This is a genomic window from Anoxybacillus sp. UARK-01, assembly GCF_002075365.1.
In the GTDB taxonomy this organism is placed as follows: domain Bacteria; phylum Bacillota; class Bacilli; order Bacillales; family Anoxybacillaceae; genus Anoxybacteroides; species Anoxybacteroides rupiense.
The window spans coordinates 115343-172546 of sequence record NZ_NASY01000041.1 but is presented as its reverse complement, the minus strand read 5'-3'; the positions used below and the strand labels follow the sequence as shown (position 1 = coordinate 172546).

Annotated in this window: 61 protein-coding genes, 2 pseudogenes and 1 riboswitch (2 of these 64 only partly in view); of the genes and pseudogenes, 14 read left to right on the top strand and 49 right to left on the bottom strand. The window is 43.3% G+C overall.

Annotated elements, in window-relative coordinates; translation table 11 throughout:
• The 13 genes from B6A27_RS09605 to B6A27_RS09545 form a co-directional block, all read right to left on the bottom strand.
• Positions 1 to 865, bottom strand: partial view of an acyl-CoA dehydrogenase family protein gene (locus tag B6A27_RS09605; protein WP_080861978.1) — the 5' portion only. The gene continues 305 nt to the left of window position 1, outside the view; 865 of the gene's 1170 nt are visible here — the first part of the coding sequence; the start codon lies at positions 863 to 865; the stop codon falls past the left edge of the window.
• A 137-nt stretch (positions 866 to 1002) separates the two neighbouring features.
• Positions 1003 to 2502, bottom strand: coding sequence for an aminotransferase class V-fold PLP-dependent enzyme (locus tag B6A27_RS09600; protein WP_080861977.1), 1500 nt, complete (start codon positions 2500 to 2502; stop codon positions 1003 to 1005).
• Positions 2503 to 2596: 94 nt separating this feature from the next.
• On the bottom strand, positions 2597 to 3028 hold the full coding sequence (locus B6A27_RS09595) for an acyl-CoA thioesterase (RefSeq protein WP_080861975.1): 432 nt from the start codon (positions 3026 to 3028) through the stop codon (positions 2597 to 2599).
• 277 nt (positions 3029 to 3305) lie between these two features.
• Complete coding sequence (locus B6A27_RS09590) at positions 3306 to 4715, bottom strand: Na+/H+ antiporter NhaC family protein (protein ID WP_080861972.1); 1410 nt, start codon at positions 4713 to 4715, stop codon at positions 3306 to 3308.
• A gap of 122 nt (positions 4716 to 4837) precedes the next feature.
• A complete protein-coding gene (treR, locus tag B6A27_RS09585) occupies positions 4838 to 5572 on the bottom strand; it encodes a trehalose operon repressor (RefSeq protein ID WP_044742150.1) in 735 nt (244 codons plus the stop codon).
• Positions 5573 to 5595: 23 nt separating this feature from the next.
• Entirely contained in the window at positions 5596 to 7281 is a 1686-nt protein-coding gene (gene treC / locus B6A27_RS09580; protein ID WP_080861970.1) for an alpha,alpha-phosphotrehalase, read from the bottom strand.
• A gap of 117 nt (positions 7282 to 7398) precedes the next feature.
• Positions 7399 to 8814, bottom strand: coding sequence for a PTS system trehalose-specific EIIBC component (treP, locus tag B6A27_RS09575; protein WP_066149284.1), 1416 nt, complete (start codon positions 8812 to 8814; stop codon positions 7399 to 7401).
• 34 nt (positions 8815 to 8848) lie between these two features.
• Positions 8849 to 9334, bottom strand: coding sequence for a PTS sugar transporter subunit IIA (locus B6A27_RS09570; RefSeq protein WP_080861967.1), 486 nt, complete (start codon positions 9332 to 9334; stop codon positions 8849 to 8851).
• 528 nt (positions 9335 to 9862) lie between these two features.
• Entirely contained in the window at positions 9863 to 10363 is a 501-nt protein-coding gene (locus B6A27_RS09565; RefSeq protein ID WP_044742142.1) for a PTS sugar transporter subunit IIA, read from the bottom strand.
• A gap of 343 nt (positions 10364 to 10706) precedes the next feature.
• Complete coding sequence (locus B6A27_RS09560) at positions 10707 to 11075, bottom strand: PilZ domain-containing protein (protein ID WP_080861965.1); 369 nt, start codon at positions 11073 to 11075, stop codon at positions 10707 to 10709.
• A gap of 61 nt (positions 11076 to 11136) precedes the next feature.
• Positions 11137 to 13566, bottom strand: coding sequence for a DNA topoisomerase IV subunit A (gene parC, locus B6A27_RS09555; RefSeq protein ID WP_080861962.1), 2430 nt, complete (start codon positions 13564 to 13566; stop codon positions 11137 to 11139).
• On the bottom strand, positions 13563 to 15542 hold the full coding sequence (gene parE / locus B6A27_RS09550; RefSeq protein WP_080861960.1) for a DNA topoisomerase IV subunit B: 1980 nt from the start codon (positions 15540 to 15542) through the stop codon (positions 13563 to 13565). Before parE ends, parC begins: the two co-directional genes overlap by 4 nt.
• Before the next feature lie 159 nt (positions 15543 to 15701).
• Positions 15702 to 16121 carry a CoA-binding protein gene (locus tag B6A27_RS09545; protein WP_044742146.1) on the bottom strand — a complete coding sequence of 140 codons (420 nt, stop codon included), beginning with the start codon at positions 16119 to 16121 and terminating at the stop codon, positions 15702 to 15704.
• Positions 16122 to 16442: 321 nt separating this feature from the next.
• On the opposite strand from B6A27_RS09545, the gene B6A27_RS09540 reads away from it, so the two are divergent.
• Positions 16443 to 16967 carry a DinB family protein gene (locus B6A27_RS09540; RefSeq protein ID WP_080861957.1) on the top strand — a complete coding sequence of 175 codons (525 nt, stop codon included), beginning with the start codon at positions 16443 to 16445 and terminating at the stop codon, positions 16965 to 16967.
• Positions 16968 to 17250: 283 nt separating this feature from the next.
• Here the strand turns inward: B6A27_RS09540 and B6A27_RS09535 are convergent, their stop codons facing one another.
• From B6A27_RS09535 to B6A27_RS09520, 3 genes are all read right to left on the bottom strand, one after another.
• Positions 17251 to 17694, bottom strand: a complete 444-nt coding sequence (locus B6A27_RS09535; protein ID WP_080861952.1) for a GNAT family N-acetyltransferase — start codon at positions 17692 to 17694, stop codon at positions 17251 to 17253.
• A 915-nt stretch (positions 17695 to 18609) separates the two neighbouring features.
• Positions 18610 to 19455: a TIGR03943 family putative permease subunit gene (locus B6A27_RS09525; RefSeq protein ID WP_080861946.1), complete on the bottom strand. Its 846-nt coding sequence runs from the start codon at positions 19453 to 19455 to the stop codon at positions 18610 to 18612.
• Positions 19456 to 19469: 14 nt separating this feature from the next.
• Positions 19470 to 20471 carry a permease gene (locus tag B6A27_RS09520; RefSeq protein ID WP_236631829.1) on the bottom strand — a complete coding sequence of 334 codons (1002 nt, stop codon included), beginning with the start codon at positions 20469 to 20471 and terminating at the stop codon, positions 19470 to 19472.
• Positions 20472 to 20877: 406 nt separating this feature from the next.
• Between B6A27_RS09520 and B6A27_RS09515 the strand changes: the two genes are divergently transcribed.
• Positions 20878 to 22059, top strand: a complete 1182-nt coding sequence (locus B6A27_RS09515; RefSeq protein ID WP_080861940.1) for a GTP-binding protein — start codon at positions 20878 to 20880, stop codon at positions 22057 to 22059.
• Between the two features lie 247 nt (positions 22060 to 22306).
• Here B6A27_RS09515 and B6A27_RS19085 read toward each other — a convergent pair whose 3' ends face one another.
• Positions 22307 to 22396, bottom strand: a complete 90-nt coding sequence (locus B6A27_RS19085) for a putative holin-like toxin (RefSeq protein ID WP_231734645.1) — start codon at positions 22394 to 22396, stop codon at positions 22307 to 22309.
• A gap of 556 nt (positions 22397 to 22952) precedes the next feature.
• On the opposite strand from B6A27_RS19085, the gene ylbJ reads away from it, so the two are divergent.
• Positions 22953 to 24155, top strand: coding sequence for a sporulation integral membrane protein YlbJ (gene ylbJ, locus B6A27_RS09510; RefSeq protein WP_080861937.1), 1203 nt, complete (start codon positions 22953 to 22955; stop codon positions 24153 to 24155).
• 560 nt (positions 24156 to 24715) lie between these two features.
• Positions 24716 to 25231, top strand: a complete 516-nt coding sequence (locus B6A27_RS09505; RefSeq protein WP_063504914.1) for a VanZ family protein — start codon at positions 24716 to 24718, stop codon at positions 25229 to 25231.
• Positions 25232 to 25272: 41 nt separating this feature from the next.
• Here B6A27_RS09505 and B6A27_RS18640 read toward each other — a convergent pair whose 3' ends face one another.
• The gene (locus B6A27_RS18640; RefSeq protein WP_161491039.1) at positions 25273 to 25422 is read right to left on the bottom strand and encodes a hypothetical protein; all 150 of its coding nucleotides are present in this window, start codon (positions 25420 to 25422) and stop codon (positions 25273 to 25275) included.
• A 272-nt stretch (positions 25423 to 25694) separates the two neighbouring features.
• Entirely contained in the window at positions 25695 to 26459 is a 765-nt protein-coding gene (locus B6A27_RS09500) for a DUF1189 domain-containing protein (RefSeq protein WP_080861934.1), read from the bottom strand.
• Between the two features lie 507 nt (positions 26460 to 26966).
• On the opposite strand from B6A27_RS09500, the gene B6A27_RS09495 reads away from it, so the two are divergent.
• Positions 26967 to 27257, top strand: coding sequence for a YqzG/YhdC family protein (locus B6A27_RS09495; RefSeq protein ID WP_044743510.1), 291 nt, complete (start codon positions 26967 to 26969; stop codon positions 27255 to 27257).
• Positions 27258 to 27317: 60 nt separating this feature from the next.
• On the opposite strand, the gene B6A27_RS19080 is transcribed toward B6A27_RS09495, so the two are convergent.
• From B6A27_RS19080 to B6A27_RS09485, 3 genes are read right to left on the bottom strand one after another with little or no spacing between them, the layout of a single operon-like run.
• A complete protein-coding gene (locus B6A27_RS19080) occupies positions 27318 to 27485 on the bottom strand; it encodes a hypothetical protein (RefSeq protein WP_236546418.1) in 168 nt (55 codons plus the stop codon).
• Positions 27486 to 27686, bottom strand: a complete 201-nt coding sequence (locus B6A27_RS19075) for a hypothetical protein (RefSeq protein ID WP_236631828.1) — start codon at positions 27684 to 27686, stop codon at positions 27486 to 27488.
• A 38-nt stretch (positions 27687 to 27724) separates the two neighbouring features.
• Positions 27725 to 28294, bottom strand: a complete 570-nt coding sequence (locus B6A27_RS09485) for an RNA polymerase sigma factor (protein WP_080861931.1) — start codon at positions 28292 to 28294, stop codon at positions 27725 to 27727.
• A gap of 517 nt (positions 28295 to 28811) precedes the next feature.
• On the opposite strand from B6A27_RS09485, the gene B6A27_RS09480 reads away from it, so the two are divergent.
• The gene (locus B6A27_RS09480; RefSeq protein ID WP_066149267.1) at positions 28812 to 29294 is read left to right on the top strand and encodes a GyrI-like domain-containing protein; all 483 of its coding nucleotides are present in this window, start codon (positions 28812 to 28814) and stop codon (positions 29292 to 29294) included.
• Between the two features lie 81 nt (positions 29295 to 29375).
• On the top strand, positions 29376 to 29600 hold the full coding sequence (locus tag B6A27_RS09475) for a DUF3892 domain-containing protein (protein ID WP_183186186.1): 225 nt from the start codon (positions 29376 to 29378) through the stop codon (positions 29598 to 29600).
• 184 nt (positions 29601 to 29784) lie between these two features.
• On the opposite strand, the gene B6A27_RS09470 is transcribed toward B6A27_RS09475, so the two are convergent.
• The 6 genes and pseudogenes from B6A27_RS09470 to B6A27_RS09450 form a co-directional block, all read right to left on the bottom strand.
• Entirely contained in the window at positions 29785 to 30315 is a 531-nt protein-coding gene (locus B6A27_RS09470; protein ID WP_080861929.1) for a YcxB family protein, read from the bottom strand.
• 51 nt (positions 30316 to 30366) lie between these two features.
• Positions 30367 to 30940 (bottom strand): annotated as a pseudogene (locus B6A27_RS09465) (nucleotidyltransferase family protein).
• 11 nt (positions 30941 to 30951) lie between these two features.
• Complete coding sequence (locus tag B6A27_RS09460) at positions 30952 to 31296, bottom strand: DUF4306 domain-containing protein (RefSeq protein WP_255375091.1); 345 nt, start codon at positions 31294 to 31296, stop codon at positions 30952 to 30954.
• Entirely contained in the window at positions 31271 to 31417 is a 147-nt protein-coding gene (locus B6A27_RS19235) for a DUF4306 domain-containing protein (RefSeq protein ID WP_255357510.1), read from the bottom strand. The genes B6A27_RS09460 and B6A27_RS19235 overlap by 26 nt, the downstream gene beginning before the upstream one ends.
• A gap of 468 nt (positions 31418 to 31885) precedes the next feature.
• Positions 31886 to 32386 (bottom strand): GNAT family N-acetyltransferase, encoded by a 501-nt coding sequence (locus tag B6A27_RS09455; protein WP_080861926.1) that lies wholly within the window; start codon positions 32384 to 32386, stop codon positions 31886 to 31888.
• Positions 32358 to 32819, bottom strand: a complete 462-nt coding sequence (locus B6A27_RS09450) for a GNAT family N-acetyltransferase (RefSeq protein ID WP_236631827.1) — start codon at positions 32817 to 32819, stop codon at positions 32358 to 32360. Before B6A27_RS09450 ends, B6A27_RS09455 begins: the two co-directional genes overlap by 29 nt.
• A 318-nt stretch (positions 32820 to 33137) precedes the next feature.
• Here B6A27_RS09450 and B6A27_RS09445 point away from each other — a divergent pair, with 318 nt between their 5' ends.
• Entirely contained in the window at positions 33138 to 33749 is a 612-nt protein-coding gene (locus B6A27_RS09445) for a molybdopterin-dependent oxidoreductase (protein ID WP_066149261.1), read from the top strand.
• Between the two features lie 38 nt (positions 33750 to 33787).
• On the opposite strand, the gene B6A27_RS09440 is transcribed toward B6A27_RS09445, so the two are convergent.
• On the bottom strand, positions 33788 to 34366 hold the full coding sequence (locus B6A27_RS09440; protein ID WP_080861923.1) for an ECF transporter S component: 579 nt from the start codon (positions 34364 to 34366) through the stop codon (positions 33788 to 33790).
• Between the two features lie 149 nt (positions 34367 to 34515).
• A riboswitch (FMN riboswitch) is annotated at positions 34516 to 34650 on the bottom strand.
• A 317-nt stretch (positions 34651 to 34967) separates the two neighbouring features.
• On the opposite strand from B6A27_RS09440, the gene pepT reads away from it, so the two are divergent.
• From pepT to B6A27_RS09415, 5 genes are all read left to right on the top strand, one after another.
• Entirely contained in the window at positions 34968 to 36200 is a 1233-nt protein-coding gene (pepT, locus tag B6A27_RS09435) for a peptidase T (RefSeq protein ID WP_080861920.1), read from the top strand.
• 152 nt (positions 36201 to 36352) lie between these two features.
• A complete protein-coding gene (locus B6A27_RS09430) occupies positions 36353 to 36583 on the top strand; it encodes a DUF2339 domain-containing protein (protein ID WP_080861917.1) in 231 nt (76 codons plus the stop codon).
• 253 nt (positions 36584 to 36836) lie between these two features.
• A complete protein-coding gene (locus B6A27_RS09425; RefSeq protein ID WP_080861915.1) occupies positions 36837 to 37457 on the top strand; it encodes a DUF2238 domain-containing protein in 621 nt (206 codons plus the stop codon).
• A 109-nt stretch (positions 37458 to 37566) separates the two neighbouring features.
• Entirely contained in the window at positions 37567 to 38151 is a 585-nt protein-coding gene (gene plsY, locus B6A27_RS09420; RefSeq protein WP_066149338.1) for a glycerol-3-phosphate 1-O-acyltransferase PlsY, read from the top strand.
• 163 nt (positions 38152 to 38314) lie between these two features.
• Entirely contained in the window at positions 38315 to 39649 is a 1335-nt protein-coding gene (locus B6A27_RS09415) for an RsmF rRNA methyltransferase first C-terminal domain-containing protein (RefSeq protein ID WP_236631830.1), read from the top strand.
• 346 nt (positions 39650 to 39995) lie between these two features.
• On the opposite strand, the gene B6A27_RS09410 is transcribed toward B6A27_RS09415, so the two are convergent.
• The 15 genes and pseudogenes from B6A27_RS09410 to B6A27_RS09340 form a co-directional block, all read right to left on the bottom strand.
• Entirely contained in the window at positions 39996 to 40559 is a 564-nt protein-coding gene (locus tag B6A27_RS09410; RefSeq protein WP_080861909.1) for a YpmS family protein, read from the bottom strand.
• Positions 40556 to 41332, bottom strand: coding sequence for an SGNH/GDSL hydrolase family protein (locus tag B6A27_RS09405; RefSeq protein WP_080861906.1), 777 nt, complete (start codon positions 41330 to 41332; stop codon positions 40556 to 40558). The genes B6A27_RS09410 and B6A27_RS09405 overlap by 4 nt, the downstream gene beginning before the upstream one ends.
• Before the next feature lie 65 nt (positions 41333 to 41397).
• Positions 41398 to 41976, bottom strand: a complete 579-nt coding sequence (locus tag B6A27_RS09400) for an SCO family protein (protein WP_066149247.1) — start codon at positions 41974 to 41976, stop codon at positions 41398 to 41400.
• A 54-nt stretch (positions 41977 to 42030) separates the two neighbouring features.
• Positions 42031 to 42873, bottom strand: a complete 843-nt coding sequence (locus B6A27_RS09395) for a DegV family protein (protein WP_080861904.1) — start codon at positions 42871 to 42873, stop codon at positions 42031 to 42033.
• Between the two features lie 118 nt (positions 42874 to 42991).
• Positions 42992 to 43243 (bottom strand): YpmP family protein, encoded by a 252-nt coding sequence (locus tag B6A27_RS09390; protein WP_080861902.1) that lies wholly within the window; start codon positions 43241 to 43243, stop codon positions 42992 to 42994.
• Positions 43244 to 43521: 278 nt separating this feature from the next.
• Complete coding sequence (gene ilvA, locus B6A27_RS09385; RefSeq protein WP_080861899.1) at positions 43522 to 44793, bottom strand: threonine ammonia-lyase IlvA; 1272 nt, start codon at positions 44791 to 44793, stop codon at positions 43522 to 43524.
• A gap of 99 nt (positions 44794 to 44892) precedes the next feature.
• Positions 44893 to 45339: a YndM family protein gene (locus B6A27_RS09380; protein ID WP_044743478.1), complete on the bottom strand. Its 447-nt coding sequence runs from the start codon at positions 45337 to 45339 to the stop codon at positions 44893 to 44895.
• Positions 45340 to 45569: 230 nt separating this feature from the next.
• The gene (locus tag B6A27_RS09375) at positions 45570 to 46091 is read right to left on the bottom strand and encodes a dihydrofolate reductase (RefSeq protein WP_080861896.1); all 522 of its coding nucleotides are present in this window, start codon (positions 46089 to 46091) and stop codon (positions 45570 to 45572) included.
• A gap of 12 nt (positions 46092 to 46103) precedes the next feature.
• On the bottom strand, positions 46104 to 46898 hold the full coding sequence (thyA, locus tag B6A27_RS09370; RefSeq protein ID WP_066149234.1) for a thymidylate synthase: 795 nt from the start codon (positions 46896 to 46898) through the stop codon (positions 46104 to 46106).
• Positions 46899 to 46936: 38 nt separating this feature from the next.
• Complete coding sequence (locus B6A27_RS09365) at positions 46937 to 47641, bottom strand: anthrax toxin lethal factor-related metalloendopeptidase (protein ID WP_080861893.1); 705 nt, start codon at positions 47639 to 47641, stop codon at positions 46937 to 46939.
• Between the two features lie 103 nt (positions 47642 to 47744).
• On the bottom strand, positions 47745 to 48929 hold the full coding sequence (locus B6A27_RS09360; RefSeq protein ID WP_080861890.1) for an LL-diaminopimelate aminotransferase: 1185 nt from the start codon (positions 48927 to 48929) through the stop codon (positions 47745 to 47747).
• 392 nt (positions 48930 to 49321) lie between these two features.
• A pseudogene (locus B6A27_RS19070) lies at positions 49322 to 49441 on the bottom strand (YuzL family protein); the annotation flags it as partial.
• Positions 49442 to 49445: 4 nt separating this feature from the next.
• Positions 49446 to 50267, bottom strand: coding sequence for a class I SAM-dependent methyltransferase (locus tag B6A27_RS09350; RefSeq protein WP_080861884.1), 822 nt, complete (start codon positions 50265 to 50267; stop codon positions 49446 to 49448).
• Between the two features lie 38 nt (positions 50268 to 50305).
• On the bottom strand, positions 50306 to 50743 hold the full coding sequence (locus B6A27_RS09345; RefSeq protein WP_066149226.1) for a BrxA/BrxB family bacilliredoxin: 438 nt from the start codon (positions 50741 to 50743) through the stop codon (positions 50306 to 50308).
• A gap of 310 nt (positions 50744 to 51053) precedes the next feature.
• The gene (locus B6A27_RS09340) at positions 51054 to 51452 is read right to left on the bottom strand and encodes a DUF4183 domain-containing protein (protein WP_044743470.1); all 399 of its coding nucleotides are present in this window, start codon (positions 51450 to 51452) and stop codon (positions 51054 to 51056) included.
• A gap of 794 nt (positions 51453 to 52246) precedes the next feature.
• Here B6A27_RS09340 and B6A27_RS09335 point away from each other — a divergent pair.
• Complete coding sequence (locus tag B6A27_RS09335) at positions 52247 to 52630, top strand: DUF4183 domain-containing protein (protein ID WP_044743469.1); 384 nt, start codon at positions 52247 to 52249, stop codon at positions 52628 to 52630.
• Positions 52631 to 52731: 101 nt separating this feature from the next.
• On the opposite strand, the gene B6A27_RS09330 is transcribed toward B6A27_RS09335, so the two are convergent.
• From B6A27_RS09330 to B6A27_RS09310, 5 genes are all read right to left on the bottom strand, one after another.
• Positions 52732 to 53862, bottom strand: a complete 1131-nt coding sequence (locus B6A27_RS09330; protein WP_201722557.1) for a conserved virulence factor C family protein — start codon at positions 53860 to 53862, stop codon at positions 52732 to 52734.
• On the bottom strand, positions 53843 to 54526 hold the full coding sequence (locus B6A27_RS09325; RefSeq protein WP_080862008.1) for an HD domain-containing protein: 684 nt from the start codon (positions 54524 to 54526) through the stop codon (positions 53843 to 53845). The genes B6A27_RS09330 and B6A27_RS09325 overlap by 20 nt, the downstream gene beginning before the upstream one ends.
• Positions 54527 to 54580: 54 nt before the next feature.
• The gene (locus B6A27_RS09320) at positions 54581 to 55057 is read right to left on the bottom strand and encodes a glutathione peroxidase (RefSeq protein WP_080861881.1); all 477 of its coding nucleotides are present in this window, start codon (positions 55055 to 55057) and stop codon (positions 54581 to 54583) included.
• 66 nt (positions 55058 to 55123) lie between these two features.
• Positions 55124 to 55639: a hypothetical protein gene (locus tag B6A27_RS09315; RefSeq protein WP_080861878.1), complete on the bottom strand. Its 516-nt coding sequence runs from the start codon at positions 55637 to 55639 to the stop codon at positions 55124 to 55126.
• A 168-nt stretch (positions 55640 to 55807) separates the two neighbouring features.
• Positions 55808 to 57204, bottom strand: the 3' portion of a protein-coding gene (locus B6A27_RS09310) for a formate--tetrahydrofolate ligase (RefSeq protein WP_080861876.1). 292 nt of this gene lie beyond the right edge of the window; the window shows 1397 of its 1689 coding nt (coding positions 293–1689); the start codon falls outside the window, past its right edge — the gene reads right to left on this strand; the stop codon is at positions 55808 to 55810.

The following is a 57204-nucleotide window of genomic DNA, read 5'->3' as shown; positions in this document are numbered from 1 at the left end:
GCTGCACTTCCGGCACTTCAGCAATCGGATGAGGAAGGCTATTAGGCTTGTATGCTTTTGCAAAATCAACGGCGTCGTTGCGAGCTGCTATCGCAATTCCTAAATAGCATGCCGGGATATGAAGTAGCCAGCCTTGCGCTTGCGCTTTCGCTTTTGTTTTCGGTGTACGAAGAATCTCGACAAGCGCTTCTTCTTCAACCTCGACACGATCTAAAATTAAGTCGTCGCTTCTGGTCCCCCGCATTCCAAGGGTGTTCCATGTTTCTTCGATTTTAAGACCACACGCCGTCTTAGGAATGAGAAAATGACCGACTTCCCCCGTCTCTTTGATGGTGGCTGAGACAATAAAATAATCGAGCGCAGGAGCCAGCGATGTAAATGTCTTCCGTCCCGAAATCCGCCAGCCGTCTTTTCGTCTTTCAGCCGTTGTCTCCGGTTTTCCGCCACGTGCCGGACTTCCTGTTGCCGCTTCTGAGTGGGCACTGTTCAGCAACACCTTTTTTTCAACAATTTCCTGACAAAGTCGAGCAAAGATCGATGGCGGCCACCTATCTTCTTCAGCTAAACTCATGACAATGCCTAAGTGCCAGCCAAGCGACAATGCTGTAGCCCCATCGCCTTGGGCCAGCATTTCTTGTACTAGTAAAAACTCGTATAATGAACTACCTTCTCCGCCATATTTTTTCGGTACCGTCAGTGCAAGCAATCCAGCTTCTTTTAACTCAGCAAAATTATCAAAGGGAAACGCCGCCTGCTCATCATGCCAAGCTGCGCGCGTCCGAAACTGCTCGGATAGCTGCCGCGCCTGTTCGTACAGCATTTGTTCCCGTTCGGTGCGGAGAAATAAATGGTATAGATGATTCATCTCGGTTTCTCCTTCTTAAATAATATAGGTTTCTATGTTTTATTGTACCTGTTCTCCAATCGGAATGGAAACCATATGCCATTAACATGTGCCTAGAGTTCTATTCATTCCAGCTTCAAGTTGTAGAATCGATCCATCTAAAAAGTAAAAAGATGGCGGACATGACGATCGTCTTCACGATGATAAAATTCATTTTTTGCTTCATCATATTCATATGCCGTTTTCAAGCTTTCCTTATGCTGTACAATGTAGCGAATCGCACGAATGATTTGATACATATCATGATTCGTCATAATGGGATGCAAGGAGATGCGCACCCATCCTGGTTTGGCTAACAAATTTCCTTCCTCTATGCTTTTGACCATGCTTGCAGATTGTTTTTGATCGATCCCAAGCAAATAATGGCCATACGGCCCAGCACATGAACAGCCTCCACGTGCTTGTATGCCGAAATAATCATTAAGAAGTTTAACAACTAAATTATAATGCAAGTCTTCGATAATAAAGGAAATGATCCCGAGCCGATCCTCCCGCTCTCCTTCCAGCACATGCACGCTAGGAATGCTTTTTAATGAAGGCAAAAGCAGTCTTATTAACTCCTGTTCTCTTTTTCTGATTGCCTCTATCCCCATTTTTTCCTTCAATTTGATGGCTAGCGCCGCTCGAATCGCTTGCAAAAACGGCGGGGTGCCTCCATCCTCTCGCTCTTCAATATTTGTCACATATTGATATTCTCCCCATGGATTCGTCCATAGCACCGTTCCTCCTCCCGGATGATCTGGAATGCGATTTTGATATAAGCGCCCATCAAAAACTAATATCCCCGCGCTTCCGGGCCCGCCTAAAAACTTATGGGGCGAAAAGTAAATGGCGTCTAATTTTTGCAGCGGATCATCGGGATGCATATTGATCGAGACATATGGAGCTGAAGCGGCAAAATCAACAAAGCAAAGCCCGCCATGCTCATGCATCATTTTGGCAAGGGTGTAATAAGGGGTTTGCAGCCCGGTCACATTGGAGCATGCAGTGAAAGCGCCAATTTTTAAAGAACGGTCCTTATATTGGTGTAATAGCGCTTGCAAATGATGGACATCTACCTCTCCTGTGGCGGTCGGGCGAATCGTGATGACTTCGCCAATTGTCTCCATCCACGACAACAAATTGGAGTGATGCTCCATATGGGTAACAAAAATAACAGGTACTTTACTTTTGGGCAATTCGATATAGGGACGAAACCGCTCCGGTATACGCAAGCCGAGAAGGCGCTGAAGCTTGTTCACGGCGCTTGTCGTTCCTGCTCCTTCTAATAAAAGGACATCATGGGGACCCGCATTGACATGTCTTTTCATCACATCTTTTGCGTACTGGTATGCTAAGGTCATTTTAGTGCCTGTAATATTCGACTCTGTATGGGTATTGGCGACATATGGGCCTATTTCCTCCATGATTTTACGTTCGATTGGCGCATATAAGCGGCCGCTTGCTGTCCAATCGGCATAAATCATTCTCTGCTGACCAAATGGAGTGGCAAAGGAAAACTCCGCTCCGATCGTCGCTTGACGAAATGGCTGAAAGTAAGTTTCTAATTCTCCGTGGGAAGTAAACCGTTGACTGCCGATCACTGCCTTAATTTCCATAAGCATACTCCCCCTTCCGTTGCGTTTATGATACAGTATGTATAAACAGAAAAAGGGGTTCATAAAAACAAGCTGCCTAATAATAGGCAGCTTGTTATGATTTCAAGTGGTTTTCGATATCAGACACGCTATATTGTTCGAGCTGGCTGCGCAAATCCTCTGGAATTAGCTCGCTTTTTTGCGTCGCAAAATTAAAATAAACACCGACTACCTCTCCAAGCGCAATTAATGTTTGATTGCTCGCATCTACAATGCGATGAACAAGCGTAAAACTTTTATTTCCGATTTTGGATACATTCGTTTCCACCTTGAGCGTTTGGCCAAAATACGCTTGGTTGATAAAATCGCATTTAGCAGAGGCGACGATAAACTTCCATTCGTGAGGATCGGCAGAGCCAAAGCCGAGCTGCTCAAATAAGCGAATTCTCGCTTCCTCTAAATATACAAAATAATTCGTATTGTTGACATGGCCAAGCGCATCTGTTTCTCCAAAACGAACGGTGATATGAGTAATATGCGTAGCCATTTTTCTCCCCCTTTCCCCTATAAAGGCTTATCCATATGCTTTCCTTCATCATAGCGGAAATTTTTGTCTTTGGCAATTATTGTTTGAAAATATTTTTTGATTATTTAGAACATCGTTTAAGAATATAGGGATAAGCTGATAGCTTTTATATTCCCCGAAGCATAAGGGAATGGATCTTTTGTTTTCATTTTTGAACAATAGATCAGTAAATAGAAAGCATTTTTATAAAATAAAATCGTCTTTTCCTATCTATTTATGGAGCGATTGATTCTGCTAATCAGGGCAAAAACCAAGCGGCGGCCAAATAGCTGAGTAATGAAAGAACACCACACACAAGCGAAATTTTTAATTTATATTTGGCATATTCCATTAAATCCAAATCCATAATGGAAGAAGTTGTTATCGTTGTATCGCCCAGCGGTGAAGCAAAAGCGCCGAATGTGCCGCTAGCAAATACAGCACCTACGGTCATCGGAAGCGAAGCGCCCGTCGCTGCGGCCAGTGTGACACCGAGCGGCATAAACAGACCCCATGTTCCCCAAGATGTGCCGATAAAATAAGAAATAAACGAACCAAGCGCGAACATCATCGCCGGAACCATTTCTTTTGGCAGTATTCCGCCAAAAGTGGAAGCAATATAGTGCGAAAAGCCCAACTGCTCCGCCGTGGCAGACAGGGCCCATACAAGAATAAGCATACCGATCGGAGCCATTAGCTCATTTCCCCCCTCAAAAAGATGATAAATTAATTCATCCAGCTTTTGGCGGCGGAATAAATAAAATAACATGGTCACAATAATGGTCACAAATAGTGACACCACCATCACAAATGTTGCGTCCGCTGCGGTAAAGGCGGCGATCAGGTTGTCAGCTCCCCGCTTTGTGCCATCATACCAAAAGAAAAAAAGCGTGAAGGAAAGGACAAGGAGAAGCGGAAAAAATAAGTGCAGCGGCTCTCCCACTACTAAAGCGAGCTCTTTTTTCAGACCGAGACGATGGAAATAATTCTGTTCGTCTCCTTTTTCCTTTTCTTCTTGGCCGATGCCGATATTTTTAAAAGTAGTCACCACTCCGATCAATAGCGCAATAATGGCAAAAAAATTATAAGGCAAGCTCGCAAGAAAGAGAGAAAACGCATTTTCTTCCATTTGGTTTTGCTTGAGCGCCCCATCTACAACCGATGTCATAAAACCGACAAAAGCCGTTGCCGCTGGAAGCAACACAATGATAGGCTCCGTCGAGACATCAATCATATACGCCATTTTTCGTTTATCGATATGAAACTTGTCGAGCAACGATTTCATAACAGGACCGATCAGCATGATACGAAACATCGGTGTAAAAAACGTAAAGGGAATGGTAAGCCAAATAAACCATAGCAAGCGGCGCCGAGAATGGATTTTTTTGCTGATCCATTGCACAAATCCTTTCATTCCGCCGGTAATCTGCATCATTCCGACTAAGGCGCCAAATAAATAAAGAAAAGCAAGCACCTGGATATGACTCATTTCCGTTGCGGCCTGCAGCGTTGTCTGAACGGCTTGCTCAATCGCTAAAAGGAAATGTTGTTCTAGAAAAAATGCTCCGATCAACAAACCGGCAACGAGTCCCGGCAGAATTTCTCGAAGCCAAATAGCAAGCGGGATGACAATGAGAAACGGCAATAATGAAACCCATGTTCCTTCCAATTTGATATTCACCATCCTTATGTTAGAAGGATAGCCATAAATGCTTTAAACTATTACTCCATTTATTGATTATTTAGCACATAGTTTTATTAAATTGTATTACCGAAAAAAACCGCACGTGCTTATGGAAGCAGGTGCGGGTGATGAGTACGCCGGGCAAAATCAACAAACCGAAATTTATCGAGTCGATGTCTTGACTCAGTAAACTGAAATAAGCTCGCATCTTCTAAGTAGACAAAATTTTTCACAACGACTACATGTTCATAGCCGTTTAAATCCAAATATTTTTGATCCTCAGCTGTCACTCGGTCAACAAACATTTCTTTTTTGGCAAAGCTAATGCGAAGCTTTAGTTCGTTTTCCACATATTCATAAATTGAATTTTCACAAATGTCGCGAGTCAATATTGGAACAAATTTTTGGCAAAGAAAGTCCTTGTCTAAAATAATTTTCTCTCCTTCAATTTCCCGAGCACGAATCACTTTCCATACTTTTTCCTTATTTTCGGTTTCCAATTGCCGTTTAATATATTCATCAGGCTCAATCAGTTCCAGTTCATGTACGATCGTTCTTGCCGGCTTGTTCATTTTTTGCGCCAATTCCTTAAAGCTGACAAGTCCAGAGACAGGAAAGTCATATTTCCCGACATCTAATACGATGGAACCCTTTCCTTTTATTTTTTGAATATAGCCATGCTCTGACAAAAGATTGAGCGCTTTGCGAATGGTTTCGCGCGATGTTCGATATTGCTGGGACAGTTCATTTTCAGAAGGCAGCTTTTCGTTCGGTTGAAAAGCGCCTTTGCGAATCTGAAGCAAAAGATCGTTGTAAATCGCTAAAAATTTATTTTCCTTCATGGTCATCACCGAATTGTATTGTATCATTTTGTTAAATGATACACAATCGCCTCATATGGACGCAACATAATTTCTTGTACATGCTCAGAGGAGTCATTATAGTTGGAAAGCAAGATGCGGCTTGTATATCCGCTTATATCTAACTCGTCTGGCAAAATAAAGGTCGCTTGGCCGCCAAAAAAGTTGGCTACTACCAGCAGCTTTTCGCCATCTCCATTGCGCGCATAAGCAAAAATTCGCGGATGATCCTCTAGCAATAACTGATAGTTTCCTGTTGTAATAATCTCATAGTTTTTTCGCAATTCAATCAAACGCTTGTAATGATAGAAAATCGATGTCGGATCCTCTAATGCATTTTTTACATTAATTTCTTTAAAATTCGGTGCGACAGAAATCCAAGGAGTTCCAGTTGTAAATCCCGCATGCGGACTATCGTCCCATTGCATCGGTGTCCGTGAATTATCCCGCGATTTGCATTTTAAAATTTCAAGTACTTCTGCTTCTGTTTTTCCTTGCTCCAGTAAAATTTTATACATATTTAAGGTTTCCACATCGCGGTATTCTTCAATTCTCTCGAACTTCGGGTTGGTCATGCCGATTTCTTCACCTTGATAGATGTAAGGGGTTCCTTGCATCATATGAATAACGGTCGCCAGCATCTTCGCTGATTCTTTATGATAGACTTGATCATCACCATAGCGCGACACGATTCTCGGCTGGTCATGATTACACCAGAAGAGGGCATTCCAGCCTCCTCCTTTATTCATTTCCACCTGCCAAGTAGATAAAATTTGTTTTAAAGCCAGAAAATCGAATGGAGCCGCCGCCCATTTCTCACCATTTGGGTAGTCTACCTTTAAATGGTGAAAGTTAAATGTCATATTCAATTCGTTTCGCGCTGGATTGGTATATTGAATACAATGATCAATGGTGGTCGATGACATCTCCCCCACCGTCATAATATCATATTTTGCAAACACTTCCCGATTCATTTCCTGCAAAAACTCATGAATGCGCGGACCGTCTGTATAAAATCGGCGGCCGTCCCCCAACGGCAAGGATTCATCATCATCGAGAAAACGTTGATCTTTCGAAATCAAATTAATGACATCCAAGCGAAAACCGTCGACGCCCTTTTGAAACCAAAAATGCATCATTTCATAAATCGTTTTACGCAGTTCTTCATTTTCCCAATTCAAGTCCGCCTGAGTGACGTCAAACAAGTGCAGATAATATTGCCCCGTTTTCTCATCATACTCCCAAGCCGATCCGCCAAATTTGGACGTCCAGTTTGTTGGAGGGCTGCCGTCTGGTTTAGGATCCTTCCAAATATAAAAATGACGGTAGCGGTTTTCTTTTGACGAACGCGCCTGCTGAAACCACTCATGATCGGTTGAGGTGTGGTTGACGACCATATCCATAATCACTTTGATACCGCGTTGATGAGCTTCAGCAAGCAGACGCTCGAAGTCTGCCATTGTTCCATAATCTTGATGGACACTAAAATAATCACTAATATCATAGCCATTATCTCGCTGTGGCGAAGCATAAATAGGCGTCAGCCAAATGACGTCAATCCCTAATGTCTTTAAATAGTCTAATTTTTCGATAATCCCTTGCAAATCTCCTATTCCATTTCCCGTCGTATCTTTAAAGCTCTTCGGATAAATTTGATAAACAACGGATTTTTTCCACCATGGTTGCTTCAATGAATATCACCTCGTTTATAATTTTGCGACTATCGGGAAAAACGATACCATTGGCGGTCATTCACCAATGGTATGAATCTTTAGTTATTTATATTGATTATTTAGAACACAGTTCTATTAATTATAGTCTTTGTGAATTTTTCCCAACACAAACGTTAGAACAAATGGCAGCACAATCGCGATCGCCATTCCAATGAAAAACGGCGCCCATTTTTGCGGAACGATTGATAAGAAACCAGGAAGACCGCCCACGCCGATGGAAGCTGCGATCACTTTATTGAGCGTGATGAACATTCCGCCAACCGCGGCTCCAATCATCGCTGAAATAAATGGATAACGGAAGCGTAAATTCACTCCAAACATGGCCGGTTCCGTGATTCCTAAATAAGCTGAAACAGCAGATGTGAATGATAACCCTTTCAGTTTCTCATCTTTTGCTAAAAACATCATCGCTAACGCTGCTGAACCTTGAGCGATATTCGAAAGAGCAAGAATCGGCCATAAAAATGTTCCGCCCGTGTTGGTGATCAGCTGCAAATCAACCGGCAAGAACGTATGATGCATCCCCGTGACCACAAGAGGGGCATATAACGCTCCATATAGAAGCCCGCCAATCGCGGGAACATTATGAAACACGGAAACAAATACACTCGTAATTCCGTTGCCGATGGCAAATGTAATCGGCCCGATCGCGATAAACGCTAAAAATCCGGTAAAAAGCAACGAAAGCGGGGCAACTAGCAGCAATTGAAACGCATCAGGAATTCGTTTGCGCAAAAACAGTTCTGTTTTTGCCAGCACGTACGATGCCACTAACACAGGCAATACTTGCCCTTGGTATCCTACCTTTTGAACATCCAATCCAAACAGATTCCATACAGGAATTTTCCCTTCTTCTTTCGCTGCTCCCCATCCCCATGCGTTTAACAAATCTGGATGAACGAGCATTAAGCCAAGCACAATACCAAGCAATGGACTGCCGCCAAATTTCGTTACCGCTGACCAGCCGATTAAACCTGGCAGAAAGACGAACGCCGTGTTGGCAATTAAGTTAATGATGCTAGCAAAATCGGCCCACTCTTTATGCACTTCCACAAACGATTTATTTTCGTAAAAAATCCCTTGGCCTGTTAGAATGTTATTAATCCCCATTAATAAACCTGCTGTTACAATCGCCGGCAAAATTGGAATAAAGATATCCGCTAATGTTTTAATCGCGCGCTGAAGCGGATTTAGCTTCGCTTCCGCTGCATCTTTAATCTCTTGCTTTGTCGCGCGGCCAATACCCGTCAACTCCACCATTTCGTTGTACACTTTATCAACGAGCCCTTGTCCAATTACGACTTGAAACTGGCCGTTTGCCGAAAAGGAACCTTTGACGAGATCAATACTTTCTAAAGTCTCTTTATCTACTTTGCTCTCATCCTTTAATGCAAATCTTAAGCGGGTGACACAATGTGTTGCCGCCACAATATTCTCTTTTCCTCCAACAGACTCTACAATCTTTTCGACTGATTGTTTGCTGATGCTCATGATGATCCCTCCGTAACCGTTTACAAAATAAATGCTACTTTGCTACGACAAATAATAACGAATCCGTTCCTGCCTGCACGTTTTCAAGCGGCTTCTTTTCAAGTGATTGAATAGCATCCATATTGGTAATGACAATCGGTGTGATCGTGCTTGCCGCCTTTTCCTTAACCAACTCCAGGTCAAACGTCAATAAGCGGTCGCCTGCCTTGACTTTGTCGCCGACTTTCACATGTCCAACAAACCCTTCCCCATTCATCATGACGGTGTCTAAGCCAACGTGGATTAATAGCTCCAACCCTGCATCTGAACGAATGCCAATCGCATGCTTTGTATGGAAAAATTGAATCACTTCCCCATTAACCGGCGAAACGACAATCCCCTCTGCAGGATCAATCGCTACTCCATCCCCCATAAGCTTTTGGGAAAACGTTGGGTCAGGAACTTGTTCGATCTCGACTATTTTTCCAGTTAAAGGCGCTACGAGCGTTTCTTCTTTTTTGCGAAACCATTTTTTTAACATCATGAACTCTCCTTTTAACCGCTTTCAAAACTTGTATATACAAGATGTTTTTATTTTAATCTGTATATACAAGTTCGTCAATAAAAAAATCGCCTGTATATCATCATGTTCGTTCTCTTTTCACGATATGATTCATCTGCGCAAGACATAGAGTATTTTTTAAGATAAAGGTGCTTATAGACATCAAGTCCGGATTCATTTTCGGCGGCCGGACGGTTGAATAACCAATCGCTTCTTCTTAAAGCCCTTACAGGAGCAGAAAAAAGAATATGATTCAAGTCTTTATCATGCATACATGATAAAAAAGCAAATCATTGAACCTTTTCCAACCGCCCATATCCAGAGATCATTCGTTTCATCTTTAAAGAGACGTTTATGTACTCTCTCATTCTCACATCGTTCGAATAACAAAATCGATAGAATAGAGCGATTTAGTGAGGGGGATCCAAGAAACTCAACCTACATCTATATATTTTTTATAAAAGTTCAAATATTCAGACTGAACAAGCAACAAAAATCCCTCTTTATTTATTTCACACGAAACAGGCATGTTCTTGTGACCATTACCCGCAGCAGCGCGCTTTGTCCTGCGACGCATGTTGGCCGTGAAGCAATTTTCGTAATCTCTGCCTGCTCATGATTGGTGATAATAACTGGCGTTAGAAGGCTAGCCGCTCTTTTTTTGATCGTTTTTAAATGAAATGATAGCAGCAAATCCCCTCTTTTCACCATTTCTCCCCTTTTAACATGGACGGTGAAACCTTCTCCGTTCAACAGCACCGTCTCCAGCCCTACATGAATCAAAATCTCTACTCCTTTGTTCGATAAAATTCCAATGGCATGTTTGGAACGAAAAATATTAGCCACTCTGCCATCCACTGGAGCAACGACTTGTCCATCGTTTGGCATAATCGCGATGCCGTCTCCTAAAAATTTATGCGAAAACGTGGGATTCGGTACCTCTTCCAGCGGTATAATCCGACCATTCAATGGTGCGAAAATAATCTCTTCCTCTTGCCAAGGTATCATTATGGTTCACCCTTTCATTCATATAAAAATGAACATGTATATACATGCACTTTCTTTAGGCATCATTTTAACCTGTATATACAAGGCAGTCAATCCTATTTTTATTCGGAACGAAAAACGAAAAAACAAAAAAAGCAAGCCACAAAAAGACTTGCTGTTGATGATGATAAAGCCGTGTACACACTAATAAAGCGATTGGCCCATGTTGCGGCACGATGTCTCGCGGGCTTTCTAAGAGCCTTTCTATTTTTTATTTTCGCCAAAAAGTTGGACAGTCTGCCTTATCCTTGACATTAAAATCCCCCCTCCTAACATGAGGATGGGGGCACACGCCTATTGATTGCTAATCGCTCTGGCGAAGTGTCACATATCGCTTAAGTTCGCGAATCATGATTTCCTCCTGTTCATGTGACAGGTGCAGCTGCAATCCATAAAAGTAACCTCTAAAGTCCCTCTTTTGCCACACGATGATTCCTAATAAATTGAATTCGACATCGTTAAGTATAAATGTCACTTGAATACAGACATCCCGCGGGCGCGGAGGAATGTCAAATACCGTGCGGATCTTCATCCCCTTTGGACTGATATCGTAAATTTCAACAGCTCCTTTTTCGCTGTCCATCTCTTTTCCATCAATATAAGCGATGCGGAATGTGCCCAAAAGCGGCTGTCCGAATTGATAGCGAAAGGCTTCGTTTCGCTTAAATCGCATCGTCGTTCCCCCTCCCGCTCATCCTTCGTCTATCGATTCCATGTCCATTTCTAGCTATCTGTCAGCTTCCGTGATGGAAATCGGTGAGCCACATTTCTTTAACATCTCCTGCTTCTTCATGATCCACGACAAATTTCCCGCTATTATATCGATCAACCAGCTTCAGCTGCGACAGATCAATCACTTCTATTTCTCCTTTTTCCGTCCGCACCACCATTTGGCTTGGGTCGCTTTCCACTATGGCCGCCGCCGCAATTCGGTGAGGGTTCGTTTTTAATTCACGAATCATCACCAATCCCCGCTTAGCGCGCGAAGATTTTTCAAATTCGCCAAGCCCCATCTTTTTCACTGCTCCCCGTTGCGTAGCGATGACAATTTTGGCTTGCTCCGGTGAAAAAATAGGCTGTGCTGCGACAACAAAGTCGTTTTCTTTTAATTGAATGCCCTTCACCCCTGCCGCTCGGACACCGACCGGATTCACTTCCTCTTCGCTAAACCATAGCCCATATCCTTGGTGAGTCACAAGAAAAAGATCTTGATGTCCGTCCGTCATGTAAACATGGACAACCTCATCATGCTCTTTTAAATTCAACGCAACTAACGGTCGGCCATAACGCTGCACTTTATATTGTTGGATCGGCGTTCGTTTGACCATCCCTTGCTTGGTGACAAACATCAAATCATGCGGCTGCTCAAAATCCTGAACGGAAACCGCTGCGACCAGCTCGTCCTCCCGATCAAGCGGGACCATATGGGAAATATGCTGACCAAGCTCCTTCCAACGAATATCCGGCAGCTCATGAACAGGACAATATATATAACTTCCCTGTCGTGTAAACAAAAGCAGCACATCCGTTGTATTCATCTCAAACTGCGCCAGCAGCCGATCGGATTCCTTCATGCCAAAATCCTGTCCATTAGAGGCTGTATATGAGCGAAGGCTCGTTCGTTTCACATATCCTTCTTTTGTGACAGTAACGATGACATCTTCCGCCGGAATCATAACTTCCAAATTAATTTTAATTTCTTCAATTTCCTCTTGAATGGCGGTTCTTCGTTCATCAGCATATGTCTTTTTTAATTTTCTTAATTCCGCTTTAATGACGGACAACAGTTTTTTTTCACTGGCCAAAATCGCGCTTAGCTCGCTGATTTTTTTCTCCAGCTCTTCCGCCTCTTGCTTTAGGGCCGTAATATCGGTGTTAGTCAAACGATAAAGCTGAAGGGACACAATTGCTTCTGCCTGAGCTTCCGTGAACGCGTATTGAGCCATTAACCGGTCTTTTGCCTCCCGCTTATCCTTCGAAGCCCGGATTGTCGCGATGATCTCATCCAAAATGGATAATGCTTTCATCAATCCTTCGACGATGTGCTGGCGATCATGGGCTTTTTTCAGCTCATATCGCGAACGATTGGTAACCACTTCCTTTTGATGCTCAATGTAGGCATCCAGCAGCTCAAGCAAGCTCAGCAACTTCGGACGACGGTTATGAATGGCAACCATATTAAAATTATACGGCACCTGTAAATCCGTATTTTTATATAAATAGTTTAAAATTCCTTCCGCATCTGCCTCTTTCTTTAATTCAACGACAATGCGAAGGCCCGTGCGGTCCGTTTCGTCACGAACATCGGCAATTCCATCAAGCTTTCGGTCAAAACGGAGCTCATCCATTTTTTTGACTAAATTGGCCTTGTTTACTTCATAAGGCAGCTCTGTAATGATAATTTGCTGCTTGCCGCCCTTTGCAGCTTCAATCGTTGCTGTTCCCCGGATCATAATTTTTCCTTTTCCGGTTTCATACGCTTTTTTGATTCCTTCTCTTCCTTGAATGATTCCTCCCGTCGGAAAATCCGGACCGTGAAGAACGGTCATGATCTCATCCACTGTACAATTTGGCTTATCAATTCGCATAATGACAGCATCAATCACTTCTCCTAAATGATGGGGAGGAATTTCAGTAGCATATCCTGCCGAGATTCCGGTCGAACCGTTCACTAATAAATTCGGAAACATCGCCGGCAGAACGACCGGTTCCTCGCTTGTGTCGTCAAAGTTAGGGACAAACTCTACCGTTTGTTTTTCAATATCTCGCAGCAACTCTACGGCAATCGCAGAGAGGCGTGCTTCCGTATAACGCATCGCTGCCGGAGGGTCCCCGTCGATGCTGCCGTTATTTCCGTGCATTTCAATCAAAATGTTGCGCAGCTTCCAATCTTGACTCATTCGTACCATTGCTTCATAAACAGACGAATCCCCATGTGGATGGAAGTTGCCAATCACGTTGCCGACCGTCTTCGCCGCTTTGCGGAAGCCCTTATCCGCTGTATTGCCGTCGACATACATAGCATACAAGATGCGGCGCTGCACCGGCTTAAGTCCATCGCGAGCATCAGGCAGCGCGCGCTCCTGAATAATATATTTACTGTATCGTCCAAAGCGGTCGCCCAACACATCCTCCAATGGCAAATCCAATAACCGTTCCTTCATCTGACTCCCTCCTCTGCTGCTACGACATGTTCGTTATCTAAAATGTTCAGATCTTCTTCTAAGCCAAATTGGACATTCGCTTCAATCCATTTGCGCCGCGGTTCGACTTTATCTCCCATCAGCGTTGTGACGCGCCGCTCCGCTCTGGCAGCATCATCAATTCGCACGCGAATCAGCGTACGCGTTTCTGGATTCATCGTCGTTTCCCATAGCTGGTCAGCGTTCATTTCGCCAAGACCTTTATAGCGTTGAATCGTGTAGCCTTTGCCGAATTTTTTCACCGCTTCTTTTAATTGCTCATCCGTCCAAGCATATTCTATGATTTCTTTTCTTCCCGCTCCTTTGCTAATTTTATAGAGCGGCGGAAGCGCGATATACACCTTGCCTGCTTCAATTAGCGGCCGCATATAGCGGTAGAAAAATGTAAGAAGCAGCACTTGAATATGGGCGCCGTCGGTGTCGGCATCGGTCATAATAATCACCTTATCGTAGTTGATATCAGCCAAGGAAAAATCGGCTCCCACGCCGCCGCCGATCGCGTGAATGATCGTGTTGATTTCTTCATTTTTAAAAATATCAGCCAGCTTCGCTTTTTCTGTGTTAATGACCTTCCCCCTGAGAGGCAGCACAGCTTGGAAGCGGCGATCTCGCCCTTGCTTCGCGGAGCCGCCTGCCGAATCCCCTTCGACTAAATACAGCTCATTTTTGTTCGGATTGCGCGACTGGGCCGGCGTCAGCTTGCCGCTTAATACCGCTTCTTTTCCTTTTTTCTTTTTTCCGCTTCGCGCTTCCTCGCGTGCCTTGCGCGCTGCTTCTCGCGCTTGGTAAGCCTTTATCGCTTTTTTGACGAGCATCGCACTGATATCCGGATTTTCCTGTAAAAAATAAGTTAAATGCTCGGCGACGATCGCATCGACGGCTGAACGAGCCTCACTCGTTCCAAGCTTCCCCTTTGTCTGGCCTTCAAACTGCAATAAATGCTCTGGGATTCTTACAGAAACAATCGCTGAAAGTCCCTCGCGAATATCGGAACCTTCTAGATTTTTATCTTTTTCTTTTAATAAGCCGGTTTTGCGAGCGTATTCATTAAACACGCGGGTCATGGCTGTTTTGGCGCCCGCTTCATGCGTTCCGCCATCCTTTGTGCGGACGTTATTAACAAATGAAAGCACGTTCTCCGAGTAGCCGTCATTAAATTGAAACGCAAACTCCACCTCGATGCCAGTTTGCTGCCCTTCAAAATACACGACTGGATGCAGAGCATCCTTTTCCTCGTTGAGATAAGCAACAAACGCTTCAATTCCGTTTTCATAATGAAATTTCTCTTTTGCGCCGGTCCGCTCATCGACTAGTTCAATTTTCAGCCCTTTTAATAAAAAGGCCGATTCTCTTAGCCGTTCGCTGAGTGTTTCATAATTGAACGACGTCGTGCTAAAGATGCTGGAGTCCGGCTTAAATTGGATCATCGTCCCCGTTTTCGATGTCGTTCCGATTTTCTCCAATGTCGTCACGGGCGTTCCACCGTTTTCAAACCGCTGCCGATAGATAAATCCATCGCGATGAATCGTGACAACAAGCCACTCCGATAAAGCGTTGACGACCGAGGCCCCGACTCCATGCAAACCGCCACTTGTTTTATACCCGCCTTGTCCGAATTTGCCGCCTGCATGCAAGACGGTTAAAATCACTTCCGGAGTCGGCTTGCCAAGCTTATGCATGCCCGTCGGCATTCCCCGGCCTTCGTCAAGCACCGTGATGCTATTATCTTTATGTATTTTGACGAGAATATAGTTTCCGTACCCCGCCAACGCTTCATCAACGGAGTTATCGACAATTTCATATACAAGATGATGCAGGCCGCGGCTGTCGGTGCTGCCGATATACATTCCCGGACGTTTTCTCACCGCTTCAAGCCCTTCAAGCACTTGGATCGCATCATCGTTATATTCATATCGTTGCTGATTTGTCACGAACATACCCCTTTCAAAAACAAGAACGTTTGTTTCTGTTTTATTGTAGCATAAATTTGCAAAACGTCTATGCCTATTTTACCGCTTTCAGCCGAACACGCAAAATTTTTGTCGAAAATGGAAATGACCATCTTTCACAACTAAAGATGGCCGTTTTGATTCCATTCAATTCTTTTTCGTTAAAGCATGTTCTACTTTAATGCAGCGATCCATCACAACTGTATATCCTTTTTCTTTGAGAAATTCATAGGCTTCCTCATTGGCTACACCCAGCTGCCCCCAAAACACATCGGCATCGATTTGTGCAAATTCACGGGCAATTTCCGGCAAATGCTCTGAACGGCGAAACACGTTCACAATATCCACATGCCCGTCAATGTCCTTTAATGATTTAACAGCCGGAATCCCTTCCCATTCATCAATGGTTGGATTGACAGGAATAATCTCATATCCTGCTTCTTTCATCGCTTGAGCGATCATATATGACGTGCGTTCTGGATTATTGGACAGACCTACAACAGCAATGCGCTTTGCTTTTTGCAACATATCGCCGATTTCTTCGCGGCTTGGATTCACGATTGGCATATGTGTTCCCCTTTCGTCTCGTGTCTTGTGTGTACTAATTTCGGCATTGGTCAAAGGAATCCTGCTAGCTCGGACATTTTTCTTTTGGCCTCTTTTCATCGGAACTTCTATCATCCATTGTCGCCGGCGAACGAAAAAAATATTCTCAAGGGATTCAGCCGCAAAAACTCGATATAAGCCTATCATCCATTCCATCGTTTTCTGTTTTCATAACATTTTGTTGCGTATCCGTTCTGCTATTCGTCAAGTCTTCGGTCATTCTATTTGCATCATCCGCTGATTATGGTAAGTTATTAATAAATGATGAAAGGGGCTATTTCTATGAACTTTCAGTTACAAGAAGCCATTGAATTACTGCAGCGCACGCCGAAAACATTGGAGAATTTTCTATCCGGATTATCCGCTGGATGGTTACAATGCTGCGAGGGAGAAGGCACATGGAATGCGACAGAAGTTATCGAGCATCTGATAGAAGCTGAGAAAACGAATTGGATTCCAAGGCTTGAAATCATTCTTCAAGAACACGGAGATAAAACCTTTCCCGTTTTCGACCGATTCAGCCATTTAAAAGAACACTCAGGAGAGACCATCGAAGAAAAGCTGCGTTTATTTCAAGAGTTGCGTGAACAAAATCTCGCCAAGCTAAACCATCTCATCGGCCCAGAAACCGATTTTGAATGGACCGGGATTCATCCAGCTTTTGGTCCTGTAAAGCTGAGAGAACTGCTGTCTACTTGGGCTGTCCATGATTTGACCCACATCGCCCAAATTGTCAGAGTGATGGCCAAAAGATACAAGGAAGATGTCGGACCTTGGATCGAATATTTAGGCATCTTAAAAAAATAGCAAGCCGCGCTTAGCTGAAATAAAATCAAAGATTCGTTTTGTTACGGCTCTGCTTTTCGCCGCAGAAGCGTGTTGTCGGATCACAAAAATCGATGCTTGTTTTCATTTCGCGCCAGCTAATGATCTCATGGATGTACTATATTTATGCTATGCTGTCATTTTGAGACATCATCTGGCTATCTCCTCTATCATACGGATTCACTCCAGCCGTTTGTATCTGCAAGCAGCTGAATTCACAATACCCTGACGCTCGGCGAAAAGCAACAGGCAGCCGCAAAAGCGGTCAAAGGCTCTTTTTCATCACGATCCGGTCAGCGCGGACGGTGTAGCCGTTTTTTCGATAAAACGCTGCCGCCGCTCCGTAAGCGGATGTTAACAAATAGATGCTTTTGACGTGTTGCTTCTGTAGTTCCTCCTCAAGAACTTGCAGCAGTTGAGAGCCATATCCTTTCCCTTGGGCTTTCTGATCGATGCACAACTCCGCCAGATAAAACGCCATCCCCTGATCGCTCGCTTTGCTGTGGCCAGCGATAAAACCAAGGATCGCTTCACGCTGTTTGCATACAAATCCGGTAAACTTAGGCGTATGCAATAAATCGGTGAGCCGCTCTCGGGCCGCCTCATACGTCCAATTCTCATTCCAAGGCTCACGATGAAACACTCTTATATACAGTTCGATACATTCCTGTAAATGTTCAAATGTCATTGGCGCCACAATTTCTTCCATTTACATGTCTCCTTTCTTTGATAGAGAGCGAACATCCAAATTTTCACATTCAATAAAAGCAGCGCTTATGATACCTTTTTTAATTTCGTTAAATCCAATCTTGGGTTTGCTCCATAGTAAAAGGGGCCGAATAAAACTTCATCATGTCTTGATCAAAAAAAATGCTATGTAAAGCGAACAGATCGCTATCGGTAAATGGTCTCCATATCAATCGTGGTGTTTCCAGAATCACCCCGTTCCTCCCCTTTCTTGCTACATAAGTTTTGCTTCAGTAACAGATGATAAAACCGATTCGTTTTATTGTTCTCTTGCTAGATGAATCGTTACTCGCTCACATAGAAACCCGTGTTGGCTTCTCAAGTTGTAGAAATAGAAACATATAGAAACAATTTTCTATTCTTAACTACATGATGTATTACATTCATTATCATAAGAAACTGTCCAAAAAGCCCTATAAGCATATAACCGTTGTTTTTATCTGCTTGTTATTTTACTAAATTCCAGAAAACAGAGAGAATCAAACTTTTTCCTCTATCTTCCCTTTACAAAATTCGCAGCATCGCCCCGATTCTCCTGCTTTTTTGTCGCAATTTGCGCTTGCCGGGGAAATAGAACATTTCCTCTTTCGCTTTCCATATATTGTGTCATATGATCTATGCAACGATCCAGAAATAAATGGTAGTATAGAAAATATACCCATGGTGTTCGTTGGATCCATTTTTTAGATTAACAGATTAAGAAGGGATCATGTTGGGCACACTTTTTTTCGCTCTGATCGCCATCGGAGGAGCAGCCTCCTTTGTTGGCACATTAGCGGGCGGCGCGCTGATTACCTCGAGTCTAACGGAGCGGGTGATGAACGCCATCGCTTTTGTTTTGCTGTTATTCGCGCTCACGGTGTCTTTAAAATGGATATCAGTAAGGAGTGCGGTCATAAACATAAGGCTCATCAGGCTGTTGAACTTTTTTCACTGTTTTGATGTTGATACAAGGAAGGATATTTCCTTCATACGTTGTTTGGCCGATGACTCCTTTTACTTCTACCCATTCATCCGGCTTGAGCTCTTTTAGCTGTTCTCCGTTTGATAGCATTCCATAAACGGAAGCATCGGCAACACAGCAAGTAACAGCAAATCGCGCAATGACTGCTTCCCCTTTTGGAAAATCAGGTTCGCGATAGACAAATCCGGTAAGTTGAATCTCTTTCCCAATAAACTCTTGAACATGATGATGAATGATTTCCAGAGTGGCTAAATAGTTTTCATTCGTAAACTCTATCTTTTTCGCAGATTTTAACTTCTTAGCGAGCTGCTGTTTGTCAATGCTTTTTTCGGCTGGCTGCTGTTCGGTCTGTGCTGATTCGGTTAAGGATTGCGTTTGAGCATTCGCTGATGGATCGCTTTGCTTCTGCCCCCCACCCATTTGCACACCGCGCTTGGCAGCGACCGAGCTGTCCAATACTTGACTTGAAAACATTAAACCTGTGATGATGGGCACAATGAATAAAAGATAAATCATCCACGTCTTTAGAGGATGCTTATCCTTATGATGGCCACATTCACAACCAACCGCATGATCGTGATGATCACTTCGCCAAATTTGAAAAATGCCAAGAATAAACAGTACGCCCATCGCAAAATAAAGGAAAGGAAACATCTTTGGTGCAATAAATTGCTGGATTTGCCCTGTTACGATTAATTTAAACATGACTAACGCAAAGCCCACGAGCAGAACTCCCCGCAAAAAAAGCTGATTATTCAACTTCCTTCACCTCCTCATCCATGGATAAAGATTGTTTGATAGAGCCAAACAACCAAATAAACAACACATGTCAACACGAGAATAAACGCAATGACAAACCGTGTTCGAAAATAAGCAAGCAGCAGCAAGGTATTTTTCAAATCAAGCATGGCTCCATAAATAAGAAACGCTAAAATCGCGCCTGTAGAAAAGGTGTGACTAAACGAAGCAGCCACAAAAGCGTCGGCCTCCGAGCAAAGCGAGAGCAAATAAGCAAAACCCATCATCACAACAGGAGAGATGAGTTCATTGGCTCCAATTTGCAGCAATTCGTTCCGATTAAGAAACGTTTGCAATAAACTGGCTAAAAACGCGCCAATGATTAAATATTTTCCCGTGTCAAAAAATTCTTCGCTGGCATGATGCAACGTTTCTTTCCATTTATTTGTAGAATGAATATGTTCGTGCGAGGAAGAGGCTGTTGGTTTGAGCGGAGTCTTATGTTGAAAAAAGCGGTATAAAAGCAAGCCTACCAACACAGAAACGCAAAAAGCAAGGCCCACGCGAGCAAAAGCGATTTCGCTTTTTTGCTGAAACGCATAGTAGGTCGAGAGGAAAACAATCGGATTGATGATGGGCGCACTCATCAAAAATGTCATGCCAACTGCTGGCGGCATTCCTTTTTTAATCAGCCTTCTTACAATTGGAATAATCGCACACTCACAAACGGGAAAAATGATTCCGAAAAAGGCGGCAGATACAATGGCCACATACGGGTTTTTCGGAAGCCAACGCCGCAGCGTATCCTCTGAAATAAAGGTTTGAATCAAAGCGGATACAAAGACGCCTACTAAAATAAACGGAATCGCTTCTAAAACGATGCTTAAAAACATAGTATGGACAATCGCCCACTCTTTCGGCAATGTAAAATTCATATTCCCCATTCCATAAAAAAAGAATAAATATAAAAATAACAATAAAAGAACAAACGCTAGTCCATCATTGATTGCATGAGACATCGCCTTTTTCACATTCATTTCCTCCATTCATGCTCTCATTTCTTCTTAACAAATCGTAATTTTTCCTATTAACATATATACATAGATTGTCCACAAAAATATGACTATGAAATATCAATTGCTCCGTCAACATTTGTCGCCAAGTGCGCAGATGATCTGATTTCGCTAGTCGGGCGACCGTTGGAAAATTTGAATCGGTTAGCTATAAGTGTAATTTTCTCATCGTATCTCTCTATAATAAAAAACGATGAAAGCGATGAACTTATCTTGAAAAATCTATCCGATCATGGCAGCTCAAAGATAGAATGAACGATATCTATACCTCCCTTTCATTCTCGTAGTTGCTATTTTTCTTATTTTCTTGTATGATTGACGTTGTTAAAACGTAATAATTACGATTTACTAAAGAGAGGAGTTACTTATCATGAAAAAAGTGCCAGTTACTGTATTAAGCGGTTATTTAGGCTCTGGAAAAACCACCTTGCTCAATCATATTTTGCATAATCGTGAAAACAAAAAAATTGCCGTTATTGTGAATGATATGAGTGAAGTGAATATCGATGCGGAATTGATTAAACAAGGGGGATTCTCCCGAACAGAAGAAAAGCTTGTTCAAATTCAAAACGGCTGTATTTGTTGTACATTGCGCGATGATTTAATGAAGGAAGTAGAAAGATTAGTAGACGCAGGGGGAATTGATTACATCGTCATTGAATCTTCAGGAATCAGCGAGCCGATTCCGGTAGCGCAAACTTTTACCTACATAGATGAAAATTTAGGAATTGATCTCACTAAAAAATGTCGTTTAGATACGATGGTCACCGTTGTCGACGCTAACCGATTTTGGAATGATTTTTCTTCTGGAGAGAGCTTGCTCGATCGCAAGCAAGCTGTCGATGATTCAGATACACGCGAAGTAGCTGATTTGTTAATCGACCAAATCGAATTTGCTAATGTCATTTTGCTTAATAAAATCGATTTAATTCATCCCGAAGAGGCAAAAGAGCTTGAAAATATGCTAAAAAAACTGAATCCGGAAGCGAAAATCATCCCTACGACATTTGGCCAAGTAGCGTTAGACGAAATTTTAAACACGCATTTATTCGATTTCGAAAGTGCCAGCCAAGCGGCCGGCTGGCTCAAAGAGTTGAATGAAGAGCATACTCCAGAAACCGAAGAATATGGCATCTCCTCTTTTGTATATCGGAGAAGACAACCTTTTCATCCGGAACGATTTATGAAATGGCTTGAGAATTGGCCAATTGAAGTGATTCGCGCCAAGGGCTTTTTTTGGCTTGCGTCAAGAAATGATGTATGCGGCCTTCTATCACAAGCGGGCACATCGATCGTGATCCAAGGAGCGGGCGAATGGGTCGCTGCTTATCCTGAAGCTGAGCGCCAACAAATTTTAATGGAGAACCCTGAACTTCTTGAAAAATGGGATCAAACATATGGCGACCGCATGACTGAGCTCGTCTTTATCGGCATCGAGATGAATCAAGAAGAAATAGAAGATTCGTTAGACCAATGTTTACTTACCGCTCAGGAAATGAGCCAGAATTGGGAAACATTTTTCGATCCCCTCCCTGCATTTGTTGGTTCCTGATAAATGAATAAAGTTCAAATCGTAATATTTACGATTTAACACCAACCGTCTCACCTGCGGCTTCGCACAAAGAGAAATTCCTTGTCATTCCGACACTTTTATGCGTATAATAAACGTATAAAGCATAAAATAAAAATAGGACATTGGCGGCAACCAATGTCCATTCAATACACAGCTGACTGCAAGACGTGCAGCGGCCGAAAACAGGCGGTTGTAACCCACCCTCACTTAAGGCGAGCAGGGTGGGTTATTTTTTGTCTCTCGCTACAGCGATAACAGCTACCATTAATGATGCAAAAGCAATCATTAGCGTCAGTGTATCGGTCACAGATATCATCAGCGGCACCTCCCTTCTCTAAGGGAGTAGGCCGCTCCCACCCTGCATATAGCTGTGCATCTTTATTATAGCATAGATTCATCAATACAGGAATATATGTTCTTGTTTTTTATTCTATTTTTCCTCTTCCCTTTCCTTCTGCTCTTTTTCCTATTTTTTTGATTGCCTCAAACGTTTTCTTATCGATCATACCATACCGTTTCTAGATGGAACGATCATTTCTGAAAACCGACGGGCAAAGGCCCATCTATGTGAACTTGCTTTTGTCAAAACGCTTTCAGGTCCATTGATGGGATTGTCAAACGGTTCATCATTTACGCGTCTGCCCCGCCGAAACATCACATCTTCAAAGATTACGTTTCATCGATAGTGAAAGTTGATCGAACGTCAAAGAGTATTTCTATCCTTTTGCCGGCGGCGGTCACTTCCACGCCCCTTTTCTAACCAAGGTTTGATGGCAGCGGACAAACACGGTGCCATCAGTTCTAATCTACTCTCATCGCAAATAAACTTTATAACAGCAACATTAGCTTATCCATTTGAGGAGGATTGAGAAGTGTCCCGTTCCCGATTCAAAACGATCGTATTAGCCTTAGCAGCTACTTTTATTGCCGTCTCCCTCGTCTCCTTCCCGCAGGAATCCGTCAATGCTTCAAAGCAGGGACTGAAAATCTGGTGGGGGACCGTCTTTCCTTCGCTGCTGCCTTTTTTCATTATCTGTGAATTGCTGATTAATTTTGGGGTTGTAAAATTTATCGGTGTTATACTTGAACCTCTCATGAAGCCCCTATTTAAGGTTCCCGGCGTCGGGGGATTTGTATGGGCGATGGGAATGGTTTCTGGCTTTCCGACAGGCGCAAGACTCACTGTACTATTGCGGCAAGAAAAACAACTCAGTAAAGTGGAGGCAGAAAGGTTGGTCTGTTTTACAAATTCATCCAGTCCACTTTTTATCATCGGTGCCGTATCCATCTCGTTTTTTCATAATGCACAGCTTGGCGCCGTCTTGATTTTATCGCATTATTTAGGAAACATATGTATTGGCCTTATGATGAGGTTTTACGGAAAGGAGCAGCCACAAGATCCAAAGGAGGCCAGAGACGAAGCACTATTGCGCAGAGCCTTTTCCGCCTTGCATACCACACGTATGAAAGAAAAAAGACCGATTGGCAAGCTGCTCGGGGATGCCGTCATCTCTTCTGTTCATACTTTATTAATGATCGGCGGTTTTATCATTTTGTTTTCTGTCATCAATAGGCTGCTATCGAGTCTACATATTACCCAGTTTTTAGGAGAACTAGTAGCATATGCGCTTCGTTTGTTCCATTTGCCAGAAGCATTGAGCACCCCTCTTATATCCGGCTTATTTGAGATCACGTTAGGCGGGCAAATGACAAGCCAAGTCCAGGGAGTCTCTTTAATGCATAAAGCCATTATTATAAGCTTTATTCTTGCTTTCAGCGGTCTTAGTGTACAAGCTCAAGTCGCCAGCCTTTTAGCACAAAGCGATATCAGCTTTAAGCCTTTTTTCATTTCTCGCATTATTCACGGATTTTTAGCAGGATTTTTTACTTTTCTTTTATGGGAACCCGTCTATCATGCCAACAGCTCGGCCCATGCTTTGCCGGTTTCCTTATTCGCTCAAGAAGGATGGTTTTACGGCAACTTTTTAACCTTAATGAATATAGGTCCTGCGCTCACCATTATTACTCTAATGATTTATATCATCATTTTTATCAAAAGAATGAAAAATGTCTAAGTGAGCAGCCGATCTCCTTGCGCCCCATCTGCAAGGGGATTTTCTTTGCAAATACCTTTTGGAAAAGAAAGTAATGGATTTTTTCCGATCTCTACAAACTTTTCATGAATCGCTCATCGTAGGCAAGGGGCAAAATGAGCTTTGTCTCCCCTTTTTAAGCAGCTGATTTTCCCGATCGAACGGGCTTGAAAACGGTTAGACAAGATAAAAACGGGCGAAGCTAAAAGAAGACCGTGAGCGGACGTGCGAGGCCAGTGACGCGAGATGAAAGCGAAATGATCTGTCTGTATTCATCTCCGACGACAGCCGGGGAGGTAGGCCTACAAACGTTTTCCTCATCTCCATCTTCCTCATTCTATAGCAGCTGCCGCGATTGACCACCAACTATTTCGGGAAATGATTGAAATAAAAACGATGATCATTTAACATGGTAATAAAGCGTACAATGCCGTTGCGCTCCAAGCACAGAAGCAGCTGAAACATAAACATATGGGTGGAAGTGATCAGCACGGTTCAAACGCTAAAAAAATAAAACGATGAACTTTAGGAGTCGCAAGTGAATGAAAAAGTTTTTTTATCAAATGTTCGTATGGCTATTTTGTCTCTATTTATTTATTCTCACGAAAATGGTCTTATTTAAATATGTCTCTTGGAAAGAAATGATCTACCATTTCGACTTCAGCGCCATTCAAAACCAATGGCATTCAAGCAACTTTACTCCCCTGAAAACCATTATTTTTTATTTATTCTTTGCCGATGTCAATTTAAACATTAAAATTGAAAACTTAGCTGGAAACATTATCGGTTTTATTCCTTTCGGATGGATGCTTCCATTGCTGTCGACACGCTTTCGCAGCTTTTCTGCTACCATGCTTGCAACCTTGTGTTTAAGCTTTACATACGAAGTGATGCAGCTATTATTTGAATTAGGAAGCTTTGACATCGATGATTTAATTTTAAATACGTTAGGCGGAATGCTTGGCTATAGTTTAAGCCGACTCATTCAGCCAATATGGCACCCAAAAAACATGTGGCTTAAGCAGGCCACAGCTCACCGCAAAGAGGAAAAAGTGTAACATTTTCAGCTGTCAGTTTCCGCGTAATAAATGCCGCCTGTCTATTTTTGAGACGATTTGGCAGCTGGGCCATCCCCATGCCTTCGCTCAGCCTCATCAAAAAAACATACTAAGTTTTGCAGGAGTTTTTCTTCTTTTCCATCTAGAGGCTGTGTGTGATCCTTTTCCGGAGTAATCATTTGATTGCTCATAAACAATCGTCCTTTCTGTCAAGTCTTGTCGTAACTTTACTTTACTAGAAGACAAATTTTTATGCTCTTTTTAAAATAAAAAAATGGGGGCAACAAAAAGCCAGTTACCTTTGACTTTTTATTGTCCCTGCCTTAGGCATATGTGATCATGCTTTATGATTCGTACTCATTTCTTGCCGCAGCTGATTTTTCCAGCAACAGCGCTTCTTTAACAAAGACGAAGCGCGGCTTAGCGGACGGCTCTCATCCTACACAAAAGATGATCCGATCTTCTAAAGAGCCTCTCCCGCTTGTTTTTTGGTTTGGTTAATCGCCAGCCAGCTATATACTAACGCGACGATATAATAAATCAATCCCGGTAAACGGAAATGGAACAGCTTAAAGATCAGATCAAGGATGATCGGCAAGGATAATGAATAAATGCTCAAGCTGTATAGCCGGCCAAAAGACAAGTTCGCTTTTTGTAGCTTAGAAATCATCAGATTGATAATTGCTAAAAATAAAGCGCTGAATATTTTGCCAATGAAAAAGCCGATCCAAGCAATCACTGCCACAATGGGAGCAAGCCATTTTAAATATGGCAAAAAGCCGACCAGATCTTGTTTATCAAACGTTACGCCTTGAAAATCGCGAAATAAGAAAACTTGTGTTTGCCCTCCAGCTTGCTTGCTAATCATCCGGTCCTTTAAAATCAGCACTCCCGACGAGTACGGATTTAAACGATCTTCTGTTGTTTGGCCCGTTGTATCGATAATGACAGCGCCATTTTTAGAATCATCCAACACAATCGGCATCGTTCCTTCTACATTCAACTCTCCGTTTTGAAAGGTGAATTCCGGGATTTTGCTTTCTAATGTTCCGGTAAAATGACCGATGCTTTGATTAAATTGATAGCCGACAATGATGCTATTCAGCGTGCCAAACAAAAGCGCAAATAAAAGCAAATATAAAAAAGCTTTTCCTGCGCCTTGCGCCACCATGTCCGGATAACGTCTGACATCCCCTACGCTATAGCTCAATTTTTTAAAAAAGTTCATTCCTCATGCACTCCTTCGAATTTCATAAATAGACGGCATTCGCTCCAGCTTTAAGGGACAGGAACCGTATGCTCATGTTTTCCATCAGCTGATCTCCGGTTTGAAACATAGATCACATGCTGCAACACATTCCATATTTTTTAGTTCTCAACCTCGCCGCTTATCTTCCATAATATTAACGTTCAAAACGCAAAAAGGTTTCAATCGATATTGAATTTTTTGTAATAAATGAAAAAGTTCCCTTTACAGACGAGTGAAAACGCGAATCGGACAACAGAATTTTATAAGCAGACAAGCATCTTCTTTCTTTGCCCGCACTATTAAAAACGGAGAGCGATACACATCAAACAGCTGCATCATGAACCGTCATTTTCTTTCTCCGTTTTAGAGAGGATGAATAATCTGACAAGCATCGTGCACGCTAAACATAAAAAAAGAAAGGTTTTATTATATATGAAAAACAGATGGATCACTTTATTCGCTCTCAGTGTCTGGTCAGTTGCGGGGATGGGCATCCAACCGATTGAAATCGTCCATCACGCGATCGCCCAAACCGAAATGCCACCATATGCCAAATGGGGAAGACTCGCTCTTCAAAAAACAAAGGAAAAATATCCAAACGCCCAAATCGTCGACTACCTCCATATTGGCCGCGACCAACAAGCGAATGTGACGACGGAAAAATTTAAGCTATGGCTGAGAACCAACCAGAAAGAATTTGGTGTTTTTGTCAATATCCAATTTAACACCGCAACAGAGCGAGTAATAGGCATTACCTTTCAAGAAACGCCAAGATAAACGGCGCGGTGATTTGACCGCGCCGTTTTCGGTTCACTTGATTCTTATAAATCAAATTACTCACTCGGATACTTGCAATTGTATGAGATATTTCGGTGTCAAATGTTCAGACTGAACAATCATCGCGGCTATTCCTTGATCGCTTCCCGATTCGTGCCATTCGCCTTGTTCCCAAAACACCGCCTCTCCACTTTTGACAAACACTTTTTTGCGATCCGCCCCCGTCACTCAGCCTTCCCCCTGTACAAGAAGAAACAGCTGCGGCACTGGCGCTTCATGATAGCCGACCACTCCGTTCGCTTCAATGTACATGCAGCCGATGACGGCAGATTCGGTTAGTTTCGTTATTCTCGTATAGCTCGGTAACTTGGAGTTGTATTTTGTCATGGCGGTGCCGGCTTTTTTAGCAAATGTGAATAGGTTCATCATACAAGTCCTCCCAACGTTCTCTTCGCCTTTTCGAACATTCAACAGATAGAAAGAAAATCCTGCTTCCAATCGACAATCGCTATGTTACTGCCTATTTTTCTTACGGTACTATAAAATTTCGTTTTCACTGTTGATTCCGTTAAGCCAGTGGCAGAAGCAATTTCAGCAAAAGTATATTCACCAAACAATTTAAGACGGAAAATTTGCTGGGCAGACGCTTCAAACGTATTCAACACCGCTAAAATCCGCTCAACCTCCTCCTTGTATTCCAGCTTCAATGTAAAATCTTCTTCTTGTCCTAACTCGTGATCGATCTCCGTCACAATTGGTTGCTGTTTGTAATATTTTGAACGATAGTAGTCGATCGTTTGATAAGTGGCAATCCGATATAACCACGTTCGAAATGACGCCTTTCTCTCGTCATACGAATGGATCGAACGAAGCATGCTGATAAACGCTTCCTGGGTTAGATCCATTGCTAAATCCTTGTTTAATGTCTGCCTGTAAATATAAGCATATAGATCCTTATAATAAAAACTGACAAGTTGGTTAGCGGCATCGCGATCTCCTTTTTTGACCTTGGTAATCCATTCCTTTATTTTCTCCATTGACTTCTACTCCTACTTCTTTCAAAGGCTAGCCTTTCATTCATATATTCGTCATTTATTAGAAAATAGTTTGAAAGTTTCTCCATTTTATTTCAAAAAACATAGCTGTTATGTTCTAAATGTCACTTGACATTTGCATTGATTGATAGAAAGTTTAGGTCGTGTTTCGACGATCAGGAGTCAGTACTCTAGTACGCTTTGGCGTAACAAAAGCAAGTCACCGCCTTGCCTCCCACCTCCGCTCTACTTTTGAATGAACAATAAATTCCATTTATATGTAATATAACATTTAAATAATCCCCCAGTTGTCAAAAAAACGGTCCTCCGTTCTTGTTAAACAGTCGAGCCCCCTTTTTCCCATTCAAATCTGCCATCATTTTTTGCTTCCAAAAAACGTTTTTTCTAAACAGAAAGATAGGTAGCTATACACGAACATATGTGCTATAATCAAATAGATAGTGGCCATACACAAGCAAGCCTAGAATCGTTTCTTTATCTTGAGATGGGAGGAAAATCAATGAATCACCAAATCATTGAAAAAGATCGTTTTCAAGTAGTGGGAATCAAGCGGACATTTTCGCTAGTCAATGGAGAGAATCATACAGGGATTGCTAAGATGTGGGAGGAAGTTCATCAAAACGGCACCGTTAAGTTATTATCATCACTGAACAACGGCTCATTAAAAGGCTTGATCGGTGTATGTACCGCACACAGCGATGACCAGTCAGGACAAACGATCGATTATTGGATAGCCGCAGAGTATAATGGCGAGGTGCCTAACGGGCTGTTGGCGTTAGAAATACCCGCTTCTAAATGGGGCATATTTGAGGTGCGCGGATCGATGCCGGAAGCGATACAAAAAGCATGGGAGCAAATTTTTTCAGAATGGTTGCCATCCCAGCATTACAAGCTTGCAGGCACGCCGCAATTAGAAGTATATCCGGACGACGATCCAACCAGCCCTGATTTTTATTCCGAAATATGGGTTCGTCTTCAATGAAGAGCGTTTGTTATTGAGGCTGTATGTGCATAAAATGGCTGACAAATCCCCCATACTAAAATGATAGAGGGGGTGAAAGTGATGAGTGAAAAAGTGGTAGCAGTCCGAAAAAATGGCGATGGCGATATTGTTGAGCTCAAGCTATCTTCTGGACGGATTGTCGATTACAAACAGGCACAAGTGATGGCACAAAACGGCGAGATCGAGGGTGTAAACACATTTAGAGGGAAGGACGGCGACTGGCATCTGCGTAGCAATGCCGATGGAGATCCAAGCAACAATCTCGATAACTTGCCGACATTTTAAAATGAAAACGGCACTGTTTCGAACGGCACTTCGAATGATGAGTCATGATTTCTACGTTTGAGGTGCCGTTCGTTCTTTGGGCCTTTTTAGTAAGGTTATGGAAATGATGGAGTCACTGATATAAAATCGTTGAATAGTCGGCAAGCCATTCGCTTGCCGCTGGGATATGCCCACCGGTCATTGATCACTTATTTTCTGATTCAATATGCTTAAGCTTTGTGTGAAGATATGATCGAATCTCCTCTATGTTTTTCAGCTCTCGCTTTGGAATAATATAAGCGCTGACAGCACTATTATAGAGATAAAAGCTGTGCCGGTCTTCCTTGAAAGCCTTTATGCCTCCCCAGCTTACTTTTGTTTCTCCGTAAGAAGTCGAGTCAACGATTCCTTCTTCTGTCATCACAAGATGATGCTCTCCTAATAACCCTTCATTATTTCCATCTTTCATCATTCTCTTTGCGCTGCGAATAATGGCTCGATCAAAGTAACTCGGATAAAAAATCACCCATAAAACCGCCACAATCGAAAATGTAATCAGCAATCCTAAAAAGGAAGCATGGCCGATTTCAGCAAATACCCAGGCAACCAAAAGAAAAAGAACGGGAGGGATAACTCGCTGAATCGCCAACGTTCTCCGGGCTGCTTTCGAATGCTTGATATGAAACAAATTAAACTGCACATAATCTTCTTCCGTTAACCGATAACGAATTTCCATGATTTTGTCTCCTTCCCTATGCTGCAATAGAAAAATCATTGTCTCGCGTTTTTAAGCATTTTTTAGCGTCACGATTGTTAGCTTGTGCCAAATGCTTGTCCACTTCTTCCTCCGCACTCGTTCTTCATACATTTGAGCCCGTTTTTTTCGTTTCACAAAAATATGGAGTTGGCTTGACAAGAAGCTGACAAACATCTTCGACTCCCCAAGGTGCCGCCAAGACAACAACGCCTTTTTCATCAAGCCTTACCCCTAGAGCAGTGGCAGTTTCCGGAAATTTGGACATGGCATCGACGGAAGATAAATAAGGAGATCCGCCATTTATTGCATGCATTCGCGCCTGATTTTTCACCGACCATGGACGATCGGGGAGGAGATGGTACAGCTTCTGTTCCAGCTTCTTTTCTGCCGCTTTCTCCGTATGCTTGCGGTCAAAATAAATGACATCGATATCTGGAAGCGGCGTTCTTTCTTGAAATCCATGCAGCACATCCCAAATTTTCGCACGGACAAATCCGGCACACACCCACCAATCGGGCAAATTCAGCGACTGTACGGCTTGCAATGTTTCCATCATCCACTCGTCCTTCTGAATCCTTTGGATGATATCACGTTCGTTTTTCATCACGGTATCCATTATTTTAGCTCCTCACCTCGCCAACACTTTGCCCGAAGCACAGACAAAAGAGCCATTGCTGCACTTCCGGCACCCGCAGTCATAAAAAGCATTGTAAAATAATGCCCACCGATCGTCGGGGAATCGGCTACGATCGCCCCCAGTATCCAAAATAGCAGACTGCCGGCATAAAACAAGCGAAATCTTTTGTTGCTTCTCCGGCATAGCCAATACCCTGTTAGCATCACTATATAAATAATGCTCAATGCCATAAGCAAAGGAAAAGCAGGCTTGAATTTAGCAGCATAAATAAAATGATCGAGCTGTGAAATATCGCTGCTATTGGTGATGGAACCATGGAGCATCTGTGAAAAAAAAAGCAGAATACTTCCACTCCCATGGGTTAGACCTTATTTCGCTTCCTTCGTACCAAGAAGCAAGAGTGGAAAAAACAAACACAAAAAAGGCGAGAATATACTGAATCATCCAGCTCACTGCCTTGTTCCCCCCTTGTAAATGGAAATAGGTCGCTATTGCATCCATTACCATTTAAGCATATATACGGGAAAATAAACAAGATATTTCGATTCATACCACCTCATAAACAAGCTCCTATGTCACAATCGCAAACGTTCCATTCGAATCTCCATAAGAAATCATTACGATTCACATAAGATCCAACGTTTCGCCTAACACGCTATGTCCGATGCTACTCAAATTTTCCAAGAATAAAAAACGTAATAGAATCTCGATTAGTGCTACAGTAAAAAAAGAAAATTAGCCTCCCCAATGCCCCTTAACTCACCAAGTACTTATTGATCGCTAGCTGCTCTGTCTTGTTTATGTATGCGGTAGTAACGGAGCGTTAAAATGACATCATCAAAATCAAGATAAGCCCTCTCCGTTTTCTGAATCCCTGCTTGCGTTTTGGTTACGTGAAAAGGGAGTGTTCACCTACAGAAGCTTCTCCATATAATATTCATCGACATATTGCCCGTCGATTTTCAGCGAATGGCGTTTGATTCCCTCCTGAACAAATCCCATTTTTTTATAGAGAGAAATCGCGGGGACATTGTCTGTCACAACTGTCAGCTCCAAACGATGGATCCCTTTTGTCCTCGTCCAGCGCTCCAATTCTGTAAATAGCATCGTGCCAATTCCTTTTCCCCGATAGGAAGCATGCAAACCGACAACGATATATACAGTATGACGATTGCGCTTAGCACGTCCGCCTCTTGCCACTAAATAACCGATGAGCTCCCCTTCTTCTGTCTCCACCAAAAAAATCGCGGCATTTTCTTCATGCTCGATCGCCTCAAGCTGGCGGCGCTGCTCTTTAACCGTAAGCGGCCGTTCCCCCGCTTCAAACAACAAATAGGCTGATTCGCGCTCTACTTGCAAAATCAACGCTGTTAATCGTTCGGCATCATCCACCTTTGCCTGCCGAATGTTCACTCCCATCCCCTCCTTCTAAATAGATCTGTGCCAAATTCGCGCTGCGATAACGAGCGAACGCCGTCTTTGCTTTACGAAATCCTGATTGAATATAAAACGGTTCGTTTCCTATCGTCGAAATAAGATGAATGCATGAAATGGCGTCAAGCTGTTCGAGCAGATCTTTCATGATCGCTTTTCCAATACCTTTACCTTGATAATCGCGGTGAACGACGACATCATAAATCGCCGCATTGAATACGCCGTCTGACAGAGCGCGGCCAAATCCAACCAGACGGCCGGAGCAAAAAGCAAGCGCTACTATATGACTCGCTTGAAAAACTCGTTGAATGATTGGCCCTGTATGCTTAACCCAGCCAACAGATTCATAGATTTCTCTCATCTTTGTCCAATTCGCATTTGCGATATCACGCACAATCTGAACATGTTCCATTATTCTCTTACTCCTTGTCCTTACTTGAAGCTCTCTAACTTTCTTTTCATGCCTTTCAATGTCCGGTTTTGCATCCATATACTAACAATGAGAAGCACTAATATTCCCGAAACCATAAGCGTAGAAGCAAACGAAAGGAGCGAGCACTAGATATGCGGCGTCAAATCTCCATTCATAGGAACCCTCCTTTTTCATCGCCTTCTGCTTTCCAGAATATTCTACATCATTTGCCAATTTCCTTCCGGTTTGTATTGCATTTTCTCACAAATCTCCGTATGATGGTAAATCATATCATGTTGGAAGAAAGGGTGCAGAACATTGACAAAACAACTGCCTCCAGGGCAATTTGCAACGGAGAAATGGCCGATTCTTCACGAAGGCGATGTATACGAGTTTCATGAGGCTACATGGAAATTCACATTATTCGGCGAGGTGAAAGAAGAGGTTTCTCTTTCTTATCAGCAAGTTATGGAATTGCCAAAAACGATCTCAACCATTGATATGCATTGCGTCACAACATGGTCCAAGTTTGACACGACATTTGAGGGCATTGCTTTTCGCGAATTTTTGCGTTTCGTCGAGCTGAATCCAGACGTCGCTTATGTCAAAGTTTATGGATATTTAAACGGCGATCCCTTCGGCTATTCAGCCAATTTGCCTCTTCATGCTCTCATGGGAGATGACGCGCTTTTTGTGTACCGATGGAAGGACCCTCATCACGATTGGCAAGAGATCTCGCCAAAGCACGGCTATCCGCTGAGGTTCATTCCCCCTGCTTCTTTTTATTTATGGAAAGGGGCGAAATGGGCGACCGGCATCCGTTTTATGAAAACAGATGAGCCTGGCTATTGGGAAGTGAGAGGTTATTCAATGACAGCGAACCCATTTCAAGAGGAGCGGTTTTCCGATTCAACGCTGTCGAAGCTTTAACAAAAAGGCTACGTTCGTAAACGCAGCCTTTTTGCGGCTCAGATGCGGCTTGCCGCTCGTTTATGCAGCCATGGACGAAGCCGGAGAAAAAGAAGCATAAAGACAACGGTTATAAACACGCCTTTTAAGGCATTAAATGGAAAAATCGCGGAAACAATGAGCGCTTTCGCTTCCGGGGCGCTCATTGCCGGCGAACCGAGAAAAATGGTATAGGCCGGCAGAAAGATATAATAGTTCAATACGCTCATCGCCGTTGCCATCACGATGGTGCCAGCCACCAAACCGATGACCATTCCCTGTTTTGATGCTGCTTTACGATAAATATAATAGGTCGGTAAAATAAACGTTATTCCAGCCATAAAATTCGCAAAATGACCGACTGGAACGCCAGTCGCGCTGCCGACAAGGAAATAGTTGAGCACATTTTTAAATAATTCGACGAGCATCCCAGCAATCGGTCCATACATTAGAGCAGCGACTAATGCTGGAACATCGCTAAAATCAACAAGCAAAAAAGGAGGAAATGACGGAAGCGGGAAATTGAGCAGCATCAATAGATAAGCGATGGCGCTAAACAATCCAATCGCCGCAAAAGCGGATACGTTCATGTTTTTCATGGTGATTCTCCTCTCCTTCTCGTGACTCATCCTCACAAGAAGAAGGCTGCCGACTGACCATAAAAAACCCCTTAAGCCTAAACGCTTAAGGGAGAATAGCAGGCATGCGCAAAGAGACGTTCAAGCGCAACCGCCGAACGCCGGCAAACCTTCATCTTCTCCCATCCAGACTATAACTGTCGGCTCCGGAATTGCACCGGATCCTGCCTTGCGGCTCGCGGGCTTAGAAGCTTATTCGCTTCATCACCGCCGGTCGGGAATTTCGCCCTGCCCCGAAGATGAATCAATCTAAATTTTATTTATTCCATTTATACTATACATGTTTTGCTGAATATTGTCTATGCATAAAGCTTCGCTTCTTAACGTTCAGGCTTTTATACATTTTCCACGATCAACCGCCGAGATAACATCATTCATTCGTAAATTCATCTACTCGGCTGCAGAAACACCCCCTGTTCAGAGCTCTTGTCACTCATTCGCATCAGAAAGCTTGTATCCGATGATCAATGGTCTAAATCAGGATTCCATTTTTTCTTGAAATAAGCGTTTTATGATAAAATAACATCGGAAAAAGATAGCAAATCATAAGGAGATGGACGATATGAAACAAGAAATCATTGAGCGCTTGACTAGATATGTGAAGGTGAATACCCAATCTGATCCAAACAGCGACACGTGCCCTTCAACTCCAGGTCAGCTCGAACTAGCCAATATGCTGGCAGAAGAGTTAAAAGCGATCGGCATGACAGAGGTGACGGTTGATCAAAATGGCTATGTGATGGCCACACTGCCGGCCAATACAGAGAAAGAAGTGCCGACGATCGGATTTTTGGCACATTTAGATACGGCGACCGAGTTTACGGGGGAAAATGTTCATCCGCAACTGATTGAAAGCTATGACGGAGGCGATATCATCTTAAATCACGAGCTTTCTATTGTTCTTTCGCCCGCCGATTTTCCTGAACTCGCTGGCTACAAAGGACATGCCTTGATCACAACCGATGGAACGACCTTGCTAGGAGCCGACAATAAAGCGGGCATTGCTGAAATTATGACAGCGATGGCGTATCTTATTCAGCATCCAGAAGTGAAGCACGGCGAAATTCGCGTCGCTTTTACACCGGATGAGGAAATCGGCAGAGGTCCGCATAAATTCGATGTGGACGCTTTTCGGGCGAAATACGCTTATACAGTGGACGGAGGACCGCTTGGCGAACTAGAATATGAAAGCTTTAATGCCGCACAAGCGAAAATTATCTTTAAAGGAAAAAACGTGCATCCTGGTACGGCTAAAGGCAAAATGGTCAACTCCATCAAACTGGCCATGGAATTCCATAGCCAGCTGCCAGCTCATGAAGCGCCGGAGCACACTGAAGGCTATGAAGGATTTTATCATCTGTTATCCTTTCAGGGAGATGTCGAAAAAACCACTCTTTCCTATATTATCCGCGATTTCGACCGAAACGCATTCGAAGCACGAAAAACAAAAATAACGGAACTGGCTGCACAGTTTCAAGAAAAATATGGTAAAGAGCGTGTCGAATGGGAAATAAACGATCAGTATTACAATATGAGAGAAAAAATTGAACCAGTGAAAGAAATTGTCGACATTGCATATGAAGCGATGGAAAACCTCGGCATTGAGCCAAAAGTTTCGCCGATCCGCGGCGGCACTGACGGTTCTCAGCTCTCTTACATGGGCTTGCCTACGCCAAACATTTTTACAGGCGGAGAAAACTTCCATGGCCGTTATGAGTATATTTCTGTCGATAATATGGTCAAAGCAACGCAAGTCATTATCGAAATTGCGAAACTGTTTGAACAAAAAGCCTAACATCTTACATAAAAAGAAAACAAAAGGGCATTGGCCGCCGGGCATGTCCTTTTGTTTTTTCTATGCGTTCCATATATATGCCTTAGATTGGGACAGCATGTCGCTCTTTTCGCTCAGACTGCGCAGCTATATTACTTAAAGAATCAATATTGTTGTCATTCAGCTGGGCTGCTTTCGCCGCTGGACGTGTCGTTTTTGGAACGATTCGCGACAAAAAAGCGATGCGTTTATTAGGAATCGGATTGATTTTTTTAACATTGCTGAAATTGGTATTTATCGATCTGCCGATTGTTTCTTTATTGATGCGCTCTATCCTGTTCATCGGACTTGGCAGCATTGGCATCATCATTTCACGCCTGTTTTATAGACAGCAAAAACGATAAACAAACAAGCCGCTTCTTGCTGCATAAGCGGCTTTCTTTTTTCTCATACTATTAACGCAATCTTTTAACGTTTAGATTTAGGGCGGTTGTGCCGCCTGACTCCTATCATTCATTGGTCTGTAGAATCACCGTGTTGTTTGGCCGCGTTCATATGATCGAAAAAATCCAATACGCTCCTTTTTTGAATCGCTTTGTTCCATTTTCAAATTAGATGGAGCAGGCCGCAACGATACGATGGCAAGGAGGGCATGATATGGCTACATCCCAACATCTAAAAGAACATCTCGTTTTGCTATTCTTGGTGACTGCCGCATTGATATGGTCAGCGGTCAAGCCTGCAAGCTATTTAACATGGCTGCTGGAAGTCAGTCCTGCTATTGCAGGGTTGCTTATTGTGATCCTCCTCTATCGCCGCTTTCGCTTGACCACCCTTTCATATGCTATTATTTCACTTTTAGCCATCAGCATGTTTATCGGGGGGCATTATGTTTATTCCAACGTTCCCTTGTTTAATTGGGTGAAAGACACGTTCGATTTAGAACGCAATCATTATGATCGTTTCGGTCATTTTTTAAAGGGGTTATTTGCCATCGTGCTCAGAGAAATTTTACTACGGAAAACCTCGCTGACACGAGGCGGATGGCTATTTTTGATTGTGATGAGCATGATGCTGGCGATTGCCGCATTGTATGAAATCATTGAATGGATAATCGGGCAATTGGCCAAACAGGTAAAGCAAGTGCAAGATTTTCTGGGCACCCAAGGTGACATATGGGATACACAATGGGATATGCTGTTTTGTCTCATCGGCTCCATATTAGCTTGGTTGGCTCTTTCAAAAATCCATAACCGGTTTTTAAAAAAACCCCTTTAGCCCATTCCCGCTTCATACAAATCCCAAATTCTTATCTGGCGTTTTTTTTAATGCATGGTAAAATAAAATCATGCATGAATTTGAACAAGTAAAGGGTGTATGAAGATTGGTGACAAAGCTATTGATTTTAATCGCCGCTTACCTTCTTGGTTCCATTCCCTCCGCGCTCATTGTCGGAAAAGTCGGGTTTGGCATTGATATTCGCGAGCATGGGAGCGGAAACTTGGGCGGCACAAATACGTTTCGGGTACTCGGTGTCAAAGCAGGATTGATTGTAACGATCAGCGATATTTTAAAAGGAACGCTCGCCGCTAGCTTACCGGTGCTGTTTCATGTAGACATTCATCCGCTCATTGCCGGAGCGCTGGCAGTGCTTGGACATACATACCCGATTTTCGCCGGATTCCGTGGCGGAAAAGCCGTTGCTACTTCGGGGGGAGTCTTACTGTTTTATTCGCCATTTTTATTTTTCACACTGTTAGTGGTCTTTTTTCTTGTACTATATCTTTCAAAATATGTCTCTCTCTCCTCGATGCTGGCGGGAGTTTACGCGATTATTTATACGATTTTCTTTACTAATGACATTCCGCTGAGGATCGGCGTTACTTTGCTCGCTCTCTTTGTTTTTTATCGCCATCGCGCCAACATTAAGCGAATTATAAATAAAACGGAACCAAAAATCAAATGGCTATAAATGCTCACAGGGCTGTCCCATTCACTCGGGCAGCCTCTTTTGCGGATCCTGCGACGATCGGATGATCGGGATGATCACATTCGTTCTTTTTCAAACAATAGACGCACAAGATCAATGAAAGGAGTTTTATTTGTTGAAATTACCGGAGCCATTTCGCGAAAAAATGAATCGACTCTTACAGGAAGAAGCGCTTCCCTTCTTTCATACATATGAAGAAAACAAAACGAACGGGCTTCGTTTGAATCCCCTTAAAATAGAGCGAAGCACCTTTTTAGAACTGATGCCGTTTTCCTTATCACCTGTTCCATTTTGTTCGACCGGCTTTTACTATGATGCTGCGGAACAGCCGGGAAAACACCCGTATCATGCGGCCGGCCTTTATTATATTCAAGAACCAAGCGCCATGTTTGTCGCTGAAGCATTGCGTCCTGAACCAGGAGAAAGAGTGCTTGATCTTTGTGCAGCTCCCGGAGGGAAGACGACACAACTGGCAGCTATGATGAACAATACCGGCTTTTTGCTTGCGAATGAGATTCATCCAAAACGCGTCAAAGCACTATCAGAGAATATTGAGCGATTGGGCATCACCAATGCGCTTGTCACAAACGAAACGCCAGAAAAGCTGGCAGAGCGCTTCACAGGATATTTTGATAAAATTTTAGTTGATGCGCCTTGTTCAGGTGAAGGAATGTTTCGGAAGGATGAGGAGGCCATCCGTTATTGGAGCGAAGCGCATGTAGCGCAATGCGCCAGCAAGCAGCGCCACATTTTGTCCTGTGCCTATCGCATGTTAAAAGAAGGAGGCATTCTTGTTTATTCGACATGCACGTTTTCTCCAGAAGAAAACGAGCAAACGATCGAAGCGCTTCTTGCAGAATATGAGGATCTGATTTTATTGCCGATTGATAAAACAGCGGGCATTCAGCCAGGAAGACCGGAATGGACAAATACTCATATGAAAGAAATGGCGAAAACAGCACGGCTTTGGCCACATTATTTAAAAGGAGAAGGACATTTTGTTGCTAAGCTGCAAAAGACAGGAAGATCCAACCAATGGAATGGAAAAACCGTTGCTTCCAACCTTTCCAAATCGGCGCAGCGTGACTATCAAGCATTTGCAAAAGAGGTGTTAAAAACCGAAATCACCCACACCATTTATGCATTTCAACAACAGCTATTTGCGCTGCCAAAGGATTGCCCGAATTTTGAGGGATTAAAAGTGGTGCGAGCGGGCTTGCATTTAGGAGAGTTAAAGAAACATCGCTTTGAGCCGAATCATGCGCTCGCCTTAGCCTTAAAAAAAGAAGTGGTCGCTCATTCGCTCGATTTAAACAGCAGCGACCAAGAGCCGATCATGAAATATTTGCGCGGCGAAACGCTTGAAACAGGCGGAGACCGCGGCTGGACTATGGTCATGATTGACGGCTACCCGCTCGGCTGGGGAAAGGAAGTAAAAGGAACGCTGAAAAATTTTTATCCAAAGGGGCTAAGAATTTAGGGGCTGTAGCTAGTTAGCTTTCGGAAGCCCCCTTTTTGATTCATCTGAACCTCTCCCGCCTCCACTCCGTTAAAAGATGGGAAACTTCTCGGTGGATTTTGTAAAAAAATGCGCAAAAAAAATCGTCCTTTCTTTGCTCAACAACATTTTCAGAAAGGACGATTTTTGATGAGCAAGCAAATGAAGTGACCCACTTGCAATTTCCCGTCCCAAACGTTTTTGAAAACGTCCATGAAACCAAAATGCCGCCAAACCAAGACGAGAATGAAACCAAGATGTTCATCGACAGACAAGCGAAGCAAATCACGCAACATAAACATATTGGTTAACCGCTCGTCTCCTTTTGTTATTTTACTGGAACGGTTAACGCAAACACAATTTTGTCATGCTCTAGATCAAATTCTTTTGCCGTAATGCGATATCCATTTTTTAACTGGATATTGGCTAAATCAATATAAATTCGGTGAGCATCGGGCTCAATCATGACTTCATCAGGCAGTTTCGCATGCTTTTGCAAATATGACAGCGTATAGTTCACCGGAAGCTGCCATTCTCCTAACGATAAATCCGGATCTCTTAGTTCTAAATTGCCGCCTTTCACGATTTTAGGCACAAACGAAACCGTTAAGTCCACATTTCTGCTAAAAAGCGGGACTTGACTCGCCACATACACACGATCATCAATCCAAACCCGATACGAAAGCGAACTATTTTTTGTTTTTTCTTTCAGATAGTCATTCAGCAAAATATTGACATCTTCTTTTGATGAATGAACGAGAAATGTTGCTCCCTTTACAGCTTTTGGGGTCGGAAGCTTTGTTGAAGACGGCTGAAGAATAAGACACAGTAAACTTACCACAATGACCATATTGATTGCTAATAATCCAAAAAAAGCGACTTTCCATTTCATTGTTCCATACTCCCTAACAAATGTTCATAGACACGTTCAGCAATTTTTTCATATCCTAATTCATTCGGATGAAATTGATCATCGTAAAGCAAATCATCACGGTTATCGAATAAATCCTTCACATCGACAAAAATCGTTCGATCATATTTGCTTAAAACCGCTTGGCTTCCGCGGTTCCACATATCGATCACCTCATCGATTTCAGGAACGTCTTGAAGCGGGCTTGAGAATGGATTATACACCCCAACAAGAACAATCGTAGCATGTGGATTCAGCGCGCGCAGCGATTGCATGAGCCGGTCTAATTTGGCAGCAAAGCTTTTCTGATTTTTCTCAAATAAATCATAGGTTAAATCAAACAAATGAGAACGGACAACTTTCATAATATCGTTACCACCGATCGTGATCAACACCATATCGGCTTCCCTTATCTCTTGTTCGTGAGACTGAATGACATCCTGCAATTGTGAAAGACGTAAGCCTCTTTTTCCTAAATTCGTGACCGTAACAGAGCGAACTCCCTTATTATGCAATAATTTTTCTTTGAGATCAAAAACATAGCCGCCCTGATGGTCTCGATCTCCTACTCCTTCCGTTAATGAGTCGCCAAAAGCCACCACATTCCAATCCCGAGGGATAAAATCCTGGTCGATTATTAAACGACTCGGAAGACCGATTTGCCGCAATGGAATATTTTCCATTTTCATCGCTTCCGTGGCTGAGCATCCCCCACTTAGAAGCAGTGACAAAAACAGAAGTCCCCATTTTTTCATTTCTTTCACCTTCCTAGAAAAAGGAAAACACGAAGAGGCAAAAATGCCACCACATTTTTGCCTCTTTATGATGATTGCAAAATTTTAATATGCTCTAGAATTTTCTTGTATGGAACGTTGTTCATTCCATTATAATACTGAACCACTTTTCCTTTTTGATCGACTAAATAGAAACTGGTTCCGTGGATGACCTGGCTTTGGTTTGCTGGCTTTTGTACAATCGTTTTAAAATTCTTTTGGGCGAAAGCTTCAATTTCTTGCTGAGTGTATCCCGTCAGCAAATGCCAATGACGAGTGTCAGCATCAAATTTCTCAATATATGCTTTTAATTGCTCCGGATGATCGTTTTCCGGATCCACACTAAAAGAAACAAATTCAACCTCTAATCCCTCTTCTTTGGCCATTCGCTGCAGCTTCGCCATATTGGCCGTCATTGGCGGACATACATCCGCACAGCGAGTAAACATAAAATCAGCTACCCATACTTTCCCTTTTAGGTCTTTTAAGCCAAACGGTTGATTATTCTGATCCGTAAAGGTAAAAGACGCAACCGGCCAGTTTTGGGCATCAGGGATCTTTTTACTGCATGCAGCTGTGAATAACAAAAGTATGCTTATAAGCACAATGGCACTTGTTTTTCTCATCGCTAAATCCACCCGTTTTCATTTCCTCTTTCATTTTACCAAATGTTTCATGATTTATTCAACGTAGTACATAAAACCAATCGCACCTGCACCTGTATGAATCGAAACAATCGGCGTCGTATATACTATGTCAATCTGCTCATAGCCAGTTGCCTCAACAATAGATTGCCTTAAGCGATTCGCCAACGTCAACGCATCAGCATGGGCAATGCCGATCGCACGAATCGTTTTGCCGGTCGCATCCTCGACCAGCCGTTGTGTGAAATAGCTGACGATCTGTGAATAGCTCCGCGCTTTCATCACAGGCGTATAGATGCCATCCATCAGCGCCGCAATCGGCTTGATGTTCAGCAATGAGCCGAGCAACGCTTTGCCGCGTCCAATTCGGCCCCCCTTCACTAAATGGTCCAACGTGTCAACAGCTATGTAGAGATGCGTGCCGCAACGGACTTTTTCAAGATGCTGAATAATATCAGCGCAGCTCTTCCCTTCTGCCGCTTGCTTTGCTGCTTCTATGACCTGGAATCCTAGGGCAAGCGAGATAAATTGCGAATCAACAACTGTCACATTTGCCTGTGACATGGCCGCTGCCTGTCTTGCCGATTGCACCGTCCCACTTAGCGCGCCAGCCATATGAATCGAAAGGATTTCACATCCATCTTCTCCCAAACGGTTATATAGCTCCAGAAAGCTTCCTATTGAAGGTTGAGAACTTTTCGGCAGCTCGTTTGCTTGGGCCATTTTTTTCATAAATTCTTCTGATGTGATATCCAAACGATCTGTATAGACTTTGTTGTCCATTGTAAAAGTGAGCGGAATCACTTCAATTCCATACCTATTTAATGTTTCAGTAGGAACATCTACTGTCGAATCCGTTACAATTTTGATTTTGCTCATTATTTCACTTCCTGGAGTTAAGGCTCATTGAACATTATACAATGAAACGAGTGAAATGCCTATAATAAATGCAAAAAAAGTTGCTTTGCTTTGGCAAAGCAACTTTTTCATATGATGCTTATGCATTATTTTTTAAAATATCTGTCTTGAAAATTTGTTCATAGACAGGCCATTTCAACACTCTTTTTAAATGATCCCTAAACGAATAAACACAACGGGCTTCCCGAGACCAATAGACCTTTGCTATCAGCGTCTCTAAACGTGATTGAACAATAAAGCGATAGGTGTTATCTTCCTCCAATACTGGAATCTCAATAATTTTTACCTTCTGTCCATAAGCATTCTTGAACTCCAGGCTTTTGAGTAGCAAAATATCAATCCTCTTTTTTGACCGATTTATTATTATTATACACGAAATCGGTGTAAAAGTATGTCAGATTGCGCGAAAGATTTATAATTTTTTTAGCGAAAAATAACGAATGACTCATTGTGCTCCGCATAACGATATCGACCTGTATCCACATTTAGCCTTCAATGAGCAGGCGATCATCTGATTTCGATTGTCGGCGGACCGAATACCGACCGCTTCCAAACACCCCTCTCTCCTCTACACTCTGTTAAGCGGTGGGAGACTTCTCAATGGATATATTAAATAAGTAAATGAAATAAGTTCGGATCTTTATTGACTTCCTGATAAGGAAATCCCTTCTTTTTCATTCTCTCAATGAGCGGAGCATAATCCTCCCGCCGCTTCAGTTCGATCCCCACTAATGCAGGTCCGTTCTCTTTATTATTTTTCTTTGTGTATTCAAACCGCGTAATATCGTCCGTCGGTCCTAGCACTTCATCTAAAAATTCGCGCAATGCTCCGGCACGCTGTGGGAAATTAACGATAAAATAATGCTGCAAGCCTTCATAAATCATGGAACGTTCTTTGATCTCCTGCATCCGATCAATATCATTGTTTCCTCCGCTAATGACACAAACAACGGTTTTTCCGCGAATCTGCTCTTGATACAAATCCAAAGCGGCGATTGGCAAGGCTCCAGCTGGTTCAACCACGATGGCATTTTCGTTATAAAGTTCTAAAATGGTCGTACACACTTTCCCTTCTGGCACAACGACGATGTCGTCAATCATTTCTCTGCATAACGCAAACGTTTTTTCTCCTACTGTTTTGACTGCTGCTCCATCCACAAATTTATCAATTTCCTCTAAAGTCACAACTTCCCCTTTCTCAAGTGCCGCTTTCATGGATGGAGCTCCGGCTGGTTCGACGCCAATCAGTTTTGTGGCAGGCGAGATGCTTTTGATATATGTACCGAGACCTGCCATCAATCCGCCGCCACCAATGCTGGCAAACACAAAATCAATCGGTTCCTCACAGTCATTAAGAATCTCCACTCCGATCGTTCCTTGTCCAGCCATCACATACTCGTCATCAAAAGGGTGAATAAACGTTCTCTCTTCTCGCTCGGCGCATTGAACAGCCTCGTTAAAGGAATCGTCAAATGTGTCGCCAACTAAAACAATCTCTACCATATCTTTTCCGAATAATTGAACTTGTGAAACCTTTTGGCGTGGTGTTGTCGCAGGCATATAAATTTTTCCATGCACACCTAACGCGCGACATGAATAGGCCACTCCTTGAGCGTGATTACCTGCGCTAGCACAAACAATTCCCCGTTTTCGTTCTTCGTCTGTCAGATGCTTCATGCAGTTATAAGCGCCGCGAATTTTAAACGAGCGCACAACCTGCAAATCCTCACGCTTTAAATAAACTTGACAGCTATAGCGCTCCGATAGCAATGCATTTCTTTGTAGCGGGGTGTGGTATACGACATCTTTTAGCGTATGATGCGCGATTAAAACATCTTCCACATACACGGCTCCTCGTTTTCGTTTCAATTGCTGTTCCATATTCCCTTGTCCTTTCCATCACTTTTTTAATTTGAAAATTATATCACAAATTTTAAAAAAGGAAAGGGAATTTTCAAAAAATTTATAAAAACAGGGCATTTACTGAGAATCGTCGTTTTGTTTCGGTTCTTCATACTCCTCTGCGAATTCGGTCGCCCATCTTCCTTCATCGAACCAATTTCTTGTTTGCCGCATGGTGCGGTCAGTGAAAAGATGGTTTTCAAGAAACAGATGAAAAAATGCTTCTGCAGCTCCAATCGCCAACGTTGCGAAAAAAGCAACATAAGCCATATTGGCCGTTCGTTCGATTAACCAATAACAAAAAAACCAAATCAGCCCGAATGACAAAACAAGATCAGCAAGCGTTGCCACGAAATTTCCCATTCGCGGTAAAATCAATAAATCGCCAAGTACATATGAAATCACTGTTGCCGCCAATGAAATAAAAAAAATAAGTGAAATCGGCGTATTAAAAATGGTTAAAAACGAAAGCAACACCGTACTCCATAAAACAAATTTGATCACGAATGAAATGATATGCTTCATAACTTCTCCCTCCATTCTCGTTTGGTTATTGTTATCGTTCCTTTTCTACACCCTCTCTATTCAAAATCGGTCAAAAGAAAAACGTGCTTCGCTTATTGCGAAGCACGTAAACGGACGCGGTAAGTCCTATATCCATCCAATATGTGTTTTCACCCTTTCTTGTGGTGCGGGACAAAAGAGAAACGAAAACTGAAAAACACGGTTTACGGAGAATCGGAACGCGCATTTTTTCATGTCAAAGACCGGCCGTGTTCGGAGTGCGGCCGTTTGCGTTCATAGACGAGAAACGCAAAGTCATACCGGTTTTTTTCGTCCTTTTGGCCTTGCTGGCTTGACACCAGGCACCATTCCCCCTCATCAAACGAAGGGAAGAAGGTATCCCCAGCAAAATGCCCAGCAATCTTTGTGATATAAAGGCGATCAGCCAACGGCAGCGTCGCTCGGAATAACTCAGCTCCTCCGATAATAAAAATCTCTTCATTCTCGCGCTCTGCTGCGATTTTTTGAATATCCGCTACAGAATGAATAACCGTGCAGCCTTCGGGACGAAAAGAATGATTGCGAGTTATAATGATATTTTCCCTTCCTGGCAACGGCCGGCCAATCGACTCAAACGTTTTTCTGCCCATAATGATAGAATGGCCCATCGTAACGCGCTTAAAATAGGCAAGATCGGCTGGCAAATGCCAAGGCAATTGATTATCCTTCCCAATCACGCGATGGTGATCCATTGCGACAATAAGCGAAATCATCTTCTCTCTCCTTTAGATCGCAACCGATGCTTTAATATGCGGATGCGGATGATAGTCAACAATTTCAAAATCTTCAAACTGATAATCAAAAATAGAGTCCGGCTTCCGCTTAATCACCAGCTTTGGCAACGGTCGCGGCTCTCTTGTTAATTGAAGCCTTGCTTGTTCCAGATGGTTCAAATACAAATGAACATCCCCGCCTGTAAAAATGAGCTCACCAACTTCCAATTCGCATTGTTGGGCGATCATATGCGTCAGCAGGGCATAGCTGGCAATGTTAAACGGCAAGCCAAGAAACGTATCGACAGAACGCTGCTGCCACATGCAAGACAATTTTCCATCCGCCACATAAAATTGAAACGCATAGTGGCAAGGCGGCAATTTCATTTTGTCAATTTCCGCGACATTCCATGCACTAACAAGCAAACGGCGCGAATCAGGATTTGTTTTAATTTGTTCAATGACTTGGCTGATCTGGTCAACCGTTTTGCCGTCCGCTCCTTTCCAAGAACGCCACTGCGCTCCATAGACAGGCCCCAATTCTCCGTTTTCGTCAGCCCATTCATCCCAAATCGTTACGCCATTTTCCTGTAAATAGCGAACATTGGTGTTGCCGCTTAAAAACCACAGCAGCTCATAAATAATGGACCGAATATGTAGCTTTTTCGTTGTTAATAGCGGGAAGCCCTGTTGCAAATCAAATCGCAGCTGCCGACCGAATACTGATCGGGTCCCCACTCCTGTTCGGTCTGTTTTTTCAATTCCATTTTCCAAAATATCTTCAAGTAATTGTAAATATTGCTGCATCATGCTCACCTCATGTTCTATCATAAATGAAAAAGAACTCATTTTCGAGTTCTTTTCGTCAATTGCTGCATAAATTCATACGTTTTTGGTGCCAATCTTTGCAAATGAGCGCGCGTTTCATCGTTATGATAGTAATAAGCAAACGCTTCCGCAAAATATTCTTCCGGATAATCAAGAAAATAGTACTGACCGGGAAACAGGCGCTCTGCTTCTTCGCGCCAAATCGCCAAAAAATCCGGGGTTTCATGAATGTCGTTCAATACAATATAATCTACAGAATGGGCAAGCTCGTGCAATTCTAAATTGATGGAACCATGCCCTTTTCCTTTGTCACTATGCCCGATTTTGACGAGCACAAGACGTGAACCGCCCATCCCTGGCACATCATCCCATGTTGAAAGCGCCATATAGCCGCGGGGCACCTTTCCGCGCAATGATCGGGCGGACGGCTCATCCGTCAGCTTTCCATTAAACAGTTTAATATATATCTGTTTATCGGCCATTTTTTGTAATAAATCCCCGTCAATGCGAGCCAGTGTGCTCACCATTTTTTTGGCCTCTACCTGGTTGAATGGCCCATCAGGCAAAATGACCATGTTTCGCAATAGCGAATAAGAGGGAACGTCCATCCCAGCAAGAGAGCTTGCTCTTAATAAAACACCGTGCGTATTCGGATATGGCGAAAACGAAAGCAGCGGAATAACAGCTACAACCATTGCCATGAGACCAATCAAACGTTTCATCCAGCTATTTCCCTGCCTTTTCCTGCATGCTATGAAACTAGCAAGCCAACAGACTCTTTTTTTCTACTATAGCACACGAAAACAGCTAGAGAAATGCATAATTTTAGGAAAAAGAGGGAAGATGGAAGATGCCGCTTTGCTTAATGCGGCTAACAGCTTCGGCTAATCTCTCCTCATCTTGAACAAGAGCGATGCGGACAAAACCTTCCCCATTCGGGCCGAATGCATGTCCCGGCGTTACCACAACATGGGCTCGATCCATCAAAGCATAAACAAACTCTAGCGATGTCCATCCATCGGGAATTTCTGCCCAAACAAACATGCTTGCTTTTGGCCGCTCAATTTCCCAACCAATAGAAGAAAGGCTCTCAATCAACAAATCGCGGCGAGATTGATAAATGTTTCGGCTTTCTTCACAAAAAGAAGATCCTTTTGTCAGAGCTGCGACAGCCGCTTTTTGAACAGGCAAAAACACGCCATAGTCTAGGTTGGATTTAAACTGTGAAAACACCTTGAGAATTTCTGCATTTCCACAGGCATATCCAATTCGGCATCCAGCCATATTATAACTTTTCGACAGCGAGTTGATCTCAATTCCTACATCCTTCGCTCCAGGAATAGATAGAAAACTAATCGGCTTATGTCCTTCATAATACAGCTCGCTATAGGCGAAATCCGAAACAACGATCACGTTATATCGTTTGGCAAATTCAATTACCTCTTGAAAAAAAGACTCAGTGGCTAACGCAGGAACAGGGTTCCCCGGAAAATTGACGATCATCATCGCCGCACGTTTTGCCACTTCCTCCGGGATCTCGCGAAGATCTGGAAGAAAGCCATTTTCTTTGCGAAGCGGCATGAAATAAGGCTCTGCTTGGGCCATCGCAATTCCTGTTGCATACGCCGTATAGCCTGGATCAGGAACTAAAATAAAATCGCCGGGATCAGCAAACACCATCGGCAAATGAACAAGACCATCCTGAGATCCCATTAAGCAAACGACTTCTTCATTTGGGTTCAGCTGCACCTTATGCTCCGTTTGGTAATAGGAAGCCACCGCATCGTAAAATTCACTCGTTCCTGTTAAAGAATAACCGTATGTATCAGGCTGGCTGGCATAAAAAGCGATGGTTTCTCTTACAAAGGACGGCGGCGGCAAATCGGGACTTCCGATACTTAAATCAATTATATCGAATCCTTGAGCCATCTTCGCTTTTTTATAAGCAACCAACTCGCTAAATACAGAAGCGCCGAACGCTTTCATGCGCTCTGATATTTTCATTTCCATTCTCCAAAAAACCCCTTTCTTTTTCTTATTTTTTTGATATATATTATGAATATAAGGAATACTCCGAGACAAAGGATTTCACAATACCAGTGTAGCACAATTTGATCACTCTAGAATAGAAAGGATAGGATAAAAATGAATGCGATTTTTTTCGGACTAAGCTTGCTGACGATTGCTTATTACATTTATAGCTGTTTTGCCGACTCGTAAAAACTCGCAGGGGGGGCCTGCGAGTTTTTGTTTTCATGACTATTTGGATATATTTCGACAGTCGGTAACTTGCTGTTGCCACGATTCAGCATAAACAAAAGACCGAACAGCCCGCCGTTAATGACAAATACGTTCCTATCAGCGGTGTTGTTCGATCGCTCAACCTTCCTATCTATCGCTATTGTTTTTTTGCGAGCAGAATCAAGTTCGTGCGCTCCCGTTTCCGTAGTCGTCGTTCCTTGCCCTTGGATATGCGGAGAGCTTAAACCCGTCTTGGACGAATCTTTTTTTCGTTTTGACATGTTGTCACCTCCGTCCATGAACGTCCCCATCTTTATTTTTCTCTATTCCTTCTGCCAATTCAATCACCGCAAAATGGAACTTAGCCGTTTTACGCGCATAGACCGAAAAGCCGAAACGATGAAACCTTGTGCTCTGCCAATAGTCTTTAAGCACCACGCGCTGCCGCGCAACCCGTTTCGCATGGAAGATGGCCTCTTCAGCCAGCTCTGTATAAAGGGCAAAGGACTTTATGCCTTGAATGCCGTCCGATTCGACAATGGATTGTTCAAACATCGGATCGAAATAAACGACATCAAATGAATGATCCGGAAGGGAACGTAAAAAAGAAAGGTAATCAGCGTGGAACACTTGAATGCGCCTCATCGCCTCATTCATTTGAACGATACCTGAATCCCATTGGCGCAATCCTTGCTGAACTAAATAAGCGATATAACGGTTCCCTTCTGTTCCAACAACAATGCCGTTTTCCCCTGTTACCGTACTGGCTACGATGCTGTCTGAACCGATTCCTACTGTACAATCTAAAAACGACATTCCTGTTTGCAGTTTAGTGGCTTCCAAAAACGGCTCCGTCTCTCCGCGCAATACCCTTTTCACTCGAAACATCGCCGAATTCGGATGAAAAAAGAAAGAGGACGTTCCATTAGACGGATATATTTCTAAACGTTTTTTTCCGACTACCATCACTTCATCGCCGTATTGCATTTGTAAGGCTTCTACCGACATTTTCTGACGCGGCACGTACAGAATATCGAGCTCATCCGCGATTTGTTTTGCCTTGGCGATCATGCTTGGATTCGTTCTTCCTGCAGTCGTAACAATCATACAAACCTCCACCAAAAAAGGATGTCTTGAAGACATCCTTATTCGCAGTGCGCTTCTAATGCACTCATAATATTTTCCATGACCGCTTCCATTGAATTTCCTTCAATTTCATGGCGCGGGATGAAATGGACAACTTCTTTTCCCTTAAGCAGCGCCATCGATGGCGAAGAAGGCTCGATTCCCACGAAATACTCGCGCATTTTTGCTGTCGCTTCACGATCCTGACCGGCAAACACCGTCACTAAATGATCCGGTTTTTTCTCACTGCGTAAAATCGCTTGTGTTGCGGCAGGACGCGCCAAGCCAGCCGCACACCCGCAAACCGAATTGACAACGACAAAGGTTGTTCCTTGAACATGTTCCATAAAGTTCTCCACTTCCTCAGCCGTTGTCAGCTCTTGAAATCCCGCGCGGACAAGCTCATCACGCATCGGTTGAACGAGCTGGCGCATATATTCTTCATATGCCATTGACATTTGAATCCCTCCTAAACATGTCTTCAATGTCAAAAGGATACTATTTCCTTACGAAAAAATCAACGAAAAATACTGCTGTATCGATAGAAGCAAATACGTCTCTAGCCACCAGCAAGTTCACTATGATACTTGATTTTTACATCTTGAAACGGCGTGTAAACGGGATCGGCTCATCAAATTGACATGTTAACATGTGTATGGATATGGAGTTCATGAGTAGTAAAGGTCTCTTCCAACCGTGAGTTTTTACAGACCCCGTTCTGGGTTTCCTCTTTTTGAAGTTAGATTTATATAAACAGCCTTTATTCCATCAATCTTGATGATGCCTTCCTCCTTGTTTAATGGTGACAAATTGCAAAATGATCGGCGTACCTTTAAGTGGAACATCGGCAGAATTTAAAATCAACTTTCCTTCCTGTACTTCATACACGTTTTGCGGCTGCAGCACCCCGTTTATAAACAAATTGATAAAGGATACGTTCTTCGGGTCCAGTATTCCTCGATTTCCGTATTCCTTTAGTTCATCATCATTTGTATAAACCGTTTTGCAGCCATCGGATATCGAATTATATTGATACGTTTCGACTTGCAAAATTTGCGGCGGGATGAGCAAATCTACGCTGAGATGAATCGTTGTAGTTCGATTCACCCAGTCATATACCCTTGGAACAGCAATCACATGCCTCTGATCGTTCTGTTTTTTTCTCATAGATACCACCCAAACTGAAAAATAGATAACCAATCTTTCTCTTTATCAAGCGCTATTTGCCTTTTATGCAAGCGTTTGAAACGCTTGACCTATCAATGGAACGAATAGGATAACCGATTTCCCGGCCAATATGGATGGGAGTCTGTTCTGATTGATATCATTAGACGGCCTTTCAATCAAAAAATGCCAGCGGATCAATCGATCTTTCTGTCAGAAACAGAAGGGAAAAACGGCGCATAAACTGGTTGGATTGATTCAGGCATTCGCCTGCTTTTTATATTTTTATGCAGAAAAAAAACATAAAGTGAACAAGGAAAGAAGATGATACAAACTAAGATGAACCTCTACTCCATCTCAGTGGATATGTTAATAAATCCAATGAGAAGACGGAATATATCGCTCTCTTTTTTACGGACGGAGGCAAGTCGGTTGCTTGCCTCGATCATGCCAAAGCGTGACTAAGAACAAAACAGCCAGCCACTTCCCGACAAAATTTATCTGTCTGGAAGCGATGTTGTTCAGTCATCCGACCGTCATCATGTCATCATAGGCTCCTTATCTGCTCATTTGCGGAAGTGATGTTGTCACAGCCAATGGGCTGAATCTATTTTTCTTTTTTATTCAAATACATGATAATTGGCTAAATCATTTTACCGTCCTCACTCATATGATAAATCATGAACCGTTAAGCAATAAACATGACCCGCGCAGTTGCTTTCTTTTTTTATGCCTTGCTTACTATGTTGGTTTATTGCTTTCTTAATTAAAAATCAAGAGGAAAGGGGGATATGTTCATGGCTCTTCAACTTATGAAGCTCTTTGTTGGCGCTGCTACGGCCATCACGACCGTGCCGACCAGCACCAAATTTTTCTACGTCGCTGCAGCTGATACAGCAGCAGGAGCTACGCTTACGATTGATGCGGCAGACTTTTTGGATGACAGCGGAAACGCGGTGACAACGCTACCAGCTTTAGCGACCGACAACAGCTATTACACGGTTTATGTGAATGGAGTTTTACAAATGGATGGAATCTCTACCTATACGCCAGGTGGTACTGGGGTGGGATCGCTTGCGATTGACGTGCCAGCGGGCACAGATACTATTCCGGCTGGAACGCCGATTGTGCTCGAAATTGTGCAATTCGCTCCAACCGCAACGACAGACGTTGAAACGTAACTTTTTTATAAAACTATACAATCAAAGCGTGACGGGCCATCCATCACGCTTTGAGTCATTCTTGAGATTGATTGTCACTCCTTCACATTAAATACAAAATTTTACTTTTCTTGTTTTCTCGTTTCTGTCATCTGTTTCCACACTGACCCTTTTGCTTCTTCGCCACCTTCAATGCGCTCGATGGCCATTTTTATTTGCATGCTCACTTCAAATTCCGGATCGTCTTCTGCTGCTTTTAATGCTGGCAAAGCGGATTCATCGCCGGTTTCGTATAGAAACATCGCGGCGCGCCAGCGGACAAGCTTGCTTTCATCCTTTAGCGCTTCAGTCATCACCGGAATCGCCTCAGGATCGCCGATATCGGACAAACAGTCGCCAGCCGTACGGCGAACAGACACCGCTTTATCCTTTAACGCCTCATATAAATATGGCAGCACCTTTTTACCGCCAATCATCCCTAAATAAGCAACAGCTAAACGGCGAATCGATACTTTTTCATCCTTCAGCGCTTTTGCCAAAACAGGCAAGTCCGCTTCGCTCGGTTCCGCCATTTGCTCTAAAGCGGCATAGCGCTTGGTCCAATCTGGATGATCGAGCATTTCTTCTGTTACTTTTAGGCTGGTACGCCGTTGTGTCTTCGCTTGGTCTCCGCTGCGAAACATTTCCACCATTCGCTCCAGACGCTCAGGCGGATAAGCAGCGGAGAGCTCTTCGATCACTTCAGCTCCAATTTCGTCAAACGTACCGTAACGAACTCCTTTTTCCGACCATTTTCTTTCAAGAACTACATTCTCGGCATATTTTTGCGCTTCTTTTACAGCGTCCATAAACCGTTCTGGCAAGCCAAACCGCCGCTCCTGCTCTCCATCTGTCAGCTTGACCTGCATAGGCAGACCGTACAGCATTTGGACGTATACCTTTACTTCACCGAAATGTTCATTATGCATACGCGTCCCGACTTGGGCATCTTCCGCGTCTTCTCCGAACACTTCCCGCACCTTTTGCAAAATTTCTTTCCAATGATACTTAGCGTTTCGTTCAATGGCTAAGAAATCAGCCACATGATAAATCCCTTTTACTCCTTCAATTTGCATAATTTGCTGCAAAAGTGGCGGAGCCGTATGAATATTATCCGCTTTATAATTATGGCTCTTCCCAAATGGAAGCTCCTCATCCAGCAATACTTTCATCGTATTTGGACTTGGGGTTGGTTCAATCGATCGAATCCGCAAAATCGCTTCCTCCTTCATCATGAAAATCCCACTCTTTATAAAATTGCTGTAAAAATTGCTCCATAAATTCATGGCGGCGGATCGCAAGGTTTTTGGCGCTTTTGGTATGCAATAAGCTTTTCAATTTCAATAGTTTTTCATAAAAATGATGAATCGTGCTGCTAGGGCCATGCCGATATTCTTCTTTCGTCATCACATTTCGAACCGGCAGTGCCGGATCATACATAGGCTGCCCGCGATGGCCGGCATACATAAACGTTCTGGCAATTCCAATCGCCCCAATCGCATCGAGCCGGTCGGCATCTTGGACAACCATCGCTTCCAATGTTCGCGGCGCTTCTCCATTTCCCCCTTTATAGGAAACGGTGGAAATCGCCTCGATGACACTGTTTTCTTCCTTTTTCGAGAGTGAGCAGTGTTCCAGCCATTGTCTAACCTTTCTCATTCCCGCCTCTTCACTTCCCGCTATCTTTTCATCTGCAAGATCATGAAGCAGCGCGGCCATTTCCACGATAAACACGTCAGCTCCTTCTCTTTTTGCCAGCCAACAGCCAAGGCGGCGAACCCGTTCCACATGCCACCAATCGTGACCGCTTGAGTCATGCTCCAATACAGTTTTTACGTACTTTTCGGTTTCACGAATCATTTGTTCTTTGTTTTTCATCCCATCACCGACAAAAAACCGCCCTTCCCCTAAGGAAAGGCAGTTCATTCCTTTTTATAATAATTTCTCAATTTCCTGTTTTAATTCCGCAGGTCTTGTCTTAGGCGCAAATCGTTCAATAACCGTTCCATCGCGATCAACAAGAAATTTGGTAAAATTCCACTTAATCGCTTTTGTTCCAAATACCCCTGGCGCTTTCTCTGTTAAATAATTAAACAGCGGATGAGCATGTTCTCCGTTCACATCAACCTTTGCAAACATCGGGAACGTCACCCCGTAATTCAGCTCGCAAAATTGAGCAATTTCTTCCTCCGTTCCTGGCTCTTGGCTTCCAAATTGATTACATGGAAACCCGAGAACCACCAATCCCTTATCGCGATATTGGTCGTACAATTCTTGTAGTTCCTTATATTGCGGAGTAAATCCGCATTTGCTCGCCGTATTGACAATCAATAAGATATTTCCCTTGTACTCCGCTAACGTTTTCTCCTCGCCATGAATCGTTTTCACTGTGAAATCGTAAATGCTCAATTAGCATCACCCCTCTCTCTTTTATAATAAAAGAATGGAGAGGAACTTTTCCACTCTGGCACTTTATCATTTGGCCAATAATTTCAGTTCGTGAAGAGATTTCAGCATATATGGCAGCATTTCCTGCAAATCATCGATATGGGTTTCATCAATAAGCCGGCCAAATTGCACTTTTATTTCATGGCTGCCTTGTCCGCTTTTATAATCGCGTCGCAAAGTTTGCGAAATGCTCCGATTGCTTCCCCAAATCTTTTGGAGCACTTCTTCCACTAAAGGGCAGACCGTTTCCTCCTGCATTAGTGGCATCGTAAACATAATCGTTAATTTGCACCCTGGAGCCGCTAATGTTTGCAGCAGTTCTCCAGCCATTTGCTCCAAATCCATTGTCAGCTCCACCTTGCACGATACATCCACTCCTAGCTGTCCCGGTAGCTGAAAAGCAATCTCGTACATTCGTGAAAGGTGCGCTAAATCGATGAAATCATGGCGCTCTATCACCGCGATGACGCCTTCTAAATCTAAATCATAAACAGCTCCTTCGATCACTGTTTTCAAATTATCAAACACGGTTGGATCAAACATTCGTGTGTCTCCCTCTTTATGAACTCCATCTTTATTTTTCAGCAGCAAAGTTGAACATGGGTCTCTTTCACTCGAAAGCGAAGGGGATGAGAACAACAGCATTCTCGTCATCAACAAAAAAATACTTCTTTTCGGCAGACGGCCAGCTTCGCCGGATCAGCCACTTAGTTAAAACAGCCCAATCGCTTGTCCGCGCTCATCAATATCCATCTGTAATGCGGCCGGCTCTTTCGGCAGTCCCGGCATCGTCATAACATCTCCCGTCAAAGCGACAATGAAACCGGCGCCTATCGATGGCTTTAACTCCCTCACCGTAATGGCAAAGCCTGTCGGACGCCCTAATTTTTGTGGATCGTCAGACAGCGAATACTGCGTTTTCGCCATGCACACAGGTAAGCGATCCCATCCGTATTCCGCAAATTGAGCCATTTGCTTTTGCGCCTTTGTAGAAAACTCGACCGCTTGGGCTCCGTAAACAGCATGGGCAATTTTGCGAATTTTGTCAGGCAGAGGATCATGGAGGTCATATAAAGGAGCAAATTGGTTTGTGCCATGTTCGATCATATCCAGCACTTTTTCCGCTAGCTCCATTCCTCCTTCGCCGCCTTTTTCCCATACTTCTGTTAAAGCAACTGGATAGTGATGGTCGCGGCAAAATGACAGCAGCGTTTCGATTTCTTGATCCGCATCAGTGATAAAGCGATTAAGAGCAACGACAAACGGCAAACCGAAGGCTTGAATGGTTTCGATATGCTTTTGTAAATTGCTTAACCCTCTTCGCAACGCATCCACATTTTCAACTGACAGTTCTTGCTTGGAAACGCCTCCATGCATTTTCAACGCACGAACGGTCGCAACAATAACAACAGCAGCCGGTTCGATTCCTGCGCAGCGAGCTTTAATATGCAAAAACTTTTCCGCGCCTAAATCCGCACCGAATCCTGCCTCTGTTACCACATACTCACCGAGCTTCTGCGCCATTTTCGTCGCAATGATGCTATTGCAGCCATGGGCAATGTTCGCGAACGGACCACCGTGCACCAGTGCTGGTGTATGCTCAGCCGTTTGAACTAAATTCGGTTTAAATGCATCCTTTAAAAGCAGCGTTAACGCTCCCTCAACACCCAAATCACCGACGGTCACCGGTTGCTTATCAACATTATACGCCACCACCATTCGCGACAAACGCTCTTTTAAATCGGTTAAATCTTTGGCTAAACAAAAGACAGCCATAATTTCTGAAGCAACGGTAATATCAAAGCCATCCTCACGCGGCACGCCTTGAGTTGGACCGCCGAGACCGACGATCACGCGGCGGAGGGCGCGGTCATTTAAATCGACCGCTCGCTTCCAAACAATGCGGCGCACGTCAATGCGCAGTTCATTTCCTTGATGAATATGATTGTCGATAAACGCTGCCAAGGCGTTTGTCGCGGTCGTAATCGCATGCAAATCTCCTGTAAAATGAAGATTAATTTCATCCATCGGCAGCACCTGTGAATAACCTCCTCCAGTTGCGCCGCCCTTTACGCCCATCGTCGGCCCAAGCGATGGTTCGCGCATTG

Excerpts from the sequence above, each read along its gene's own strand:
- parC (WP_080861962.1), bottom strand. The coding sequence starts at position 13,566 with ATGAAGGAACGGTTATTGGATTTGCCATTGGAGGATGTGTTGGGCGAC.
- B6A27_RS09535 (WP_080861952.1), bottom strand. The coding sequence starts at position 17,694 with ATGGAAGAAATTGTGGCGCCAATGACATTTGAACATTTACAGGAATGT.
- B6A27_RS09400 (WP_066149247.1), bottom strand. The coding sequence starts at position 41,976 with ATGAGAAAAACAAGTGCCATTGTGCTTATAAGCATACTTTTGTTATTC.
- B6A27_RS09410 (WP_080861909.1), bottom strand. The coding sequence starts at position 40,559 with ATGAAATGGAAAGTCGCTTTTTTTGGATTATTAGCAATCAATATGGTC.
- B6A27_RS09520 (WP_236631829.1), bottom strand. The coding sequence starts at position 20,471 with ATGAATGTGAAAAAGGCGATGTCTCATGCAATCAATGATGGACTAGCG.
- B6A27_RS09475 (WP_183186186.1), top strand. The coding sequence starts at position 29,376 with ATGAGTGAAAAAGTGGTAGCAGTCCGAAAAAATGGCGATGGCGATATT.
- B6A27_RS09460 (WP_255375091.1), bottom strand. The coding sequence starts at position 31,296 with ATGCTCCATGGTTCCATCACCAATAGCAGCGATATTTCACAGCTCGAT.
- B6A27_RS09405 (WP_080861906.1), bottom strand. The coding sequence starts at position 41,332 with ATGAAAAAATGGGGACTTCTGTTTTTGTCACTGCTTCTAAGTGGGGGA.
- B6A27_RS09540 (WP_080861957.1), top strand. The coding sequence starts at position 16,443 with ATGAACTTTCAGTTACAAGAAGCCATTGAATTACTGCAGCGCACGCCG.
- ilvA (WP_080861899.1), bottom strand. The coding sequence starts at position 44,793 with ATGGAACAGCAATTGAAACGAAAACGAGGAGCCGTGTATGTGGAAGAT.
- parE (WP_080861960.1), bottom strand. The coding sequence starts at position 15,542 with ATGTTCGTGACAAATCAGCAACGATATGAATATAACGATGATGCGATC.
- B6A27_RS09350 (WP_080861884.1), bottom strand. The coding sequence starts at position 50,267 with ATGATTGTTACGACTGCAGGAAGAACGAATCCAAGCATGATCGCCAAG.
- B6A27_RS09360 (WP_080861890.1), bottom strand. The coding sequence starts at position 48,929 with ATGGAAATGAAAATATCAGAGCGCATGAAAGCGTTCGGCGCTTCTGTA.
- B6A27_RS09500 (WP_080861934.1), bottom strand. The coding sequence starts at position 26,459 with ATGAACTTTTTTAAAAAATTGAGCTATAGCGTAGGGGATGTCAGACGT.
- B6A27_RS09545 (WP_044742146.1), bottom strand. The coding sequence starts at position 16,121 with ATGCCAATCGTGAATCCAAGCCGCGAAGAAATCGGCGATATGTTGCAA.
- B6A27_RS19085 (WP_231734645.1), bottom strand. The coding sequence starts at position 22,396 with ATGATATCTGTGACCGATACACTGACGCTAATGATTGCTTTTGCATCA.
- B6A27_RS09560 (WP_080861965.1), bottom strand. The coding sequence starts at position 11,075 with ATGCGATTTAAGCGAAACGAAGCCTTTCGCTATCAATTCGGACAGCCG.
- B6A27_RS09345 (WP_066149226.1), bottom strand. The coding sequence starts at position 50,743 with ATGTCAATGGCATATGAAGAATATATGCGCCAGCTCGTTCAACCGATG.
- B6A27_RS19075 (WP_236631828.1), bottom strand. The coding sequence starts at position 27,686 with ATGATGAACCTATTCACATTTGCTAAAAAAGCCGGCACCGCCATGACA.
- B6A27_RS09325 (WP_080862008.1), bottom strand. The coding sequence starts at position 54,526 with ATGAAAAACAAAGAACAAATGATTCGTGAAACCGAAAAGTACGTAAAA.
- B6A27_RS09470 (WP_080861929.1), bottom strand. The coding sequence starts at position 30,315 with ATGGAAATTCGTTATCGGTTAACGGAAGAAGATTATGTGCAGTTTAAT.
- B6A27_RS19235 (WP_255357510.1), bottom strand. The coding sequence starts at position 31,417 with ATGATTCAGTATATTCTCGCCTTTTTTGTGTTTGTTTTTTCCACTCTT.
- B6A27_RS09565 (WP_044742142.1), bottom strand. The coding sequence starts at position 10,363 with ATGATACCTTGGCAAGAGGAAGAGATTATTTTCGCACCATTGAATGGT.
- B6A27_RS09485 (WP_080861931.1), bottom strand. The coding sequence starts at position 28,294 with ATGGAGAAAATAAAGGAATGGATTACCAAGGTCAAAAAAGGAGATCGC.
- treR (WP_044742150.1), bottom strand. The coding sequence starts at position 5,572 with ATGAAGGAAAATAAATTTTTAGCGATTTACAACGATCTTTTGCTTCAG.
- B6A27_RS09375 (WP_080861896.1), bottom strand. The coding sequence starts at position 46,091 with ATGATTTCGCTTATTGTCGCAATGGATCACCATCGCGTGATTGGGAAG.
- B6A27_RS18640 (WP_161491039.1), bottom strand. The coding sequence starts at position 25,422 with ATGAGCAATCAAATGATTACTCCGGAAAAGGATCACACACAGCCTCTA.
- B6A27_RS09380 (WP_044743478.1), bottom strand. The coding sequence starts at position 45,339 with ATGAAGCATATCATTTCATTCGTGATCAAATTTGTTTTATGGAGTACG.
- B6A27_RS09595 (WP_080861975.1), bottom strand. The coding sequence starts at position 3,028 with ATGGCTACGCATATTACTCATATCACCGTTCGTTTTGGAGAAACAGAT.
- treP (WP_066149284.1), bottom strand. The coding sequence starts at position 8,814 with ATGAGCATCAGCAAACAATCAGTCGAAAAGATTGTAGAGTCTGTTGGA.
- B6A27_RS09415 (WP_236631830.1), top strand. The coding sequence starts at position 38,315 with ATGAATCGACTCTTACAGGAAGAAGCGCTTCCCTTCTTTCATACATAT.
- B6A27_RS09365 (WP_080861893.1), bottom strand. The coding sequence starts at position 47,641 with ATGAAACGTTTGATTGGTCTCATGGCAATGGTTGTAGCTGTTATTCCG.
- B6A27_RS09440 (WP_080861923.1), bottom strand. The coding sequence starts at position 34,366 with ATGAAAAACATGAACGTATCCGCTTTTGCGGCGATTGGATTGTTTAGC.
- B6A27_RS09570 (WP_080861967.1), bottom strand. The coding sequence starts at position 9,334 with ATGTTAAAAAAATGGTTTCGCAAAAAAGAAGAAACGCTCGTAGCGCCT.
- B6A27_RS09425 (WP_080861915.1), top strand. The coding sequence starts at position 36,837 with ATGGCTACATCCCAACATCTAAAAGAACATCTCGTTTTGCTATTCTTG.
- B6A27_RS09340 (WP_044743470.1), bottom strand. The coding sequence starts at position 51,452 with ATGAGAAAAAAACAGAACGATCAGAGGCATGTGATTGCTGTTCCAAGG.
- B6A27_RS09495 (WP_044743510.1), top strand. The coding sequence starts at position 26,967 with ATGGGCATCCAACCGATTGAAATCGTCCATCACGCGATCGCCCAAACC.
- pepT (WP_080861920.1), top strand. The coding sequence starts at position 34,968 with ATGAAACAAGAAATCATTGAGCGCTTGACTAGATATGTGAAGGTGAAT.
- B6A27_RS09395 (WP_080861904.1), bottom strand. The coding sequence starts at position 42,873 with ATGAGCAAAATCAAAATTGTAACGGATTCGACAGTAGATGTTCCTACT.
- B6A27_RS09450 (WP_236631827.1), bottom strand. The coding sequence starts at position 32,819 with ATGGAACATGTTCAGATTGTGCGTGATATCGCAAATGCGAATTGGACA.
- B6A27_RS09515 (WP_080861940.1), top strand. The coding sequence starts at position 20,878 with ATGAAAAAAGTGCCAGTTACTGTATTAAGCGGTTATTTAGGCTCTGGA.
- B6A27_RS09480 (WP_066149267.1), top strand. The coding sequence starts at position 28,812 with ATGAATCACCAAATCATTGAAAAAGATCGTTTTCAAGTAGTGGGAATC.
- B6A27_RS09315 (WP_080861878.1), bottom strand. The coding sequence starts at position 55,639 with ATGTTTGATCCAACCGTGTTTGATAATTTGAAAACAGTGATCGAAGGA.
- thyA (WP_066149234.1), bottom strand. The coding sequence starts at position 46,898 with ATGCAGCAATATTTACAATTACTTGAAGATATTTTGGAAAATGGAATT.
- B6A27_RS09505 (WP_063504914.1), top strand. The coding sequence starts at position 24,716 with ATGAAAAAGTTTTTTTATCAAATGTTCGTATGGCTATTTTGTCTCTAT.
- B6A27_RS09335 (WP_044743469.1), top strand. The coding sequence starts at position 52,247 with ATGGCTCTTCAACTTATGAAGCTCTTTGTTGGCGCTGCTACGGCCATC.
- B6A27_RS09600 (WP_080861977.1), bottom strand. The coding sequence starts at position 2,502 with ATGGAAATTAAGGCAGTGATCGGCAGTCAACGGTTTACTTCCCACGGA.